Raw genomic sequence first — 57,671 nt, 5'->3', positions numbered from 1 at the left:
CGCTCTGATCAACGAAATTGCTGTGGTGAGAAGAAAGGGATCTGTCAAAGGTTCGGTCCCTCCGCAGGCCGCTGGAATCACACTCCGGCAATTCGCCTCTGAGCACTTGCTCTCCGCAAAGGTCCTGGAACACCTGGTTGATGACCTTTCCGAACACGCCGGGCGATCGTTCGTCATCGCAGGGGACATTCTGGAATCCGACGTTCATATCGCTGTCAACTATCTGAATGAACTCCTGGGCAACAATGCCCTGTACGAGGGAGCAAGGTCCGAAACGTTGACACCGCTGTCCGGGCAATCGGACTTGGAGTCGCTCGTAGAAGGTATGAAGTCAGGTCGTGTCGGAATGATTGTCCATTTCGGCACAAATCCGGTGTTTCAGCTGCCAACAGCGTTCGGCTATGAAGAAGCGTTGAAGCACGTACCCGTCAGCGTCAGCCTCGTTGAAGCGGAGGACGAGACCTCGCGGTATTGCTCCTATGTACTCCCTGTGAACCACGCGCTCGAGTCGTGGGGGGATTTCAAGGTCAGGAGCGGCGTCTATTCGTTCCAGCAGCCGATTGTGGCGCCATTGTATGACACCAGGCAGAAGGAAGCAGTGCTTCTTTCGTGGACTCAGGGCAAGGACTCTTATAAAGAGACCCTGTATCATGAATATCTGATGACGCAATGGGAAAAAACGCAATTCCCCGGCCTTGGCAAGAAGACAGATTTCAAGACGTTCTGGTATTCCGCCCTCCACGATGGCGTGCTGCTGGTTGAAGAACGTGGGAAAGAGGAATACAGGTTCAAGTGGGATGCGCTCGCATCCGTTGCACGATCCGTTTCGGGTGCCTACGCAATCGGGCTGACCCGGAACTACTATGTAGGGGACGGCACGTTCGCGAACAACGGATGGCTGCAGGAGCTTCCGCATCCGGTCTCGAAAGTCGTTTGGGACAACTACGCGGCAATTTCCACCATGACCGCAAAAGCGCTTGGGGTGGATGCCAACGACACCTTGGAAATCTCGCTGCCATACGGGAAGCAGACTGTCCCCGTATTCGTTCAGCCCGGCCAGGCAGATGGGTACATTTCGATCGAGTTGGGCTATGGACGAACAAACGCCGGCCCGATTGGTTCCGGTGTCGGGGTTGACGTCGGCGTCCTCCTGCCAAAATCGGCTCTCGTTGGTGCCCGGGTCATTAAGGGAGCCAGCGTGACCAAGGCTGCCGGAAAGTACGACCTCGCGTCCACGCAGGAGCATCACTCTCTCGACGATTCATTTGTCAAGGATTTCCATCTGAAGCGTGGAGTGATTCAGGAGGGTACGGTTCTTCAGTATGCGAAGGAACCTGACTTCCTTCATAAGGAAAAGAAAGAGCTGTTCAGCATTCACTCTGAGGTCGAGTACAACGGCGTCAAGTGGGCCATGGCGATCGACCTCAACAAGTGCATCGGCTGCAACGCGTGTGTTGCGGGCTGTAATGTTGAGAACAATATCCCGGTTGTCGGCAAAGAGCAGGTCGCGAAGGGAAGGGAGATGCAGTGGATCAGGCTCGATCGGTACTACTCCGGTACATCAGACGCGCCGGTCCCGAGTCATCAGCCGATGCTGTGTCAGCATTGCGATCAGGCCCCATGTGAAAACGTTTGCCCGGTCGTAGCGACAACGCACAGTCCGGATGGACTGAACCAGATGGTCTACAATCGTTGTGTCGGAACCAAGTACTGCTCCAACAACTGTCCGTACAAAGTGCGACGGTTCAATTTCTTCAATTGGAGGGACCACGTTGCGGACGGATACTACGAGCAGCAGCCCATCGGACTTCTGCACAACCCCGAGGTTACTGTCCGCTCGCGCGGCGTCATGGAAAAGTGCACGTTCTGTGTGCAGCGAATCATGGAAGTGCGTCAACTCGCTGCTGAAAAGGGTGTGCCCCTGAAAGGGAGCGATGTGAAGACGGCTTGCCAGGACGCATGCCCCGCCACAGCAATCGTGTTCGGCGACATGAGCGATCCGAAGTCCGACGTGTCGGTGTATCGCAGCCACCAGCTTGGCTATCATGTGCTCGAGGAGACCAACGCGCGTCCCAATGTGACCTACCTCGCGAAATTGCGGAACATACATTCGGAGAACCTGACTTGAGCACTGCTTCTATCGATTACACCCGCGAGCTCCCCGTTGTCGAGGGAAAGCCGAAGGCCGCAGAAGTCGATGCGGTCATCGCTGCGCCGATGGACGAATTCCCTTCGAGGACTTGGTGGATCCTGCTCAGCATTACGCTCTCGCTTCTCTCGTTTGGCGGGTTCTGCATCGGAATGACTCTCTACAAGGGCCTGGGTCTCTGGGGTGTGAACCAGCCGGTCAGTTGGGGCTTCGACATTGTCAATTTCGTTTTCTGGGTTGGCATTGGACATGCCGGGACGCTCATCTCGGCCATTCTATTCCTCCTGAGACAGCGCTGGAGAACCGGTATTGCCCGTTTCGCCGAAGCGATGACGATATTTGCCGTGATGTGCGCCGGCCTGTTTCCCTTGCTGCACACGGGGCGTCAGTGGCTTCCCGTCTATCTTACTCCGTATCCAAACCAGCATGGCCTGTGGGTCAATTTTACCTCGCCGCTGCTGTGGGACGTGTTCGCTGTGTCGACCTACTTCACGGTGTCGGCGGTGTTCTGGTATGTCGGTCTGATTCCCGATCTGGCTACGCTGCGTGACCGGACCACGAACAAGATCAAAAAGACCATCTACTCGGTGTTCAGTCTCGGATGGCGTCATTCAAACAGGCACTGGCAGCACTACGAGCGTGCGTATCTGATACTCGCCGGTTTCGCCACTCCTCTTGTGCTCTCAGTTCATACCATCGTCAGTTTCGATTTCGCTGTCTCGGTCATTCCCGGCTGGCACACGACCATCTTCCCGCCGTACTTCGTCGCGGGGGCCGTTTTCTCGGGCTTCGCGATGGTTCAGAATGTTCTGATCTTTGTCCGGCAGGCGTTCAAATTGAAACACATTATCCTGCTCGATCATCTCGAGAAGATGAACAAGGTCATGATCGTCACAGGGTCGATGGTGGGATATGCCTACGCGATGGAGTTCTTTATCGCATGGTATGGCGGAAACCAGTTTGAACGATTCGTGTTCCTGAATCGGGCGCTTGGTCCTTATGCCTTGGCGTACTGGACGATGGTCAGCTGCAACGTGATTTTCCCGCAGCTCTTCTGGTTCAAAAAGATCCGCCGGTCGATCCCTGCGATGTTCGTCATCGGCATCACGGTCAACATCGGCATGTGGTTCGAACGCTTCGTCATCGTGGTGACCTCACTCTCGCGTGACTTCCTCCCGTCCAGCTGGGGCCACTATGCGCCGACGTTCTACGATGTCGGAATTCTCGTCGGGAGTTTTGGTTTGTTCTTTACGCTGATTTTGATATTTGTGCGTGTCTTGCCTGTTATCTCGATCAGCGAGGTGAAGGCGGTCATCGAAGGCGGCCAGCCATCGCATCATTAGACGCTGAGCAACATCTATGAATGAGAAGCATCTCTTTGCCGTAACGGCTCTGTTTGACACACCGGACGAGATTATCCGCGCCGCGCACGAAACGCACGCCGCGGGTTATACCCGGTACGATGTGAACACCCCGTATCCGGTCCACGGAATGGACGGGGCGATGGGCTTGAAGCAATCGCGCCTGGGTGTCTTCGCGCTCGTCTTTGGCCTGTTAGGGGCTGTCCTCGCCGTCGGGTTGATGACGTGGGTGACTCTGGTGGACTATCCTCTCGTCATCGGCGGCAAGCCCTTCTGGTCATGGCCGGCATTTGTTCCTGTCGCCTTCGAGATCACGGTGCTCATGGCCTCGGTCCTGTCCGTCGTGACGATGATTGTCCTCTACTTCAAATTCCCCAACATCAGCCACCCGCTCCACGATACGCCGTACATGAAGAAGGTGTCGTCGGATAAGTTTGGCGTCTGCATTCAGGCTGATGATCCGCAGTTCAATGAAGCGGAGGTGAGCAAGTTCCTGAAGAAAGCGGGGGGGAAAGATGTCGCTTCGGTCTACTACGACCTTGTCGATCTCGACCATGGTAAGAGAATGTTCGACCCCGGCTTCCTCGGAGTACTGGCCATCACTGCCGTTGTCGTCTCCGTTTCGACCTATGTGATATTCAATCAGGTTCTTTTCATGGAACCCTTTTCGTGGATGAGCACGCAGGCGAAGCAGAAAGCGCAGCGCCCGAGCGAGCTCTTCAAAGATGGAATTGGAATGCGCCCGCCGGTCGAAGGTACTGTGGCCCGCGGCTTCATGCCATATGCCTTCAAGGGAAAGCCGGAGGAAGCAGGCAAGAATCTTGTAAATCCACTCTTGCCGACGAAAGAGGTTCTCGAGCGCGGAAAGGCCAGATACTTCACGTATTGCAGCCCTTGCCATGGAAATTTTGCACGCGGCGACAGCCGGTTGCGCGGACAGTTTCCTAATCCGCCGACTCTTCATTCGGACAAGGTGCGGAACTGGCCTGACGGCAGCATCTATCATGTGATCACGGAGGGCCAGAATGTTATGCCTTCCTACGCATCGCAGATTTCCCGTGATGATCGATGGGCAATTGTCAACTATGTCCGTGTGCTGCAGCGAGCGCATAATGCAAAGGAGTCAGATCTGAAATGAGCAACCCCGTAACCGCTGAAAGCTGGAGGAAGGAGTTACCCGCGAGCGTTACACGGATCGGCTGGGCTCTTCTGATCGCCGGTATCGCGATCGCGGCGCTGGGCTACAGCATCGACCCCAGGCGCATGGCGTTCGATAATGTCATCGGCTATCTTCTTCTCGCAAGCGTTGCCGCAGGCTCCATTTTCCTCGTCGCACTCGAATACATTGGGGGAGCGGTATGGAGCGTACCCGTAAGGCGTGTGAATGAATTCCTCGGGGCGTTAGTGCTGTTGCTCCCTGTGCTGGCGTTGCCGCTCTTCTTTCATCTTCACGATCTGTATCACTGGACGCACGAGGATGCCCTGGCGGCCGACAAGGTCCTCGCCGGAAAATCCGCATACTTGAACGTGACGTTCTTCATGGTACGGTTCGCCGTGATTTTTGCGCTTTGGGCGTTCTTCCACTTTCTCTTCACCCGGAACTCCTCGAAGCAGGACACCACAAAGGATCAGCGCCTGACGACGATCAATATCCGGCTTGCTGCTATCTTCATGCCCGTGTTCGCCATTACGCTGACTCTGACTGCTGTGGATTGGGCCATGAGCCTCGAGCCGCACTGGACATCGACGATCTTCGGAGTCTATTACTTCTCCGGAACTGTCCTTGCAGCCCTCGCCGCAGCGACGTATGCAATCGTCAAGCTGCACGAGCATGGATACCTGCCGAAGCTTCAGCGCGACAGCTTCTACAGCCTGGGCGCTCTCATGTTCGCTTTCATCAACTTCTGGGCGTATATCGCGTTCAGTCAGTTTCTTCTTATCTGGTACGCGAACCTGCCCGAAGAAACTATCTGGTTTGTGAGCCGATGGAAGAACGGATGGGAGTACGTTTCTGTCCTCCTGATTATTGTCCACTTCGCGGTTCCGTATTTCGCATTGCTCACGCAGGATTCCAAGATGGATTTGAAACGCCTGAAGCTGATGGCAATCTGGATCCTCTTTGCGCATGTGCTCGATCTGTACTGGCTTGTGATGCCCTCCTATAGCGAGAGTGTCTCCCTCGGTTGGATGGAACTTGGGTTTCCGGTCATGATCGTCGGACTCGTCCTGGTGGTATTCGCGTTCAAAGTGAAGGGGAATAGTCTTGTGCCCGTGGGCGACCCAAAACTCGAGCGTGGTCTCAGTTTCAGACTGTAATTTCGGAAAGCAGGCATGGATACAAAACCGGATCTCAAAGCAGAAATTGATTTCAAGGATTTGATCAGGAAGCCGGAAAAGCTGTTCGGCTATTCCTTCATCCTTTTTGTTCTCGTCCTGACGGTTCTTGGCATTTCCTACATGCAGAATCTGACGTCGATCGGCAAGAATACCGTCACTCCTGCTGTGCTGACAGATTCTGCGTCATTCGTTCGGGATATTCCGTTCCAGAGTGCCAGGTCGCTCCCGCCTGTTGATGTGATGAAGGTGTCGACAGCGACGCCGGAGCTTATCGCGAACGGGAAGGAGTTGTTCCGCACACACTGTGCGTCGTGCCACGGAGATAACGGGGAAGGGGACGGCGCAACTGCGGTCACGCTCAACCCCAAGCCGCGCAATTTCCACCAGCTTGCCGGTTGGAAGAATGGATCCAAGGTTTCGCAAATCTACAAGACGCTCCAGGAGGGAATTCCGGGAAGCGCGATGGCCTCGTTCAATTACGTATCGCCCCTCGACCGGTTTGCGATGATCCACTTCGTCCGTTCGCTTGCGACTGGACAACCAGTCGACTCGCAGCCTGAAATCCAGGGCCTCGAGGCGACCTATCAGCTTTCGAAGGGAACAAACACGCCCGGCCAGATTCCCATCAAGAAAGTCGTGCAGATTGTCGAGGCGGAAGCCGCCGCCAAAGTTACCGCAATTGCAGTGCTCGCAGCAACCGCCGGGGGTGAGACCAAAGGGACAGGGTACAAGGTCTTCGAACGCGTTGCCCGCGACAAGAACAGAATATTCGCAAGCTTGCTGTCGAACACCAGTGCCTCGCTACAGAGCGTCGATCAATTCATTAGAGTTGTGAGTGCAGAACCCATCCAGCTTGGGTTCAAGGCAGAGGTTGTCCAGCTCTCCGCATCGGATTGGACAGCGCTCTACCAGTTTATGAACGAGCTGAAAGCTCGAAGAGGGTAGCCATGAAGATCTACCGTTCCGTCATCGCCGGATTGCTTCTCCTTTCGCTCGGTGTTCCGTTGAGCGTCAACGGCCAGCCCCGTCAGAAAGTCGGCATCGAGGAAAAACTGGGCCAAACGATCCCATTGGACCAGGAACTCTACGATGAGACAGGCCACTTGGTCTCACTCAAAAGTCTGGTGAACAAGCCGACGATATTTACATTTGTCTATTTCCGGTGCCCCGGCATTTGCACGCCGCTTCTGAACGAGCTCACGAAGATCGTCGACAAGACCGATCTTGAACTCGGGAAGGACTACCAGATCATCACGATAAGTTTTGACCACCGTGAGACGCCGGACATCGCGGCAGGGAAGAAGGACAATTATCTGAATCTTCTCAAGAAGCAGGCGGACCCAAACGGATGGCGATTCCTGACCGGCGATAGCCTGACCATTCAACGGGTGACCGACGGCGCGGGCTTCTATTTCACGCACACCGGCGACGATTTTGTCCACGCCGGAGCGCTGATTGTTGTCTCTCCGGAGGGAAAGATCACTCGGTACATCAACGGTATCCAGTACCTTCCCTTTGATGTGAAGATGGCCGTGTACGAGGCTTCCACTGGAAAAGTCGGTCCGACGATCGCCAAGCTGCTGACGTTCTGCTATAGCTACAACCCGGAAGGGCGCACGTACTCCCTGAATTTCATGCGCATCTCGTTTGTTGCGACGCTGGGATTGGTCGGAGTATTCGTCATCGTCTTCATCCTTCGACCACGAAAGAAGTAAACCGAAAGGTAACGCGATTATGGCAACGCCTGTTGTGCTGGCCGGAGCAGAGCCCGACTTCTATCACGTTTCGACGAAACGGAAGGGGATACTCTCCTGGATTCTCAGCACTGATCACAAGCGGATCGGACTCCTCTACCTTGGTACGATCCTCGTGTTCTTCTTTGCCGCTGTCACGCTCGGCTTTCTCATGCGTCTGGAACTGCTGAAGCCCGAAGGGACGATCATGCAGCCGCAGACGTATAACACGTTCTTCACGCTCCACGGTATTATCATGATCTTCCTCTTCGTGATCCCGATCGTGCCGGCGGTGTTCGGGAATTTCATGATCCCGCTGATGATCGGAGCGAAGGACGTGTTCTTCCCCCGTCTGAACCTCTTGTCATGGTGGTTGTTTCTTGCCGGCGGCTTGATGGCGCTCGTCTCCGTCTTTCTCCCCGGAGGTGCCGCGGATACCGGATGGACATTCTACGTCCCCTACAGCGTCCGGACGACGACAAACGTGATACCTGCGCTGATGGCGGCTTTTACGCTCGGCTTTTCTTCGATTCTCACCGGATTGAATTTCATCACAACCATCCATCGCATGCGGGCTCCCGGCATGGATTGGTTCAAGATGCCGCTCTTCGTCTGGGCCTCCTATGCGACGTCGTGGATCCAGATACTGGCGACGCCGATCATCGGCATCACCCTCTTGTTGGTTATCATCGAGCGCATGTTCGGCGTGGGCATATTCGACCCGACACTTGGCGGCGACCCGGTCTTGTTCCAGCACATGTTCTGGATGTACTCTCATCCGGCCGTCTATATCATTATCCTTCCCGCTATGGGCGTTGTCTCGGAGATCATTCCGGTGTTCGCCCGTCGGACTATTTTCGGATACAAGTTCATCGCGTACTCGAGCATCGCGATCGCTCTCGTGGGATCGCTTGTCTGGGCACATCACATGTTCACCGTCGGCATGAGCAACACGGGAATGTTCGTGTTCTCCTTCCTGACGTTTCTGGTTTCCATCCCGAGCGCCATCAAGATCTTCAACTGGGTCGCAACCCTGTACAAAGGATCGATCGATGTTGACGTCCCGCTGCTGTACGTCCTTTCCTTCATCGTTCAGTTCTCCATTGGCGGATTCACAGGATTGATGCTCGGAGCGTTGTCGGTGAATATCCATGTGACGGATACATATTTCGTTGTCGGGCATTTCCACTATGTCATGTTCGGAGGGACCGGTTTTGGGTTCTTTGCAGCGCTTCACTACTGGTTTCCCAAAGTGTTTGGCAAAATGTACAACAAGGGAAGAGCCAGGGTAGGTTGGCTGCTCTCAACCATCGGGTTCAACACTCTCTATATTCCATTTCTCATCCTGGGTTATCTTGGGATGCCCCGGCGTTACTATCATTACCTCCCGCAATTCCAAACGCTGCATGAGATTGCAACGATCGGTTCGTGGATTCTTGTCCTCGGCCTTATCATCATGTTTGTGAATCTTTTTATCGCTCTCCGGAACGGCGCGAAGGCATCCGCAAATCCGTGGGGAGGAGAAACATTGGAATGGAAAACCCCGTCTCCGCCTCCGTTGGAGAATTTTGATGAGATCCCGACTGTGACGACGGGTCCATACGATTATAGCAAGTACGAAAAAGCATCATAGGAGGAAGTTTGACCAGTACGGCAGTAGGAGCGCATGCAGAGGGACACGTGCATCGGGACGATTACGGCTCGAAGATGGGCATGTGGCTGTTCCTTTTTACCGAGCTCATCTTGTTCGGCGGTCTGTTCGTGATCTATGCCGTGTATCGATTCTCGCACCAGGCAGAATTTGAACTTGGCTCGAAGGAACTCGATACGCTCGTGGGCACCATCAACACCATGGTGCTTCTGACGAGCAGCCTTACGGTGGCGATGTCGATCACCGCGATCCAGCGCGGAAACAAGAAGCTGTCGCTGCTTCTGATCGGCATCACGATTGCCCTGGCACTCTTGTTTCTCGTCAACAAGTATTTCGAGTGGAGTCACAAGTTCTCCGTCGGTCTGTATCCGCAATCCCCGGAATTATTGACGAAGCCCCAGGGAGAGATCCTCTATTTTGGACTGTACTTTGTGATGACGGGTTTGCACGCTCTCCACGTCATTATCGGTGCAATTGTACTGGCTGTTATCATGCGATTCATCCAGCGGGATATCATCACGAAAGATTCGTTCGTCAAGCTCGAGGCAGGAGCGCTGTACTGGCACCTCGTCGACATTATCTGGATTTTTCTTTTTCCACTCTTTTATCTCGTCCATTAGGCGCAACGTATGACAGAAAACGCCAATCAGCACTCGCACGAAGTCCACGTGGTCGGCTACGGACAGTATATTCTGCTCTGGGCCGGTCTCATGGTTTTGACCGGAACCACTGTCGCCCTCGCGGGGCTCGAATTGGGACGGTGGATTATTGTCACGGCGCTAGCGATCGCCTCCATCAAGGGTTTTCTTGTCCTGAGCGTGTTTATGCACCTCCGGTTCGAGGACCGTACGTTCCGACTTTTTGCTTCGGTATCAGGCCTCGTGCTTCTGATTTTCTTTGTCTTGACCTTTTTTGATTACGCGTTTCATTGAGGATGACTACGAATGTTCCAAGGAACTTCACCATTTTCCGACTCCGTTGATGCAACGTTTTTGTCGATCGTCGGCATCTCCGCGCTGGTTCTCCTCGGTATTTTGGCGTTTATGGTATTTTTTCTCGTACGCTACAGCCGAAAGAGAAATCCTCATCCTGTGAACATCGAGGGAAACGTCACCCTCGAGGTGGTGTGGACTGTCATCCCGCTTGTGCTGTTCATGGGAATGTTCTATATGGGATGGAAGGGATATCTGGATCAGACGAATATCCCCGGCGACGCTGTCCCCATCAAAGTCACCGCACAGATGTGGTCATGGACATTCGAGTATCCCAACGGCGTTCGGGCAGATACGTTCTACGTCCCCGTGAATACGCCTATCAAGGTGACGCTGCATTCTCTTGATGTCAACCATTCGTTCTTTATCCCTTCGTTCAGGATCAAGAGGGATGTGATCCCGAACAGGGAGAACACCATGTGGTTCAAGACCAACAAAGTCGCCGAGTATGACGTTGCCTGCGCGGAATACTGCGGCCTGCGGCATTCGTATATGTACAACAAAGTGATTTCAATGGACTCTGCCTCTTTTGAGGGGTGGTACAAAAAGATCTCCGAGGGGCAGTCAAAGCTGTATAAGCCGCTCCTGACTCGGCCACAATAGACCCTCTGTCTCACGAGGATCACATCCAAGAACACGCACGATGGATCTGCTAAAAACTCTCGCAATTCCCCAGTCAGTGGAACACTTCCACGTCCTCATTTTGATCGGAGGACTGGTCTCCATTGTACTCTATCCGTATCTCGGTTTCCTGCTTGGTTCATCCGTGCTTTCATACTCTATGAACAGGAAGGGAACGCGGGAACGGAACCACGCACAGACGCGCTTTGCGAAAGACCTCATCGATGTCGCTTTGTTCAACAAGACGCTCCCGGTCTTCCTTGCTCTGCTGCCGAGCTTCTCGTCCATTTTTGTGTTCGCCCAGGTGCTGCAGTCCACTGAGGCAATGTCAGTCGGGCTTGCCGCGTACGGATTCATCCTGCTTCTCATTGCGGTAGTGACATTGTATGTCTATAAGTACACGTTCCGCCTGCGCGGTGTTCTGAGAGACTACGAAGGGCTTCTCGAGAACCGGCCGCGTGGTGCGGACGGTCTCAAAGAAGTCCATGGGTACTCTGAGGAAACCGTGGCTTCGCATTTTGCAGCTGGACGATGGGGTGTCATTGCTCTCGTTGCAGCGTCATTCCTCCTCGTCAGCGCAATGACCATTGCCACGAACCCGTCGACCTGGGGAGGCGTAGATTCCATCGTTGCGCTCTTCATTTCGCCCGACGTCCTGATCAGGGTCCTCCAGTTCGCAGCACTGGCTGCAGGTGTGACAGGTGTAGGGATCCTCTACTTCTTCTCCGGCTTGAGTGGGGAGGGCAGGGGAGGCGACCCCGAACAACAGTTGATCGCGCGTCGCGTGGCCGTCCGGCTTATCACTTCTTCGTTTCTCTCGCTCCCAGTGCTTGTCGTGATGGCGATCCTCCTATTGCCTCCGGAGTCACTCTCGGGCTTGTTATATGGATTTGCCGGCGTCGCTCTTGTTCTCGTATTCCTCGCTGCCCAATTTGTCTATGCGTTCATGCGCGATTCACATCTGCGGCACCTGAATTCCGCTGTGTACGCGCTTGCCGTCGCATTAGCGGTCCTTTCTGTCAACGATCAAGTGGCGATTCATAACGCGACGACCACGCAGGCAGCCCTCTTGGCGTACCGATATGATCGCGCGACCGAGGAACTGAAATCAAAGCTCGGTGTTACTGTGGCCGCTCTCACTGGCGAGGATATCTATAACGGACGATGTTCTGCCTGTCATCTTTTCGATCAGAAGAAAATCGGACCGGCCTACAAGGATGTGATCCCCAAGTACGGAGGGAAGAAGGACCAGATCATGGCATTCGTCCTCAATCCCGTGAAGAAAGACCCGGCGTTCCCGCCTATGCCGAATCAGGGGTTGAAGCCGTCCGAGGCTGATTCGGTCGTCAGCTACATTCTCAAGAAGCTCGGACCCGCCGAAGTAAAACCCCCGATCTCTGGTCAAGCGGTTCCCCAGAAATGAAAGAGAGTCTCGTGCCTTCCGGCGCTGTTTCTATCCGTCGCTCCGTGCTCGTTGACTATCTTGTCTTGACGAAGCCGGAGCTCACACTCCTATCAGTTGTCACTGCACTCGGCGGCGCCTACCTTGCGGGAGGGAATACTGTTCAGTATCCGGTCGTTCTCCACGCGTTTCTTGGGACGCTCCTTGTCGGAGGCGGTGCAGGAGCGCTCAATCAGTACATCGAGCGCGACCTTGACGCCCAAATGCGTCGGACCGAGAACAGGCCCCTTCCGTCGGGACGAATTCCGCAGCGCCATGTATTGCTTTTTGGCACGATGCTATCAGTTTTCGGTGTCCTGCAGCTCTTGCTCTTCACGCATTTTCTCGCTGCCTTCCTCGCGGTTGTGACACTCGCGACGTATCTCTTTCTGTATACTCCGCTGAAACGGATCACTCCATTTGCGACGGTTATCGGCGGAATCCCGGGCGCGCTCCCGCCGCTCATTGGCTGGACGGCCGTCTCGGGGGAGCTTTCAATGGGCGCCTGGTCGTTGTTCTGCATCCTCTTCTTCTGGCAGATGCCGCATTTCCTGGCGTTGGGATGGATGTATCGAAAAGACTATGCAAGGGCGAACTACAGGCTGCTGGTCGTTTCCGATCCCAGTGGAGAAGCCTCAAGTCGTCAGATTCTGATCTACTGTATAGCCCTCGTCCCGGCGGCCTGCATGCCCACGATGGTCGGGATGCTCGGCATGCTCTATTTTGTCGGAGCGGTCATACTATCGCTGGCATTTCTCTGGCTGGCCATCAGGCTTTACATCGATCGCAGCAACGCGAACGCGAAGAGACTCTTTTCTGCCTCTCTGATCTATCTTTCTGTGTTGGTGGGGCTGATGATTGTCGATCGGGTGGCCTGATACGCGGGGTGTGGCGGGGGTTTCGTCCGCGGGGGTGATCTTGCTTTCAGTTGCTTTCGGTTGTATATTATCAGCGAGCGTATTTGTTCTTTGAATAATCCTTTAATCCTATCCGGTGAGGTAGGAAAGGAAGCAGAAAATCAAAAAGCGAAATGAAGAGTCAGGAATGGGATAGCCCATTTTGACCTTTCGGTTTTGAATAGCAGTTGCCTCCCTTTCCGATGTCGGCGGATTTGGAGGTTTTTTTGTTTAGTAAGGAGTATGTATGACAAAAACCAAAACGATCGACTCCGACAGTTTCCGGCGGACGGTGAACAGGCTCGCCCACGAGGTTGTGGAAAGGAACAAAGGGACGGAGAACCTGGCCCTCGTCGGCATCAGAACGCGGGGTGAGTATCTTGCCCGCCGGCTTGCCCGGAAGATTGAAGAAATCGAAGGGAAGCCCGTTCAGATTGGAATTCTCGACATTACTCTCTATCGGGATGATCTGCGCGGTCGTCTCGACCAACCGCAGTTAAAAAGCACAGAGATTCTTTTTGATGTCACCGGCAAAGTCGTTGTCCTGGTCGATGACGTGCTGTTCACCGGCAGAACCATTCGGTCCGCCCTCAATGCTCTCACGGACCTGGGGCGTCCCGCCCTGATCGAACTGCTAGTTCTGGTCGATCGCGGGCATCGTGAACTCCCCATCAAGGCAGATTTCATCGGCAAGAATATCCCTACATCGCTGAATCAGGAGATCAAGGTTATGATGACGGAAACCGATCCGGAAGATGGGGTCTATCTGGTGGACGTAGATGATGAAGGAAAGGAGATGAATCGATGAAACTGAAAAGTCGCCACCTCCTGGGGCTGGATGGCATGTCGAAGGAAGACATCTCGCTGATCCTCGATACGGCAGTCTCGTTCCGCGAAATCCTCGACCGGCCGATCAAGAAAGTCCCGCCGCTGCAGGGAAAAACTGTTGTAAACCTGTTTTTTGAAAGCTCAACCCGCACACGCATTTCGTTCGAGCTCGCCGAGCGTCGGCTTTCCGCAGATGTGGTCAGTTTCTCCACTGCTGCGAGCAGCGTGAGCAAGGGGGAGACTCTCAAAGACACCGCCCGGAATATCGAAGCGATGAAGATCGACATGGTTGTCATGCGTCATGCTTCGGCGGGTTCTTCGCACTTCCTGACCCGTGTTGTTGATGCCAATGTCATCAATGCCGGTGACGGGGGGCATGAACATCCGACGCAGGGTTTGCTGGATATGTATACTCTCCGGGAGAAATTCGGAAAGCTCGAAGGGTTGCGCGTCTGTATCGTCGGTGACATCACACACAGCAGGGTGGCGCGGTCGAATATCTATGGATTGATCACTATGGGTGCTCATGTGTCCGTCTGCGGGCCGGCGACGCTTATTCCGCGCGAACTGGAAGAGCTCGGGGTACAAGTCCATCACCGGCTGGAGGATGTCATCCCGGAAGTCGATGCGCTGAACGTTCTCAGAATACAGTTGGAACGGCAGAAAAGCGGCCTGTTCCCCTCACTCAGGGAGTATCATCGGTTTTTTGGCGTCACAAAGGAGAAAGTCTCGAAGGCGCCGGGTCCAATTACGATCATGCACCCCGGACCGATTAACCGTGACGTTGAACTCTCGGCGGACCTTGCGGACAGTGAACACTCAGTTATCCTTCAACAGGTGACAAACGGCGTCGCGATTCGAATGGCGGTGCTGTATCTCCTGGGCACATCAAATTAGGCAGAGGAATCTATGAAGCTTCTCTTGAAAGGCGGCAGACTCATTGATCCTGCGTCGGGCAGGGACGAAACAGTCGATATTCAGATTCTCGACGGACGCATTGAGCGCATCGCGGGAAGCATCGCGCTCGCCGCGGGCTTCGAGGAGGTGGACCTCCGCGGGAAAATCGTTGCGCCCGGGTTCATCGACATGCACGTCCATCTTCGCGAACCGGGGTTTGAGCATAAGGAGACCATTGAAACGGGCTGCGCATCCGCCGCAGCAGGCGGGTTCACAGCGGTGTGCTGCATGCCCAATACCAATCCGGCGATCGACGACGAGTCGGTTGTGCGCTATGTCCACGAGAAGGGGAAGGGAGTGTGCAACGGCGTCGTGGATGTGTTTCCAATCGGTGCCGCAACCAAGGGACGGCAGGGGACAGAACTCGCGCCGATGGCGGAACTCGCACAGGCCGGCGCAGTCGGTTTCTCCGATGACGGGAGCCCCATCGCCAGTCCAGAGATCATGAGGCGCGCCCTGGAGTATTCTTCAATGTACGGTATCCCTGTTATCCAGCACGCCGAGGAGTCCTCCATGACGCACGGCGGGTGTATGAATGAGGGCGTCACGTCGACGCGGTTGGGAATGGCAGGCATACCTCCGATCGCGGAAGAACTCATGGTCGCACGTGACATCATCCTTCTTGGTTATGTTCCGAAAGCGCGCTACCACGTTGCACATATCAGCACGCGGGGCGCCCTGGACCATGTCCGGAAGGCGAAGGCAAAGGGGATGAACATCACATGTGAGATTACTCCCCACCATTTCACCTTGCTAGAAACGATGGTTGCCAGCTTTGACACAAACACCAAGATGAATCCTCCGTTGCGTACCAAAGAAGATATCGAAGCGATGATCGAGGGTCTGAAGGACGGAACGATCGATGCCATTGCCACGGACCACGCGCCCCACACGATCGACGAGAAGGAGGTCGAATACGCACAAGCGCCATTCGGAATTGTCGGTTTGGAGACATCCTTGGGCTTGAGCTTGACGGAGTTGTACCACAAGAAGATCCTGACGCTTGTGGAGGTGATTCAGAAACTCTCCACGAATCCGCGAAAGATCGTTTCGCTTCCGGTTATCAAGTTCGCCGAGGGGGAAGCGGTGAACATGACCCTGTTCGATCCGAATGCGGAATGGGTCGTCGACACAGCGAAGCTGCTGTCCAAATCGAAGAACTCGCCGTTCAACGGCTATCGCCTGAAAGGAAAGGCCGTCGGCATTATCAACAATGGCGTTGCGCTCTTCGTTTAGCTGGTGTTAGTCAGTAAGAAGTCATGAGTATATCCATGATGCGGCCCTGCACACTATCGTGAACAGGGCCGTGTCGTTTTGTACAACCTCCTGGCTCTTTTCCGTCAATATTCATCGAACGGACCTATGTGATTCTGGCACAGCCTTTGTGCTTTTGGCTGTGTATCCATTGATTGCTTTGGAGGGATGTCATGAAAACAATCGGAATCATACTCGCCGCTGCTGTGCTCATCGGTTGCCGTCACCCTTACGATCTCGACATAACACCGCCGAGCCCGCCTCAGGGGATCCGGGCCGTCGCCTTGAACAATGCCGTTGAACTCTCATGGTTGCGCAATCCCGAGCCTGACGTGGCGGGATATAAAATCTGGGTGAGTGACCGATATGATGGAAAGTACCAGGTACTCGGATCGGTTGTCGGAATCTCCTTCATCGATAATGGGGCGACAAATGGAACCCGGGCCTATTACGGTGTGACTGCCTATGACTTCGACGGCAATGAGAGCGAATTGAGCACCGACCTAGTGTATGCTACTCCCCGTCCGGAGGGATTCGGAACGAAGCTGAGCGATTATCACACATCGCCGAAACTCGCGGGCTACGATTTCTCCACCTATTCTGTTGGTGACTACAATGACGATTTCACCGATGTCTTCTTCGAATCGTCGAACGGACGTTATTACCTGAATGTGTGGGACGACACCGAAGTCCAGGACATGGGCTACACGAAGTCTTTGTATGAGATCGCTGTTGCTCCATCGGGTGGTTGGTCGCCATCCAGATCAGTCGAAGCCATCGCAGGACATACCTATGTTCTCTGGACGTGGGACGACCATTTCGCGAAGATCCGCGTCAGGGAAGTGACGGCGTTCCGTGTGACGTTTGACTGGGCTTATCAGGTGGCGGGTTCGAATCCCGAGCTCAAGCGCGAGCTGCCACCGGACGGCCTCCGCAGGTTGCATGTGAGAAGCGCAGCACTGACCTGGAAATGAGAAGCGGAGAGAGCGCCATCCGCTGGATGTGATGGAAAATCCATGAATGCCACCCTGGGAGGAGATTGAGGAGGACGAGAAAGGGGTGGCGTTCGTGTGTACAATCGGCCTTGTTTGGTTGACTTTATTTGGCTTTTCTGATACTTTGTCATTGCATATGCGATCCAGTGCTCTGGTTCTGATAGCCTCTCTCGTTCTCTTCCAATGCTTAGCGGCTCAATCGCCAACTCAGCGAAGACTGCCAAAGCGGGAACCCGGACCCTCAAGAGAGATGCAATCCCGCATCCCCGATCAAGGGGAAGCCAGGAAGTTGATTCGGATAATCGAGCAGAGCATCCTCAGTGCGTCTCTCACCTCTGCCTCTACGCATTTTGCTCAGCAGGTATTCGTGAATGTGTCTGGGGCCGAAGGCGGTTATTTTTCCGCCAACCAGACTGTATCAATCCTACACCGGTACTTCTCAAGTCGGTCTTCCCTCGCTTTTGAGTTCTCCCGATTCAGCGATGCAGGATCCACCCCTTACGCCACCGGGCGCCTTACGTACACTGTGCGCGGCAGGAGGGAATCTGCCCAGGTATATGTTTCTCTCCGGTTCCAGGACTCACGTTGGTTTATCAGCCAGTTTAACATCTACTAAGTATCGCAAGCGCTACATGCCTCTTCCAAATGTCGGAATATCTGTGCGTCTGGTCTCGCGGGGATTGTTCATCTCGGCGGGAGTCGTGGTGCTCTTGATCGCCGCTCAGCTTGCGTGGCGTTCTCATATCGAGGCTGATTGGGCACGTGTGAAGATCCAGAAGCAACAGGATCTTGCATCGGCCATTCAATCGAAAGTAGATCTGCGCGTGGAAGCTCAACGGTTGAAGGGAGGGATGATCAGGAGCGACGAAGCAATCAACCTGGCCCTGCTGACCATGAGTCCCGGGAACCTGGCATCTGCATTTCAGCGGCTGGCCTGGTACAATGCGGACGAGGATATCAGCATCGATGTTGTTGATTCGGCCGGGAATATCATTCTCTGGTCAGGCAGAAGAGTCCTTTCCAGCTTTGCGTCGACACTTCGCAACGGGAGTGGAGAAGATCTCACCTTCGTGTCGCAGGCACGCCTTCACCGTTTTCTCTCCGTCGGAGTTGCCACATCGGACAAGAGCCATTTCGTCTTTGTAAGCAGGCCTCTGGAGACCACGTACCCGGTTTCAAATCGTTTTGTCTCGAGCGCGAGCCTTGCGGACGAACTCGCTAAGGAAACTGGCTTGCCAATACGGTTCGTTTCTGAGGTCGCTCACCGTGACACGGCAGGAGAGGCGGCCTTCGCAATACCGTTGAAGGATGGCAAGAACAATCTCTTCGGTTTTGCCATCGCACCCCCTCCGTCAATCCCGGCCGAAATTCAGAAGGCCGATCGATTCCCCGAGGCGGGGAAGAGCCTCTTCGCTGCGGCAGGAATGTGCTTTCTGGCCCTCCTCATGTTCTTGATGGTCCAAAAGAAATGGGGAAACTCAACGTTGTCTATTGTTCTCGTGGTGTTGGTGTGGAGCGTTCGGATCGGGTGGAAATTGGAGGCCTTCCCAGGTCTGCTTGTCGGAGGGTTTCTTTTCGATCCCGCCGTGCACTCATCTCCATTCCCACTCGGCCTTGCGGGATCACTCGGTGAACTTGTGCTTTCGGCAGCGGCGCTCTTGTTCACGGTTCTCATGTTCCTCAAGATAACATATAACTGGTGGTCTTCGCCAGGACAACCATCTCGTCGGGCTTCTCTTCACTGGCGTTATCTGCTGGCGATCCTGCTTCCATTTGTATCACAGTGGCTTGTTCGGGCGTACGGAGCTGCGATGCGGAGTTTCGTTTTTGATTCATCGATACGATATCGGGATCCGTTGTCTCTACTTCCGAATGCGCCGATGATGGTCATGCATTTGAATATCCTTCTCCTGACTCTGGCTCTCGGAGCAGCGTGTCTGGCAGTCGTGTTTGTCGCACATCGGATGCTCGGGGGAGCTGTCCGTGAAGGGAGAATCGTCTGGATAAGGGTCACGACGCTGGCCTTCACCTTCCTCGCGAGTTATTGTGCCTATCTCTATCTCGATCAACCGCCGTTGCTTCCGGTTTACCTTCCACCAGTTCTCTATGCCTCAGCGCTGGGATTGGTGCTCCTTCTTGAATTTCGAGGGATCTCGTGGCAGCCATGGAGGGCGCGGCCGCTTGTCGCGACTGCGGTTGTCCTGGCCGGGGCGTTCATGTTCACCGTCGTAGGACTGGATTCCAAGACGCACGAAAAAGAGAGGGAGCGGGCCCAATTGGAAGCGGAGGGCTTGCTTCGGCCTGTCGACAATTGGCTTTCGCTTGTAGTCTCAGAAAGTCTTCGCGGCGCGACCGGGCGAGCGGCTAACCAGCTCACCGCGGAAGGAATCGATTCAACTGTCTCTGTCGATCTGGCGTTCGGTCTCTGGGCTCAGACGCTGATGAGCAAAGAGGGGTACAATTCGGCCCTCGTCGTGTACGACCCCTCCGGCAAAGAACTGAGCCGGTTCTCTGTCGGGCTTACCTCCTTCGATCAGATGGAACTCTTGACTCAACTCTTCCACAAGGAGGAGGAAGCGCTTCTTGTCGTGGACCGGAAGGTTTCAGACGGGAACGTGAAATACTACGGTGAGTGGGGATATGTGCTGGGTGCGGGCAACCAACCGATTGGTTCCATAGCAATCGTGATGTCGGCAAGCCAAAGAACGTTGTTCCGCGGTGAGGCGCCCGAGCAACTCCGCAGCACTTCACGCGAGCCTTTGGAAGACGCCTTCCGCAAGGTGTCGATCACCGAGTATCGGGACGGCATCATCTGGTCAACAAACGATCCGATACTTTTCAAAGGTATGCGCCTTGATCCCTCTATTGGAAATGAAGTGAGTGCCTCGGCCGGCAGGTTCATCTGGTCAACCCAGGACTTTGAGGGGGCATCGTTCGATGTCTTGTATGCGAAGGATGACGCCGTTCGCTCGCGCGTCCTTCTGCTCAGAATCGGATCGCTCGACGTTCGCTGGCATCTTTTCAACATCGTGAAGACTCTTCTCGTGTACCTGCTGTTTCTCGGATTTGTTGGAATAGCGGTCGCCCTCCCGTCTCTTGCACGCGGCCGGTCGCCCCGATTTGGGTTCCGTGAGAAACTCATTACTTCATTCGCGGTGCTCTCTGTAGTGCCGCTCCTCCTGATGGCGTATTACAACAGGGAGCTTGCCATCGAAAGGTTGGACCAGAACATCGCCAAGAGACTTTCAGAAGACCTGGAGGTCACTCAGCAACGCATCTCCACAGCGGTCGAGGATGATCAGGATTTTGCGCAGGGAGTGACCAACGATTTCTGCGAAGCAGTGGCCTCCGATCTCGGTGTGGACTTCAGCGTGTATCATGGAGCGGAGTTGAAGGCAAGCAGCAGGCCGGAACTGTACAGGGCCTCGATTCTCGACAATCGGCTGACGGGAACGGCGTTCGTAAACACAGTAGTTATGGGGCGGGGATTTTATGAAACGCGGGAACGGATCGGGGAAGTGAGTTACATCGTAGGCTATCGACCGATCTTTGTCGGGGACAGCATCAGGGGGGTGTTGGCGGTTCCGGCGTTGTATCGCCAGCAGGAAATAGACGAGGAACTCGCCCAGCGCAATGCGTTCGTCCTCGGTGCCTATGCCCTGGTCGTGTCGTTCGTCGTTGGCCTCGCCCTCGTGCTTGCGAACGCATTGTCGAGACCGCTGCGGGACCTTTCCTCGGCGGCACGGAGTGTGGGAAAGGGGGACCTGGATGTTGTCTTGCGTGAGCGATCCAATGACGAGGTCGGCGATCTCATCCATTCGTTCAACGAGATGACGACGGAACTGAAAGCCAACAGGGTGAATCTCGCCCGAGCCGAGCGGGAACTTGCGTGGAAGGAAATGGCCAAGCAGGTCGCGCACGAAATCAAGAATCCGCTTACTCCCATCAAGTTGTCGGTCCAGCATCTCGTCCAGGCCTACCGCCAGGAAGCAAAGGACTTCGGCGACATCCTGCAGAGGGTGTCACAGACGGTGATCGAACAAATAGATGTGTTGACTCGCATTGCATCCGAGTTCTCGAACTTTGCCCGCATGCCCGAACGGAAGTTCGAGCGGGTCGATCTAAGCCAGCTTGTGAATGAGACCATTGATCTGTTCTCAGAAGTGCAGGGTGTCGAGTTCCGTCACGCTCCCTCGGACGCTCCCGCCGTTGTGGTCGCCGACAAGGACGAACTGCGGCGAGTCTTCATCAATGTCGTACGCAACAGTGTGCAGGCGATGGAGGGAAAGGGGATCATCGTCATAGATATGAACGTCGCGCACCAAATCTGTTCAATCCGCATCACTGATACGGGAAGTGGAATACCGGAAGAGATCCAATCAAGCGTGTTTCAGCCGAATTTTTCCACGAAGACCGACGGCATGGGGCTCGGCCTCGCCATTGCCCGGAAGGTTATCGAGGATTTGAATGGAACCATCAGGCTGCAAAGCAAGGTTGGACACGGAACAACGGTAGAGATGAATATTCCACTTCGACACGGGTAGGATGAGCCAACCTCCAATTACTACTTCCGCCATTCTATCACAATTCTCTGCTCTCCGTTTCGGCATGAGCACCCGCAAGGGTGGAACGAGCCCGGAACCCCTAGGAATGAATCTCAGTTATCGTGTTGGGGATGACCGGGCGTGCGTAGAGGAAAACCGGCGTCGGTTTTTCGGAGCCCTCGGATTCGCGTCTCAGAGCTCAGCCATTCCACTTCAGTGCCACTCAGATCGGATTGAGTGCGTCACCGGCCCTGGTGACTATGAATCGTGTGACGGATTGATCACGGCAACACCGAATCTCCCGCTGGTCATCACCGTCGCCGATTGTCTACCGGTTGTGCTGTATGATCCGATGGCTGGCGTGGTCGCAAATGTGCATGCCGGCTGGAGAGGGTCTGTGCAAGGAATCGTCCGGAAAGCGGTCGTTCTGATGCAGAACCAGTTCGGGGCCACTCCCGAGACCATCGTGGCGTACCTTGGTCCGTCCGCCGGCGTCTGCTGTTATGAGGTGGGCAGGGAGGTGGCGGAGGTTTTTGCTTCAGAGCATCATCAAGTCAGGGGAGACAAGACGTACCTAGACCTGAAGCTGGCAAATAGGGACCAATTGCTCAGGAGCGGTCTGAAACCTGGGAACATAGAGGTTTCAGCCGCATGCACGATCTGCGCGTCTGAGATATTCCATTCGTATAGAAGAGATCGTGAAAGATCAGGACGAATGATGGCGGTTGTGAGTATCGTAGAAGCGAAGGGACTCTGAGGTATGTGCGGAATCGTTGGCTATGTTGGTGCGCGGAACGGTCTTCCGGTTGTTCTCGACGGGTTGAAGCGGCTCGAGTACCGCGGATATGACTCTGCAGGTGTCGCATTGGTCCGAGATGGACGGATCGACGTCGTGAAACGGGCTGGAAAAATCGCCAGGCTTGAAGAAGCAGTTCGAGGTATATCAGGTGCTTGCACAATTGCGATCGGTCATACTCGTTGGGCGACGCATGGTGAGCCGAACGAAGCAAACGCGCATCCTCACCTCGACTGCCGGAATGAAATTGCCGTGATCCATAACGGCGTGATTGAGAACTATGCAGCGTTGAAGCGAAAGCTCATGGATGATGGCCACATCTTCAGGTCGGCAACAGACACCGAAGTTCTGGCACATTTGATAGAGGAACTGTATTCGAAAACGATGAGTCTGGAACGAGCTGTTCGCCAGGCGCTGACTCAAGTCAAAGGCACGTATGGGATCGTTGTCGTGGCAGGACGAGAGCCGGACAAGCTCATTGTTGCACGAAATGGAAGTCCCCTCGCGATTGGCGTAGGGGATGAGGAAAACATTGTCGCCTCCGATGCGTCAGCAATTGTTCGGCATACACGGCGGGTGATCTATCTGGAGGATGGTGAAATGGCTGTGGTGACAGCCGGAAGCGTCGCGACCACCACGCTTGCAGATGTGCCTGTCGACAAGTCAATCGAGCAATTGACCCTTGATCTCCAGGAAATCGAGAGGGGGAAGTATCAGCATTTCATGCTGAAGGAGATTCATGAGCAGCCGGATACCATTCGCAATGCGTTGCGCGGCCGGCTCATCACCGGAGAGGTCGACGTAAAACTCGGGGGCCTCGAACACGTCAGAGATGTTCTTGTCAATGCGAAGAGGATAGTCTTTGCAGGGTGCGGGACTTCTTGGCATGCTGCGCTGGTGGGTGAGTACTTGATCGAGCAAATTGCTGGTGTGCCTGTAGAAGTAGAGTATGCATCGGAATTCCGGTACCGAAATCCAGTTATCGGCGCAGGCGACATCGTTTTCGCAATCAGTCAGAGCGGCGAGACTGCAGATACTCTTGCCGCGTTGCGCCAGGCGAAAGCGCAGGGGGCCCTTGCATTGGGCATCGTGAACGGCGTTGGGAGCACGATTGCCCGCGAGTCGCAGGGGGGAGTGTATATCCACGCTGGACCCGAAATCGGGGTTGCCTCAACCAAGGCATTCACGTCTCAGCTTACTGTTCTTGCCCTGATCACGCTGATGATAGCGAAAGCGAGGGGGATATCGAGGGAAAAGCTTGCACTGCTGTTTCGGGAGCTGCACGAGTTACCGGAAAAAGTTGAGCATGTCCTTCGCACATCAGAGCAAATTGCCGAGATCGCTCAGGAGTACAAGGGAGCAGGCAATTTCCTGTACCTTGGCAGAGGTGCGAATTTCCCTGTTGCACTCGAAGGAGCGCTGAAGTTGAAGGAGATTTCATATATCCACGCCGAAGGATATCCTGCGGCTGAAATGAAACACGGACCCATCGCCCTCATCGATGACCGGATGCCCGTCGTGGTCATTGCCCCCAAGGATGGAATCTACGACAAAGTCGTGAGCAACATTCAGGAGGTTCGTGCCCGCAAAGGCAGGCTTATAGTCATTGCGAATGAGGATGACCACGAGATCGCAAATCTTGCAGAAGTGGTTATCCGGGTTCCCAGGACGTATGGCTTTTTTGGCCCAATCCTCAATGTGATTCCGCTGCAATTGTTGGCCTATCATATCGCAGTCGCTCGAGGGGTCAATGTGGATCAACCTCGAAATTTGGCGAAAAGCGTGACCGTCGAATGAGGTTTTGATTTTCCTCGAAAATTTGGTATATTTGACATCCCTTAAAGAATTTCACTTAGGAGAATGCGATGAAGAGCGAAACTCGATTCAAGCCGACAGACTGGGCGGTTATTCTCGGAGCATCGAGCGGTTTTGGCGGAGCTGCTGCAATCGAGCTTGCCCGGCACGGGATGAACATTTTTGGTGTGCACCTTGACCGCCAGGCGACGATGCCGGCGGTGCAGCATGTTATCAAGGAAATCAAGCATACCGGTGCTGAAGCCATTTTCTACAACATCAATGCCGCCGATTCGATCAAGAGAGAAGAGGCGCTTGATGACATTCAGGAGCGCTTCTCGAAAGATTCGTCCAACAATGTGAAGGTGTTGCTGCATTCGCTCGCCTTCGGGACATTGAAGCCATTCGTCGCTGCAAAGCCTGAAGAGGCCCTTTCACAGGCACAGATGGAAATGACACTTGATGTCATGGCGCACAGTCTCGTGTATTGGGTTCAGGGGCTCCTTTTCCGTAAGCTGCTACGGAAGGGAGGACGCATCATGGGTCTGACGAGCTCGGGCGGGCACAGTGTGATCCCGAACTACGGAGCGGTCTCCGCGGCGAAGGCAACCCTGGAGTCGCATCTCCGGCAGTTGTCAATGGAACTGGGCCCCCTTGGTGTGACTGCCAATGCGATCATGGCGGGCGTGACAGACACCCCTGCACTTCGCAAAATCCCAAACCATGTTCGTATGCGTGACGTTGCGCGTGCCAAGAATCCGGCAGGCCGCCTGACCACACCTGAGGATGTCGCGAAAGCGATTGTGCTGCTCGCGGACGAAAACGCGTACTGGATTTCAGGAAACGTCATCGGCGTTGATGGTGGGGAAGACGTTGTGAGCTACATCGGTCCCAAAGCATCGATAGAGTAAAACCCTCCGCGACAAACTCTCACGAATCGAAAAGCAAAGGATAGGTATGTTCGAATTCGAATTGACGGAAGAGCAGAAAATGCTGCGCGAAATGGTGCGCGATTTCACCAACACTGAAATCAAGCCGATTGCGCGTCGAATCGACGAGGAGGAGAAATTACCGCGCGAGCTTATTGCGAAGTTGGGAGAGCTGGGCCTCATGGGGGCAGTGTTTCCGGCAGAATACGGAGGAGGCGGGTTTGGCGAGGTCGGATATTGCCTGGTACAGGAAGAAATCGGACGCGGCTGCCTTTCGACTGCAACATTTATCGGCGCGCATCAGTCCATCGGATCGAATGCGATCTATCTCGGGGGTTCCGAATACCTGAAGAAGAAGTATCTGACCCAGCTTGCAGAAGGAAAAATGATCGGTGCCTTTGCGTTGACCGAAACTCTGGCCGGATCAGATTCTTTTAACCTGAGAACCAGAGCCCATTTCGACGGGAACGAGTGGATACTCAACGGAGAGAAACTCTGGATCACCAATGGGTCCATCGCAGACGTCATTTCCGTGTTTGCGCGGACAGATAAAGGCATTACTGGATTCGTAGTCGAAACCAAGTCGCCCGGGTTCCACGCCGGTCCTCCCGAGAAGAAGATGGGAATCCGGGGGAGTGTCACTTCCGCGATTTCATTTGAAAACGTTCGTGTTCCGAAGGAAAACATCCTAGGTGATGATGGGCGTGGCTTTCTTATTGCTATGAAGACCCTCGATGCGGGACGGTTGGGCCTCGGTGCCGCCTGCTTGGGTGCTTCAAAAGAGCTCCTTGAGCTTTCCACGAAGTACGCAAAGGAGCGTAAGCAGTTCGACGTGGCTATTTCCCAGTTTGAAGCGATCCAGTTCATGCTGGCCGAAATGGCTGTCCTTATCTACGCGATGGAATCGATCATTTATCGGACGGCGGCCGGGTACGACGCAGGATCGCCTGTGTCCCGGCAATCAGCCACGGTGAAACTGTTCTGCTCGGAGGCGCTTGTCAAGATCGCGGATCGTGCGGTCCAAATTCATGGCGGCATGGGCTACTCGAGGGAATTACCAATCGAACGATTCTATCGTGATGCTCGAATCAATCCGATCTTCGAGGGGACAAACGAGATCCAGAAGATTGTCATCGCACGCGAAGTGATCAAGAGGAACGGAGTTCTGATCTGAGGCTTTGAAAGATCGAGCAGAGCGAACTCGTTCTTGATTTTCCGGAAAAAAAGTGATAGTATGATGCAAGCTATGATTCCCGACCCCTCCAGAACGTTGGGGCATCTGGGAAATTTCGATCCGCTTTCCGCGGAGAAGTTTTCGGACAGGTAGCTCAGTTGGTAGAGCAATGGACTGAAAATCCATGTGTCGGGGGTTCAATTCCCTCCCTGTCCACGATGAGAAGCCAGGCAGAAGCCTGGCTTTTTCATTTCCTGCGTGTGATGTCGCCAGAACCGTTCCCCTCGATTTGTACGGGTGCCAAGTGAATTTGAAGCGGCAATTCAATACCTTCAACAATTACTCTGGCGGCATATGACACAAGGAATTCTCGCCCTCATCGCTTTCATTCCCGTTCTGCTGATTCTCGTCCTCATGATCGGGTTCCGCTGGCCCGCGACGCGGACTATGCCCGCGGCGTGGGTCGCTGCAGTTATTCTGGCAGCGTTTGTCTGGAAGACCCCGGCGAACTACCTTCTGGCTTCCACCGTCAAGGGACTGAATTCGGCGATCGAAATCCTCACGATCGTATTTGGCGCAATGGTTCTTCTCTTCACGCTTCGTGAAGCGGGGGCGTTGGCGGCCATCAACCGTGGTTTTGGCAGCATTTCGACCGACCGCCGCGTCCAGGCGATACTCATTTGCTGGCTCTTTGGCGCATTCCTTGAAGGGGCAGCCGGATTTGGTGTGCCTGCGGCACTTCTCTCACCACTTCTTGTCACGCTCGGGTTCCCGCCGCTGGCCGCGGTAATGGTCTCACTCATCGCAAATGCCACACCGGTCTCATTCGGACCGGTTGGAGTACCTACGATACTCGGTCTAGGAAATCCACTTAACAATCCGGCTGTCGGGAGTGCGCTCGCAGCCCGGGGAATCAGTTTCTCGCAATTCATATACGATATTGGCTTCTGGACTGCCTGCCTGCATTCCGTGATGGCGGTTTTTGTGCCTCTCATGGCCGTTGCAATGATGACCCGGTACTTTGGCGCCAGAAGGAGCTACAGCGATGGGCTCCGGATTTGGCCCTATGCTCTTTTTGCCGGGATCAGTTTCGTCGTTCCCTATCTCCTGACCGCTTGGCTGCTGGGCCCGGAGTTTCCTTCGCTGTTTGGAGGACTTGTCGGCCTGGCCATCGTATTGTCTACGACAAGGGCGGGATTCCTCGTTCCAAAAGAGAAATGGGATTTTCCGAAACGGGCAGACTGGGAGAATAACTGGGTTGGCACGATCGGACCGGAGAATCCGGTAGCCACAACACGTGTTCCGCTTTGGAAGGCCTGGCTTCCTTACGCGCTGGTTGGATTTCTCCTTGTGTCCACGCGCATCGACGCGTTGCCGCTTAAGGCTTTCCTGAAAAGCTATTCTGTCATCATGAATGATCTGTTCGCTACCGACGTGACATCACGGCTTGAGCTTCTCTACAATCCCGGTGTTCTTCCTTTCATTCTCGTCGGACTAGCGTGCGTGCCCCTGTTTCGCATGAGGCGGTCGCAGGCGCTGAATGCCTGGAAGGAATCTGCTTCGAGGATGACTTCTCCGGCGATAGCACTTCTGTTTACAGTCCCTATGGTTGAGCTGATGCAGGCAGGCCATTCGCCACACGGATGGGCGAGCATGCCGATTGTCGTGGCCGAGTACACCTCGCAGCTTGTGCAAGGGGCATGGCCGATGGTTGCGCCGTTCATCGGGGCGTTCGGTGCGTTTATTGCCGGGTCTAATACCGTGTCCAACATGCTTTTCGGGTTATTCCAATATTCTGTTGCGGACGAACTTCATATCTCGCATATTGTTACACTAAGTCTGCAGAATGTGGGGGGATCATTCGGCGTCCTGGTGTGCGTGTTCAAAATCATCGCTGCGAGCGCAACCGTTGGACTGAGCGGCATGGAGGGACTGATCATACGAAGGAACATCCTTCCCCTCGTACTCTATGGACTGGTTGTTGGACTAGCTGGTATGATTCTCGTGTACTGGGCGCATCCGGGTGTTTTCTGAAAGGCTCGATCGTTCAAAGTGAATGTCCCTCATTCTTGATTCCGGGAGGTAGAATGAAATTAGTCAAGACAATGATTCTCGCTGTGGCACTTCTGGCCATTGGACTGTCGCGATCGGATGCTCAGGTTGCGACGAAGAAGATCATCACGCTGGAGCTCGCCAAGAAGATCGCTGCAGCAGCGGAGGTGGAAGCACGTAAGAATAACTGGACGGTCTTCGTGGCGATCGTTGATGACGGGGCAAATCTCGTGTATCTTCAACGGATGGATAATACGCAGATCGGAAGCCTGGAAGTCGCAATCCAGAAGGCCCGGACTGCGATATCCTTCAAGCGTCCGACCAAATCATATGAAGACGCGGTAGCTGGAGGCAGGACGGCAATTCTGGGTGTGCCGGGGATTGTGCCCATTGAAGGAGGCCTGCCGATTATTGTGGACGGCCAGTACATAGGTGCAATTGGAGTCAGCGGCGGAACAGCCCAACAGGATGGCCTGGTAGCAAAGGCTGCTTTGGAAATCCTGAATCAATGAGGATGTTCTGCAGGAAATCAGGTTTATCAGAAACTGGCGACAATCGGCGCCGGATACTCCATTCATCACATTGACGAGAACATAATGAAGACATTCGCGAGGTCTTTGGTCATCCTGTGTACAGCCGCTGCCCTGCTGTCGTTTTCCCAGGATCAGCATTCATCAGTTTCTCCAATGGCAAAGGAAGATCTCCCCATGAACAATCGGCAAGCATCAAACAACGGCGCCAGTATCACCACCGCGATGAACTCTCAACAGTCGGAGACGATCCGGCCAGAACACGTTGCATTCAATGTGCCTGATCCTGTGGCCGCGGTGAAGTGGTACACGGATAACCTGGGAATGAAAGTGATGCGTCAGGGGGGAGCGCCGACGTTTACTTCATTCATCGCCGATTCCAACGGCCATATGATGATGGAGTTGTTCCACAACGCTGAATATCCTTTGCTCGAGCCCGCAAAGATCAGTCACATGTCGATTCATCTTGCTTTCATGGTGCCGGACATAGGAGTCATCAAGACGAAACTCCTTGCCGCACGAGCCACCTTGACTGAAGATATTACGAAGACCCCGTCCGGGGATCAGGTGTTGATGTTGAGGGACCCCTGGGGATTGCCGATCCAGTTCGTACAGCGGGTGAAGCCAATGCTGAAGCCAACGGGCGTACGACCGGAACACCTTGCACTGAATGTTTCCGATTCCAGAGCAACGGCGCGTTGGTTTGTAGCCCATCTGGGGATGAAAATCGTGCGGGCAGGGGGCGCTCCTGCATACGGGATGTTTGTGGCAGACTCATCCGAGCAGATGATGCTGGAGCTCTATCAGAATTCAGCGTACCCGGTGGTGGATTTTGGCAAGGTCAGCCATCTGTCGATCCATTTTGCCTTGATGGTGGCTGATGTGCCCGGGACGAAGGAAAGATTGCTCAAAGCCGGCGCGACAGTTGCAGAGGATATCACGAAGACCCCCTCGGGTGACCATGTGTTGATGATGCGTGACCCTTCAGGATTCCCGATTCAATTTGTAAGCAGGGTTACACCAATGCTTAAGTGATCCGTCTCGGGTTCAAGTGCATCTTGCGATTCGAAATCCGTGTACCGCCAACTGCTGTGTCTTAGAAGAGATATTCAATTCAGAAAGGCGTTCATGCCTGCTTCCGACGGCAGGATCTCCACCAAAACACAACACCCTCGTAGGAATCCGCCCTAGAATACACCCACCAGGCTCTTCTGCTCGACGAATTTCTCCGCCAACTGATCCACCACATCCTTGACTCCCAGCGCCCTGATGCGCGGCTCATGCTGCGCCAGAAGGCTGAAACTCTCATCGTTATCGAACAGTGTGTCGGGCGGGTTCTCTCCTATGCCGCACATCCAGTGCTCCGCGAGCAGATCGGCGAAGCGCACAACTGTGGTGAGTTCCGGATTTATCGTCGCCTTCGAAGGCGTATGGTGGAATCTCATGACCTCAACGAACTCGTGCGGCAATCTCCACCGCTCTCCAAGCACCCCGCCGATTTCGTCGTGCGATATTGCCACAATCTGATTTTCCACCTGAACGTCATTGAGTTCCAGCTCCCGCACCATGCGAGTAATCGTCTCCAGCTCTGTCGGGAAATACTGGATGAGGACGATCTTACCCATGTCGTGCATCAATCCGGCCGTGAACTCTTTTCCTCCGGTCAAGATGCCGTATTCCTTCGTTATCAGGCGGGCGATCGCAGCGGTGTTGATCGAGTGTTTCCAGAGCGCCTCGAGGACGGTCCGTTGACCGGAATTCATCGCGAAGAGCTTCTGTTTGATATAGACAGCGACAAGGATCCTGCTCGTTTCGGCTAATCCAAGCAACGCGATAGCGCTTGGCACGCTGTTGACCCTCCACCGAAGTCCATAGAACGGGGAGTTCACCGCGCGCAGAACATTACCGGTCAGGACTGGGTCAGTCTCAATGAGCTTGATGATCTTGTTCGACGCCCCATCACCCTTATCGAGCTCTCCCATGATTTCCGCCAACACCGTCGGAAGTGAAACTATTTCGTTGATTTTTTCTATCTCAGATCGAATGTCTCTCATAATCGCTTCTCACCGTGAGCGGAAATTGGGATCTTACTCGCTAATCAAGAGCAATTTGTGTGCCTTGGCCAGAGGCCCAGCCTGATCTTCAACAGCGGTGCTATTGCTCAGCAATCTGACCGTCCAGCGTTTTTTGCAGCCCCGTATCCGGTTGCCGTACCGCGGGCCTTCCCGCTTGCGAATAGTATTCGCCAACTGTGGAATAGTATACAGTGGCAGCCTGAGTTCAATATGCATATCCGATTCTGAAATCGGCCAATATCATCAGTTTCTGGTGATTCCGGATCTTCGCGCACATCCCGCCGGAGTTGCCATTCGTGGTACGAGCTTTGGAGTGATTTGAGCTCTGACGCTGTACTGCCGAACGCGTGTGTTTCAGGTGCGAAGGCGGTATGGAACGCGGCAATCTGTATTCAATCAACGCAGGGTATTCACCCACGAGAGTAGTCTCTCCGGAGAGTCTGGCCAATGAGTTCGACGGGTATAAGTGCACGGCACTCAGGCAGTTCTGAGGTGTTTTCGAATCTTGTTGATGTGCGTGGTATGTTCGAGGAAATGCGAGAGTACGTGATTCTGAAACTCCCTGGTCATTTCCCCAACTATAGCGATTACTCAGACATCGATATCCTCTGCAGGGACGCTGACGCCGTACAGGAGCATATACTCGAAGTAGGTAAGCGATACGAAGACAAGGGCTACAGAATCACAGTCAGCAATGCCGCCATACACCGCCACATAGATTTCTTTCCACCGGAATCAGTCCGATTGAACATACGATTCGATCTCATCGATTCGCTGAACATCTACAGAAACATCGTTGTCGACCCGCATTACCACGAGGTGGTCCTCGATACGAGGCGAGAACTGTCGTGCGAGGGGAGCCCTATCTGGGTTCCTGCTCCGGAGCATGATACTGCCCTGCGTTTTCTGGAGTTTCTGGAATGGATGAACGAACGACCGGATAAGCAAAAACACCTCGAATACGTGAAGTCACAAAACTCGTTGGCATTCATCGAAGTTCTCAGGAAGCACACAAATGTGGAGGTTGCTCTCGATCTCGAAACAAAGAACCTGCAGGTCGCATTCAGGAATGAGATGACACCCCGCAGCTTCGGGAACAGCGGGCCGCGGATGGACTATTTCATGATCTGGGGACACGGCTTGGCATACACATCCCAGATACTTGAACTTGTCAGATCCCATGGCGGATTCGACATCGTCGCCCTGATCCGCAAGCAGATCAATGACATAGGCAAATTTGTTTCTGATGTTTACGCTTGCGATACAGTCCCGTTCGAACACCTCTACGCAAAGACCCGATACCTCCTTACGACGCGGCCTGAAGTGCTGTTCATTCTCGTCCGGAACAAGGCCCCAAAGGAACAGTACGTGGGAGAGGGATCGTTTCGGCATATCCAATGCACGGTCGTGCGAGAACTCAAAGATGGCATACGAGACCTGTTCAATCCTCGCGTGGGGGCAGTGAGAACTGAGGATCACGTAATTCATGCGTCGGATTATGAAAGTCAGGTTGAGCACGTGCTGAGGGTGTTGGATTTGCCCCCCTTGGATTACTACACGAGAGAGCCAAATGCGAAGCTGGATGTGCCCTACCATATTGGTCGATTCAGCGATTATGAGGTGAAAGAAGTCGATTGCGATTCTCTGTATGCAAATATTCTTGGATCAGGATTGGTGCCGGTGTCCAGGACTCCACACTTCCTCTACGTCACAGGGGAGAGGGAGCCATATGATCGCTATCACGCGCAGCATCAGGGAATCGAACTGACGGACGATCATTTTCCTGAGGCGTTTGACAGGATGATTCAGGATTTCCGGTACGGGCTCGAGACTGCGGAAGCGAAGCAAAGCCTGATCCTTGCAAGGCAGATTGACGCCGGCACGTATCAGATTCTCGACGGCGTCCATCGGGCGGCAATTCTGAAATCAAAGGGAGTCCGCAGAGTCAAGATTGCTGTCTCCCGTGAAGATGCCACGGATGCCGCGGGGGAAAAAGTAGTCTGCATTGTGTTCAGCAAAGACCGTGCGATGCAATTGGAATGCATGCTGAATTCGCTGTTCGTGTGCTGCGAGGATCCGTCGGCGCTGGCTGTGAAGGTTCTGTACGCGACATCCGGGCCGCTTCATCTGAAACAATACCAGCGGCTCATGAAGGATTACGAGTCAGTAGAATTCGTCCGTGAGACACTCTTTAAAACGGACCTGTTATCCATGATCGGCTCATACGACGCAGTGATGTTCCTTGTCGATGACAACGTTTTCATCCGGCGTTTCTCAACCAACACAGCAGTTGAGAACCTGCGGCGTAATCCGGATGCTCTCGGATTCTCTCTCCGGTTGAGTACGAACACGCAATACTGTTACATGGTAAACAAACCTCAGTCGGTGCCCGATCGTTTTGAGTGCGCCCCGGGCATTCTGAAGTATCAATGGACACAAGCGGAACTCGATTTTGGCTATCCCCTGGAGTTGTCCAGTTCCATCTATCGTTCGGCAGATCTGCTGCCGCTCCTCGGTGAGCTTCAGTTCAAGAACCCGAACACGCTTGAAATGTCCCTTGATGCGTGGAAGCTGTCGTTCAGCAAACGGCAATCGTTCCTTCTATCGTTCCAGCACTCAGTCGCCTTCTGCAACCCGATCAACAAAGTTCAAACCGTATACAATAATCGATCGGGGGCGCTGGCCGGTTACGGGACGGACACTCTGGCTGCTCTGTTTGAACACGGGTACAGGATTGATGGGGAAGCTTTCGGGTCCATTGTGCCACGGAGTGTACATCAGGAGATGCCTTTGAGGTTCAAGAAGACGCATCAGGGGAGCTCCCGGTCTGCACTGGGTGACTCACCATGTGCCTCCATCATCATCATAGCGTATAACGGTCTCAGCCATATCAAGCTCTGTGTCGAGTCTATCCTGAAGAACACACCTCTTCCCATTGAGATTATCGTTGTCGATAATGCCCGGAATGATGGAACAAGCGAATATCTCCAAACTCTTCCTGGCATTGTGCTGGTGAAGAATCCCGAGAACATCGGGTATTCACCTGCGCGGGCGCAGGCTATGTCTATAGCGCGGGGGAAGTATCTGGTATCGCTCGATGACGACACCATCGTTACAGACGGATGGTTGGGCCGGCTGATCGCACATGCCGAGCGTGACTCAACTCTCGGGATTATTGGTCCACGCACGAATTATGCCTCCGGGCCACAATGTGTCCCTGACGCCCGGTATGAAGCCCTTGAGAGTTTGGAGGCCTACGCACACCGACACGCCGCCGCACGGGCCGGTGAGTTGCTTCCAGCTCAGCGACTTGTCGGCTTCTGCATGTTCATCACCCGAACGGTTGTAGATCGGATTGGATGCATTGATTATGCCTTCGGGAAACTGTTCGGCTTCGACGACGACGACTATTCACTGAGGGCACAACTGGCCGGTTTCAGACTCGCGATTGCAGATGACGTGTTCATCCATCATACGGGGGGGCCGCAGGGGCGCGGGGACAAAGTGTACAATGAGTCCATGCTGGGAGCGTGGGAGATGTTCAAGAGGAAGTGGGGAATTCCGCCGGCCGATCCTTATGGGACTCCTGTCAACGTCGCGAGAATACTCGCCCGGCCATTCGATCCGGCCCGGCACAGAGTTCCCTTGCTGCCAATGGGTGCGGTGGAGCGGTTTGTCTGGAAGCAACCTGCTGCTTCAGAGCGTATACTGGGTTCATTATCGAAAGGGGTTCAGAAGATGGAACAAGGTCGTTTGGAAGATACTCAGGCGCAGCTCCTCCTTGTCCAAGACGGATTGTTGAAAGCCGCAAGAGTGGAATCGGAGATCACGATGTATGATGTCAGCATGTACCTGGGCGACAGTTTCCTCCGAACTGAAAGGCTCCAGGAGGCGCGGGAACAGTACGAGCGTGCGCTCCGGGAGAATCCAGAGTCTGCTGAAGCCTGCTATGGTTTGGGGCTGTGTTTCTTGTATGCCGGATTCAATGACGTGGCCCGGCAAATGTTCGAGGCCGCTTCGAACCTCAAGCCGGAATGGGTTTTACCAAAGGAAAAGGTCCTGGAATGCTCAGTCGCTGCTTGAAGGGCCCGGATTCTCTATCCGGCGTGAACAAGTGATGACCCGAGAAGACAACACCCGATCCAAGCACCGTTCCGGAGCCGGGCCACGGGTCTCAGTGAGTATGATCGTCCGCGATGAGGAGCAGTTTCTTGCCGGCTGCCTCGAAAGCATCAAGGACATCGCTGATGAGATCATCGTGGTTGACACCGGGTCGACTGACCGGACGATCGAGATTGCGCGTACCTTCGGTGCCGCCGTATCTCAAATCGAGTGGTGTGATGACTACTCATCAGCGAGAAACGAGTCCCTTCGCCGCTGCACGGGGGATTGGGTTCTCTACGTCGATGCAGACGAGCGGCTGGCGGAAGAGGGACGCGGGGAAATTGAATCTCTGACCAGAGATACAAGTGCAATAGCTTTTCGATGTTCCATCGTTGGCGAAGAATGGCTGCCGAAGGGTAAGGTCAACAATATTGGGCTGTACCCGCGTCTCTTTCGGCGCATTCCTGAATTCCGTTTCAAAGGCAGAGTCCACGAGCAGCTGTTTCACTCGAGTCTGGGGCACCAGTATACGGTTCGCCCATCAGGGATCACCATCCTGCATTTGGGTTATCAGCAGTCGGTCGAGACAACCAGGAGGAAGTGTCAGCGTAACATCGATCTGCTAGGCGCACAGTTGCAGGAGGAACCCTCCGACCCGATGGCCCGGTATCAGCTTGGGAATACGCTTGGAATAGTCGGGAGATACGAGGAAGCTCTCATTGAACTCAATAAAGTTCTGGAATTAGCCTCAGTCCCGACACACGTTAGCGCCTCGACATTGAATGCTCTTGCCTCGTTTTCCCTGCTTCTGGATGATCCTGCCGGGTCCCTGTGGTACGCCGCTGATTCTGCGCGGATTGCCCCGAATCAAGTCACATCGCCGAGATTACAGGCGTCCGCGTATCTTGCGCTTGGCAAGCCGGCCGAGGCGCTGGCAAGCATGCTTCGAATCCGGGATATGCAGAAAGATCTACTTCGTAAGGACAAGATCGACGTCTCATTCGATGCAACAATACCCTCCGTTGAACTGGACTATATGTGCGGACGTTGTCATGCCGATCTGGGCGACTGGGGGCAGGCAGCCGAATGCTTCTACAAAGCCGCGGCAAACGACATCTACTACGAGGATGTTCTTGATCGCTACTTGGAAGCGGACCTCCGTCGTTCTGATCGGGTCGCCTCGCGCGAGGATCTTCGCAACCTGATCTCCCGTCATGGAAGCGACGTGAGCGTCATTCAACACCTCCTCGGGTTCTACAGTACAAGGCTCGATTGGGAAGCCTTTGAAATTGTTGCAGAGTATTCCCGAACCCATTCGGTGCACAACGATGACACGTCTGTCCTGATGATTCAGACGTATCTCAGCCGCGGTGAATTTGAAAAAGGGCTGGCGGAGGTGCATCGAGGTGAGACGTGCAGAGTTTCCTCTATGAATTTCAACCGTATCGCAGTTCAGGCTGCGTTGAAGGCCCGGGATTTTCAACTGGCATTGGCATATTTGGAAAAAATCGCATCTCAGGCTGCCATACCCGCAGGGGATCTGCCTCTTTGAAAGTATTACAATCACCTCCCTTTTTCTACGCTATATAGCGTAGAAAACCCAACAAAATGTGACATCCCGCTAAAGATCCAGAACTGCCTGCCGACAATATACACAGAAGCCAACAAGGCTCATACAGTCAGGCATGGAAGCCTGATCATCATCCAAACAACCTAATTTCATGGAGGAAATTATGGCAGCATTATCAGGTGGTTCCCGGATCAACACCAACATTTCTGCGCTCAATGCCCTCAACGCATTGAACAAGGTCAACGCGGAACTTGGTGTCCATCAAATTCGCCTTGCCAGTGGCAAGAAAATCAACTCGGCATCGGATGATGCATCCGGCTACGTCATATCCAAGAAAATGGAAGGCCGTATCCGTTCATTGAATGCTGCCAGTGACAACGTTGGCGATGCGATGAACCTGTTGAGCGTTGCTGAAGGCGGTTATTCGACAATTGCCGACCTTCTGACGCAAGTCAAGGATAAAGTCACGCGTTTCACCAACGCGGGCTTCTCCTCGGCTGAAAAAGATGCACTCGCCGCTGAAATTGATCAACTGGCGTCTGAAATTGATCAGGCCGCCACGCAGACCAAGTTCAACGGTATCTCCATCATCAACGGCAGCTTCAAGTCCACCATCACGGCAGCCGGAACGGCGGGAACTGTAGGTACCACAATTACCTCCAATGCCCACTCGATGGTTGTTGACAGTGTGGATGTCAGCGGTGCTGCAGCCAGCGCTACCTTCACCTTCACGGCTGGCGCAAACAAAGTCACCGTAAGCGACGGAACGAACTCGGTTGACATCAGCACAGTTGGCGGACTCGCCGCAGGCGCCAAGAAGACCTTCAGCTTCCACAACGCCAGCGTCACGATGTTGGGTTCAGCGGGAACATTGTCGGCGCAGGAACTGGCCGATGCTATGAGCACCAAAACGGTTACCTCGTCTGCCGGATCGAATCCATCCTGGCAGGTCGGTGAAGCTCGCACAGAGTCGTTCTCGGTTAACCTCAGTACCTCTGTGACTTCAACGTCGCTCCTCGGTGCTGCGGGTGGCGCAATCACAAGCGCCTCCATCACCAATACCTTCAAGGACAACGTTGATTCTGCAATCGGAACGGTCCTCGGTGTCATCGGAAACATCGGTGCACAGATCAATCGTCTCCAGGCGAAGTCAGATATGTTGACGACGTCGGTTACCAACACGGAAGCTGCAAAGAGCAGAATCCTGGATGCAGACATTGCGAAGGAACAGATCTCCGCAGTGAAGCTCCAGGTCCTGCAGCAAACTGCGACGGCACAATTGGCGCAAGCCAACCAGTCACCGCAGGTATTCTTGTCGCTCTTCCGATAAGACGCGGATTCACAGGAGAGGGCTCGGACCATTTCGGGCTGAGCCCTTGTCCTGTTTCTGAAACAGTCGGGTAACCAGGATACGAACCGGGAAGGACTAAAGAGTCTTATGCAAACCTCACCGTTGACCAGCGTGTTGAACACTGAAATCGAGTCGGAGGTATTGAAGACATTCGGCGTGCCGGAAGCTGTACAGGCACCGAAGAAGCAAGATCAGTACTCAACGGCTGCCAAGAAGTATCGGAATGAACAGCTCCTGAATCTGACACCAGTCCAGGTCATCGACAAGCTCTACAGGATCTCGCTAAACGCTTGCAGGAGTAATGACCCCCACCTGGCGAAGAGGGCTATCAACGAACTTATCGTCGGTTTGAATTTTGAACATGAAGAGATAGCAGTTGGTCTCTTCAGGCTCTACGAATACTGTAAGTATTGCATTCGCAAGGGCAAGATGAATGACGCAGCGGATGTGCTGGAAGAACTGCGTGCCACATGGGCACAGGCATTCAACCTGTAGGAGGTTCTCAGCGCAACACGATCTGGCAAGGAACGAATCATGGCTGATGCATCATCCATAGGATCACTCTCGTCGTCTATTGACAGTCTCGTCGCTCAGTATAAGTCGAGCCTCCAGAGCAAATCTGTGACGCCGCTGACGGACAAAAAGACGACGCTCAATGCCAGGATCACGTCCCTCTCGACAATGAAGGCGAAGCTGCAGGCGCTCTACGAGACCGCCGGCGGCCTTGCAGTGTCCCGGTCTGAAAGTGTGGATGTTCTCAACTCATCGCGTTTCACGAACGCCTCGACTACCATTGCGACGAGCGAACTGACCGCAGCTGAAAAGCTCGCCGGGAGCGCAACCCGGCAGATCAAGATCATGATGGGTGGAACCGATGTGACGGTCGACGTCACAATCGCAAAGGACGACACGAATGACACAGTCCTTACGTCCATCGCCAATGCGATCAACGCATCAGGTACGGCGAACCAGCTTCTGACCGCCTCGGTATCGCAGCTGGCAGATGGAAAAGAGAAGCTCGTGCTGACAAGCAAGACCACAGGCTCTCAGCACGCGATTACGCTCATTGATGTCGGCGCGGGGACGTTGCTTGACAGCATAGGATTGTCGGATTCTGTCGTAACGAACCGAACGGGAGCCTCAGCCGCGGCGACAGCCGATGACCCCGTTGGCAATCCTGGAGGTTACAGCCTTCCCGGGAGTATCGCTCTGCTGAACGCAGCCCGCTCAACGAAATTCGTCGCCTATGCGACACAAAGTTCGGACATCGCTGTCACGGCCTCAGCAGATTCGGGCGCAACGACCGGAACTCATACGCTCAGCGTAAGCCAGTTGGCCAAGAACGATACGCTTATCACCAGGCAGTTTGTCTCGACAGGGACAACCATTTCTGATGCCCTCGCAGGAGAGGGATACGGGACGAAGAAGTTCACGATCACGACGGGCACGGGTTCGGCGGTTGAGGTGAGTGTCGCCGTTACACAGGGACAGACGAATGCGACAGTTCTGTCCGCGATAGCCTCGGCCGTATCCGCAAAGACAGATTTCGGTGTTACGGCATCTGTGGTCAACGATGACGGCACGCATTCACGTTTAGTGCTCACATCGAAAGCGACAGGGTCGGCAGCTGCGGTCAGCGCCGTGGCTGATGTATCCGGGACTCTTGCAACCACTCTGGGCTTGACTGGAATCTCCTATGCTTCCGGCGCCCGGACGCTTTCTTCGACGAGTCAGACTGGTTTTCTCAAAGCAGATTCAGGGCTATTGGATGCGAAGTTGAAAATCGATGGCGTCGATATTGTCCGCGGTACTAACACAGTCACCGATGCCTTGCAGGGAGTCACTCTCACGCTGAACAGTCTTACTACCTCTGACATGACACTTGGCGTCACGGTGAATTCCGGGCAAATCCGGAGCAACCTCCAGAAGTTTCTCAGCGATTACAACACGGCGATCTCACATATCAAGTCGCAGACGGCCGTAGATCCTACGAATAATGTTCGCCAGATCTTTGCCGGGGATGCGACGATCCTGAGCTTACGGTTCAACCTGCAAACGGATGTGACGAAAGCCGTGACAGGCCTGGGAGCTGATCCGGCGGCGCTCTCTGATTTTGGCATCACAGCTGACAAGGACGGAGCTCTGAGTGTGTCGGATGCAGTGAAGTTCAATAATGCCACGACTACGGATATTTCGAAATTGGCCCAAGTCTTCGACTCCGCTGACGGCATTGCCACACGAATCAAGAACCGCCTGTCGGGTTTCGTTGCAACCGCCGGGCGATTGGACGCAACGAAAGACGGCGTCAGCGGACAACTGACGAGTCTCAACAAGCAGATCACGAAAGCGAATGAACGTATCACGATGCTGGTGACCAAATACCGGGATCAGTTTGCCCAGCTTCAGGCCGCCTACACCGCCGCGACCAACCAGCAGTCGATGATGACACAGTTGTATACCTCGCTTGGCTTGATATAGAAGTATAGACGACTAATTCATAGAGGTCAGACGATGGCAACGAGCGCAGTTTCATTGAGTCAAGTGTCCGCGGGATCGCGGTCCGGGGCGACAGGGCGGAGCCAATCTGGCGACGAGCAGGCGGCGAAACGCAAGATCCTCACCAAAGCAGAAATCGATAGTGCTCTGCGTGAGTTGAACACTGCAATGAGGTCACTCGGGACGAGTCTGTCCTTCTCAGTAGACGGTGTGACAAAGCAAACGGTTGTGACCGTTACTGACGCCCAAACGCATGAGGTCATACGTCAGATCCCGTCGGAGGACATGCTCAGGGTGTCGCAACGGATCACAGAACTCTTGGGGGTACTATTTGACAGGGCAGCATAGCACTGTGACAGAAACGCAGCAGGCAGGCGGGGTGGCAACTCGGGGGCCGGAGAACATAACCAGCGAATTGCTCTATGATCTGGATCAATTCCGGGTGGTGTCAGTTGAACTGAACCGGTTGCTGGAATCGGAAGACTACGGACGGGTGAAGATACTCCTGGAAACCCGCGGAGAAATCCTAAACCGACTAAGGGTATTGTCCCTCGAACGGAAGAGCGAGCTGAGGTTCGGTCAAGAAACGCTGCGACAGTGTCGAATGATCAGGGTTGATATTGAATCATCAGCATGTGAATTCAACAGAGTGAAATCCGAGAAGGAGGAAGAACTTCTCACACGGCTGCACCAACTCAACAAGCATCAATCGAACCAACTGTACAAAAAACAGGATTAGACCATGGACGTCACGAGAATAACAAAAGGTGGTCTTCCGATAGAGCCTTTGAAATCCAAAAAGGTGAAAGAAGAAGACAAACGCGAGGTCGGATCAAAAGAAGACCGGGTCGAGCTCTCGGACCAGGCAATCAGCCTCTTCACTGCGTCGCAAATGAAGAGATATGACGAGATCCAGCAGCGTGTCGACAGCGGGTACTATTTCCAGAGGGATGTATCGGAAAAAGTTGTCGATGCCATGCTGCGCGATCTCAAGATGCAGTAAGCAGAACCAAATAACGCTATCCACGGACGGAACCCAGCGTCAAAAGGAATTGACATGAAGACTGCAGAGTATCTCCTCGTACGAGGTAGTCATCTCAACGAACGGATTGTTGCCTTAAGCCAGTCGCTCGATTCCCAGCTGGCACCCCAGACCAAGCTGGTCCTCTCTTTTGATCTCTATTGCGTTCTATTGGAATACACTGTCCTGGTTGGTCAGCTGAACCTGACTGGCGCTCAGGTGGTAGAGGAACTCATTGCCCATGACGATCTGATTTTTGACACCGGAGTTCACAAATTGATCGTCTGTGTTGATTTCTTCAGCCCCGCAAATTCGGTTCAGATTTGCTAGTTCCTGCCTGATTTGGGGGAATTGAGCCACAGCGCGTGCTTCCCACATATCGCGGGCATTTCTTTCGCACCCCACCTTGATTTTCGACTGTCTTCCGTTATATTTGACCTATCGATTGGCTCGATACCCGACACCGGGCGCCTGAATCAATGTTGTGGATTCAATGACCTCCCAGAAGAAAATCACCGTGATCATCGCAGACGACCATACTCTCGTGAGAAGAGGATTGGTCACGCTCCTTTCGCTCAATAAAGATGTTGAGGTCATTGCAGAGGTGGGGGATGGGCGGGTTGCGATTGACATGACGATGGAAATGCAGCCCGATGTCGTGATGATGGATCTGAGCATGCCCAACTTGAGCGGGTTCGAAGCAATCCGCCAGATCAAGAGGAAGGCCCCGAAGGTCAAGATTCTCGTCCTGTCGGCATATGACAACGAGGAATACGTTCTCGAGACCATCCAAAGCGGTGCCGACGGATACATGTTGAAGGATACTTCCCCCGGCGAGCTGAATACGGCTCTGAAGACCGTCTCGAGTGGGAGGCCTTACTACAGCCCCGCAATCGCAAGAATCGCTGAGGAGGCAAAAACGGCCGCTGCGTCATCGTTCGGCGCCCGGGGGTCGAGCATTGCTGACCGCCTCACGGAGCGTGAGCGGGAGATTCTGCAGCTTATTGCCGAATCGCGCTCGCATCAGCAGATAGCGGAAATGCTGCACATAAGTGTCAGAACCGTGGATACGCACCGCAACAACATCATTCAGAAGCTCGGTCTTCACGATACCGCGAGCCTCGTGACATTCGCCATCAAGAACGGCATTATTATACTCCCGCGTTAGTTTTTCGTTCCATAGCACATTCCTCTCGTTTTGATCCCCGGTCTCGCCTGGCAGTTCGTTGTATCCCTGCCCCACCGAAACCATTAAAAAGCCCTCTGGCCAAAAATACGCCATATAGCGTATTGTGGCCAAGTGGCTAATATTGTTAATTAGTCGGCGTCCAAAATCATGGAATTCCCCAGTTGCTGAGCACTCTCAAACATCCCCATGCCCAATCCTAACGAGGCGGTTCCGCAGGCCTCTCAGGCCGGAACCACCAAGCTCACCATTCTCCTCGTCGATGACGTTCCCGAAAATCTCGAATTGCTCGAGGATGTACTCCAGGAGAATGGTTTTGGAACCATGACCGCGTCAAGCGGCCAGGAAGCTCTCGAACAACTCAGGCAGCATGAAGTTCACCTGGTTGTGTCCGACGCGATGATGCCGAAAATGGACGGACTGGAACTCTGCACGTTCGTCAGAAAAGACCAGCGCACGGCATCGATCCCCTTCATCATTTACACCGGCGACTATCTCGACAAAGAAGACGAAGAACTTGCGCGCAGCATTGGGGTTGATCGGTACGTCGAGAAGATGGGGGGCGTTGACGTTCTCGTCGATGTCGTGAAGGGAATTGTCCGCGAGCGATACGGGTACGACACTGGGGGCAGCACGCTCGAGTCACAGCACCTCGATGACCACATCTTCCTCGAGAAACATCACGCGATCGTCGTAAAGAAGCTGGAACAGAAAATGAACGAGCTGGAGATGTTCGCGCAGACACTCTCGCGTAAGAATCGGGAGCTGCAGATTTCCGAAGCACGGTACCGCGGCCTGTTCGAACAGGCGAGTGTCGCCATCTATGTGCTGATGAGCGACACGGACAAAGTTGTGGACGTTAACAAAGAGGGGCTTGATCTGCTCGGGTACACAAGAGACGAGCTCATTGCCATGTCGAGTTTTCCGTTCGAGGCGTCCGAGCTCGCAACGCTCAGCACCCTCCGCAACCCGGACGGGTATTTTGGCGAAGCGATGCTGAAAGACAAAGACGGAGCCAGGCTCCACGTGGAGATTTCGGCGGGACCGTTTGTGCGGGGCGTAGACAGCAAGGTGCTCATGTTCGTCAGGGACGTGACAGAGCAGAAGAAGATCAGAGAAAAACTGATGCTGGCCGAAAAGATGTCGTTGATGGGAACGCTGGCCTCCGGAATCGCTCACGAGATTCGTAACCCTCTCGCAGCAGTCAGCCTGAACCTTCAGTACCTGCAGGAGAAAACCCAGGAAGGGACTCCCGTGCAGGGGGCTGTGCTGACAGCGCTCGAAGGGGCAAAGCGCATCGAAAAGGTTATCGACAACACGCTGGGTCTCGCGCGCATGACTCCGCCGAAGATCAGGGAAGAGTCTGTCAACGATATCGTGGATCAGGCACTCACGTTTGTGAAGCTGAATGTCCAGCAGAAAGGGCTTGAGTTGGTCACGGTGCTGGGAGAGGAACTGCCTTTTGTGCACGTCGATAGTCGTCAGATCCAGCAGGTGCTCATCAACCTGATTCAAAATGCGGTCGATGCCTGTCCCCAGGGGAGCGCGATTACGCTCAAGACATATTGCATCGAAGAGACACTCCAGCTTGTGGAGGGAGTGCCGGCTGAGCGGAGCGTGGTATTGTCGATTCGGGATACAGGAATCGGGATTCCGCCGGAGAGAATGGCAGACCTTTTTGAGCCGCTCAGGACCACGAAGCCCGGTGGCACGGGGTTGGGGCTTGCACTTTCGAAACGCATACTCGATCGGCATAACGCAGAAATTCGAATTGAATCCGCAGAGGGGGGTGGGACAATGGTTCGTCTAATTTTCCCGACGCAAATACACATTGAAAGGTGACGCAGACATGGCAAAAGGAAAAATTCTTGTCGTTGAAGATGAGGACATCCTCGCACAGACTCTTGACAGGCTCCTTACGGATGAAGGATATCAGGTCAGCGTCTGTCTCGAAGGAGAGAAAGCGCTTTCCGTGCTTTCCCAGACGAATCCTGACATCGTAATGTCAGACATCTATCTGGGCGAGCAAAACGGATTGCGGCTTCTCAAACAGATGCGGGAGCAGGGGATGGATATGCCGGTCATCATGATGACGGCCTTTGCCGACATCTCGCTGGCAGTTCAGGCGATGAAGGATGGGGCGTCTGATTTCATTACCAAGCCCCTCGATTTCAAACACCTCTGCATCGTTGTGGAAAAAACGATGAAGCAATCAATGCTGCAGAGGAAAGTGCGGATCCTCGAGGAGGAACTCGGAACAGAGCGGTCGCGCCATGGCATTGTCGGCAACAGCCTCATTATCCGCCGGCTGCTCCAGACCGCGGAGCGCCTGTCCCAGGGGGAGCAAACAACTGTCCTTCTCGAAGGGGAGAGCGGAACGGGCAAAGAGCTGTTTGCACGGTATGTCGCGCAGAAGAGCTTGCGTGCGGACAAGCCATTCATCACGATCAACTGCGGAGCGATACCGAAAGATCTGGCCGAGAGCGAGTTCTTTGGCTACGAGAAAGGCGCGTTCACCGGGGCGACCGAGAGGATGAAGCAGGGGCGATTCGAGCTCGCCAACGGAGGGACCATATTGCTGGACGAGATCGGCGAACTCTCTCTCGACATGCAGGTGAAGCTCCTGCGCGTCCTCGACGAGCACAAGTACTACCGTCTCGGCGGCACGAAGGAGATCTCCGTCGATGTCCGTGTGATTGCCGCGACCAATCGCAACCTCGTGAAGGAAGTCGAGGCGGGACGATTCAGAGAAGATCTGTATTATCGTCTCAACGTTGCCGTGCTGAAGATCCCGCCGCTGCGCGAACGCAAAGACGACATCGCGCCGCTGGCATATACGTTCCTGCAGGAGTTTTCCAAGAAGTTCGGAAAGCCGGCTCCCAAAGTCTCGCAGGAGGCCATTCAGTTTCTCGAACAGAACCCCTGGAAGGGAAACGTTCGGGAGCTCAAGAATGCTCTGGAGCGCGTTATGCTCCTGTGCGACGCTCCCTTGCTTGGTCCGGAGCAGTTCGTGTTTCTTCGCGTCGGAGGTAAGGCGTCGTTCGCGCCCGTGGGATTCGAGGATCACCAGTTCGCCCTCCAGATTCCGGGTTCGGGGATTGCAATGAAAGAGGTTCTCCGTGAGCTGATCCTGAAGACGCTGGCCATCACGAGCGGTAATCAGGTCCAGGCCGCAAAGATCCTTGGCATTACGAGATCGAAACTCAGATATCGGATGGAACAGTTGAGCATCGAACCTGAACAGCGCAGCTACAAAATCAGTGCGTAGCATCCCACCTCGAATGGAGACCAGTGGCTCTTTGGAGCAGCTGGGAGCGGGGCGACAGACACCCGAACAGTTGCATCATCTCACGAGTAATTGTCACGATGGAGATCATGACGAGTATTATCCAGTCAACACTTGACGAAGCAGGCAAACCTGAGCTCCAGCGAATGAAGCGCATTCTGGTGGTTGCACAAGACAGCGCTGCAGCGATCAACATTCGCGGGAAACTCCTCGGATTGGGATATGAGAGCCTGAGCGAAGCGTCGGCGGGGGAAGAGGCCGTTGAATTGGCAGCCCGTTTGAAGCCTGATCTCGTCCTGATGGATGTGGTGCTTAATGGCTCCATGGACGGCATCGAGGCAGCAGAGCAGATCGGGAAACGTTATCGCATCCCTGTGGTGTTTCTTGCGGCCTTCTCCGATGACGAGACTTTCCGACGGGCCAAGCTGACAGAACCATTCGGATTTGTCACTAAGCCATTCGATGAACGGGAGCTCCACACGGTGATTGAAATGGCGCTGTACAGGCATTCGATGGAACTGGCGCTTCGCATTTCCGAACAGAAGTTCTTCAAAGCCTTTCGTACGAGTCCGGATTCTATCAATATCAATCGGTTGGAAGACGGAGTGTTTCTCGATACCAACGATGGATTCACGCATATCACCGGGTACGCCCGGAACGATGTCCTCGGCCGCTCTTCACTGGAGATTGACCTCTGGGTCGATCTCCGGAGTAGACGAACACTTGTTGAGAGTCTCAAGAAACACGGAGCGGTGGAGAACCTGGAGGCGGACTTCAGGATGAAGGACGGACGGATTACTACTGGCTTGATTTCAGCAACGATCATCGAGCTGGACGGCCAGCAGTGCATACTTTCGATTACGCGTGATATCTCTGACCGCAAACGGGCAGAGTCCGATTTGCGCGCAAGTGAGGAGCGATACAAGGAGTTCTTTGAGCAGGACCTGACCGGCTACTTCATCGCGACAGTCGGAGGGACAATCCTTGACTGCAACCGGGCTTTCGCGAGGATCTTTGGTTGTGCGTCTGTGGAGGATGCGAAAAAGGCCAATTTGTTCGACTCGCACCGGGACGCTGAAGCATGGAGCAATCATCACACGTTGCTTCTGCGTGCAAAGAAGCTTGAGAATATCGAAGTTGAGGCACGCCGCGTCGATGGACGACCCCTGTTCCTGAACGAAAACCTGATCGGCATGTTCGATGATCAGGGTGAGATGACACATGTGCGGGGCTACATTATCGATAACACCGAACGGAAAATGCTCGAACAGACGCTGGTTCATGCACAAAAAATGGATTGTGTCGGTACGCTTGCGAGCGGTATAGCTCACGATTTCAACAACGTCCTCAACAACATCCTCGGATTCTCTCATCAGCTGAAAAAGCACGTCGCAGACCCGGCGAGAGTGATGAAGTACTCGGAGTCGATAGAAAAATCTGCTGCCCGGGGAGCAGGTCTCTCAAGACAACTCATGTCGTTCGTGAGGAAGCAGAATCGGGAGAACTCAATTGTAAACGTCGAAGAGATCATTGACGAGGTGATCGATCTTGCTTCAGAGACGTTTCCAAGGACCATTGCGATGCGCAAGAACGTCGAACCGATCTTGTTGCGGGTGTCCGGTGATCGCGGCGAACTGTACCAGGCGCTCCTGAATCTCTGTTTGAATGCCCGGGATGCGATCGCCGAACGAGTCGAGCCGTCAGCTGACCACAGGATCATGATCTCAGCATCGGGCAGGATGGCAGGCGAGCAGCATGTGCCAGGCTCTCCGAGCGGGCAAGTAATGGAGCATCCATTCTGGGTCGAGATCGCGGTGTCCGATACCGGTGCGGGTATCCCTGAACATATCCGCAGCAAGGTGTTCGATCCTTTCTTCACGACAAAGGAAATGGGGAAGGGGACCGGATTGGGTCTCTCGGTTGTCTACAATATCGTGAAGAGCCATGGCGGATCTGTCACCGTGGAAAGTGAACACGGGAAAGGAACCACAATCCGTGTCCTCCTCCCGGCGGTTGCGGCAGAGCCGATAGCGCTGGAATCTCATGGGGAAGTGTCACTCAGGTCAGCAAACAATGAGCTGATCCTGCTCGTTGACGATGAAGAACTGATGCGGGATCTTGGGCGGGAAGTGCTCGAGGATGCCGGATATCGTGTGGTGATCGCAACAAATGGTCAACACGCGATCGATCTGTACCGGAGCGCATGGCGCGAGATCTCGCTTGTTGTTCTCGATTTCATTATGCCCGACATGAATGGGGGGCAGGTGTTTGCTCAGCTGAAAAGCATCAACCCCGGCTTGAGAGCGTTCTTCTGCACAGGGTATGCCGAGGATGAAACAATCGTAGCCCTGATCGAACGTCATGGCCTGCGGGCGATCGAAAAGCCATTCAAACCCGTGCGCCTCCTGGAGCTCATCAGAGAAATGCTGACGGCGAAAGCCCCTTCCTGACGAGGCCCGAAGCGTGGACATCAGAATGCCTTGAATCCATAAGACATTGTTTCTCCGCATAGTATTCTTTCTCAGGTGCATCACATGAAAGCAGATCATAGCAATCCCGCCACACCGGGCACATCTGTTCCGGCGCAGAGCAGCGATGTGGCGGATCAATCCCGCATCATCGAAGGGTTACAGCGGGAGTTGGCCGATTATCGGAAGCGGGAGCTTCTGCATCGGACAAGTCATGAAAAACTCGAAGCGGAGGTCCGAATCTGGTCGCGGGCCGTCGAGCAAAGTCCGGTCTCCATCGTGATCACCGACATCACAGGGAGAATTGAGTATGTCAATCCACGATTTACTCAGGCCTCCGGCTATACTCTTTCGGAGGTGGTCGGGCGGAATCCAAGAATTCTGAAATCGGGCAACCTTCCGGAAGCGACATATAAGCAGCTGTGGGAGTCGATCACGTCCGGCGTCGAATGGAGGGGGGAACTTCTCAACAAGACAAAAAGCGGCGATACGTTTTGGGAGTTTGTCACAATCAGCCCGCTGCGCGAGGCTTCCGGCCAGATTACGCATTTCCTGGGCATCAAAGAGGACATCACAAAGCGGAAACGCATCGATGAGGCTTTGCGGATCTCGGAAGAAAACCTCCGGGTAATCTTCAACAGCGTCTACGACGCAATCTTCATCCATGAATTGAATGGCACGGTCATCGATGTCAATGAAAAAGGGCTTCGGATGTTCGGTGTCACGAAGGATCAGGCCCTGACCTTGTCGATGAAAGACGACCTTTCAAGCAAGGAGAATGTGCTTGAAGACCTGCCGAACTATTGGAAGAAGGCGGTCCTGGGTGACACTCAGTTCTTTGAATGGAAGGCGAGGCGGCCGGCCGACGATGTCACGTTCGATGTGGAAATATTCCTTCGCCGTCTCACGCTGCGCGGAAGGGAGGCGATTTTGGCTGCGGTGCGCGATGTGACGGACAGAAAGCGGATGCAGCAGCAGTTGTTCAGGGCGCAGCGCATTGACAGCATTTCGACGGTGGTGGGGAGCATTGCTCACGAATTCAACAATACGTTGAACAACGTCCTGGGCTTCTCGAACCTGATCAGAAAATACATTCAGGATCAGACGAAGGTCGCAAAGTACAGCGCGGCAATCGAGCAGTCGGTCATGCGCAGTGCAGACCTCGGCAACAGGCTTCTCGCATTTGCCCGCGAATCGAAGAAAGAGAGCGCCCCGATTGACGTCGGAAGCCTGATCAGCGAATTGATCGTGATGTCCGAGAAGACGCTCGGCCCGTCGATTACGATCGAGAAGAAAATCGAGCCTCAGCTCATGCGTGTCGTCGGTGACAGCCATGAACTTTCGCAGGCCCTCCTGAATCTGCTGGTCAATGCAAAAGAGGCGATTGCGGCCAGGGAGGACCCGAAGAGCCCGGGGAGCATTTTCGTCGCCGCCGATAACAGCGTGGTTTCCGAAAATCTCGCCCCCAAACTCATGCTGCCGGCTGGCTCGCCGTGCATCGTTCTCAGGATATCGGACAACGGAACCGGAATTCCTGAAGATATTCTCGAACGGATTTTCGACCCGTTCTTCACGACAAAAGAACGCGGGCGCGGAGCCGGACTGGGGCTGTCCATCGTATTCTCGACGGTCAGGAGCCATCGCGGCACGATCACCGTCGACAGCGAAGTCGGCAGAGGCGCTACCTTCCAAATCTATATTCCGGCGCTCGATCCAAAGAAGATCCAGGATGATCGGATCGAGGGCCTCTTGAAATCGAAGAAAGGCGTTGAAACCATCCTGCTCGTTGATGACGAAGCCGCGATGAGGGAAATCGGCACCGACATACTTGAAGGGAGCGGCTTCAAGGTGCTGACCGCTTCCGATGGTCTCGAAGCAGTCGATATTTACCGGAAGAAATCGAAGGAAATCTCCCTCGTCATCCTTGACCTCGTGATGCCGAAGATGGACGGCGGTCAGACGTTCCTGGAGCTCAAGAAGATCAACCCGAAGGTCAAATCGATTTTCTGCACAGGCTTTGCCTCCGATGCGATCATCACGCAGCTCCTTGCAGAAGAGAATATCCCTGCTGTGCAGAAGCCGTTCCGACAGGAGGAATTCCTGCACATCGTACAGGAGACGTTGAGCGGTGTCGGAGTGTAATGCGGCGCCAGTTCTACACGGAGAGCATGTCGATGCGAACCATATGCGATTGCACGAATTATGACTAACTCGCACACCTTACTGCAATTGATCTTTCCTCCGCGCCTCGCCGATGATGAATCGGGCCGAAGGACAAGAATCGTCTACGCGGTGTCGTTTGCCACACTGCTCGGTTTGGGGGTGTTGTTCATGTATCGGGTGCTCACCGGCGAGTTGCTGCTGTGGGTTCCTATCGTCTGCGGATGCATCACGTGTATGACTGTCATTATGTTGGCACGCAAAGGGTTGGTCGATTGGGCGGCCAGTCTTCTGTGTTGGTCGCTCTTAAGTCTTCTAAACTATCTGGCCTGGACCAGCAACGGCATCACAGATTCCGCGCTGCTTGCCGCCCCGGGGGTTTTGGTGTGTGCTGGTCTGGTATTGAAACGGAGATACTTTTACACGTTCACGGGTACGTGGCTTGCGTCGATCGCCGTCCTCGGCTACCTTCAATTGAAAGGGGTGATTCAGGTTGTTGTGCTGGATCATCTTGGCTATTCGGACATTCTCGATATCATGGTGGTGTTCGGAATCACGGCGGTCACGGTCCGGCTGCTCGCCGATAGCATGATCTCGAATCTGGGCCGCGCGCAGAAGAACGGACGGGACCTTCGGAATCAGGCCGATCAGTTGAGGGAGTCGGAAGAGCGTTACCGGACTCTGTTCGAAGGAGCGAACGACGCAATTCTGATCCTGAACGAACATGGGTTCGTAGAATGCAATTCCATGGCGCTCACCGTATTCGGATGCCGGGACCGGTCTGAGCTCATTGGCAAGGGCCCATGGGATTTCAGCCCTCCCCAACAACCGGACGGGAGCGATTCAAAAGACAAAGCCCAGCTCATCGTACGTGACGTTCTGAAGGGGAACAACCAGCGCTCGAACTGGAAGCACTTCCGGAAGGGTGGAACGATCTTCGATGCCGAGGTGTCTCTCAGCCGTCTCGAACAGGGTAGGGAGGAATTTGCACAGGCTATTGTCCGGGATGTTACAGAAAGGAGCGCGGCAGAAAATGCGCTTAGGAGGAGCGATGAGCGATACCGGCTGTTATTCAATTCGATACAGGACGGCGTTTTTGTTCATGGCCTGATGAAAGACGGTTTGCCGGGCCGCTTTCTGGAAGCAAATGAAGCCGCGTGCAGGCGTCTTGGCTACTCACGAGAAGAGTTGCTGAAGCTGAGCCCGATTGACATCGATGCCCCCGACACTGTGAGCAGCGTGCCCGACGCCATGGGAAAAGTGGTTCGGGACGGGAGTGCAACATGGGAGGGAGCGCATATAGCCAAGGATGGCCTCCGAATTCCGGTGGAGATCAGCAATACCCTCTTCACACTTGAAGGCAAGCCGACAATTCTCGCCACAGTCAAAGACATCACAGAACGCAAGGTCGTCGGAAACGCGCTTCGGGAGAGCGAAGAAAAGTTCCGAACGATCGTCGAGACAACAAGCGAATGGATTTGGGGGCTGAGCAAGGATGGTGTTCACACCTACAGCAATCCCGCAGTCGAGTCAATTCTGGGATATCGGCCCGCGGACATTATTGGCGTGGCTGCCAGCACGATGATGCATACTGATGACTGGGAGAAGATCGGGCGGCTGCTTCCCGAGTGTATCCGGGAGCGAAAGGGGTGGCGTGACCTCGTTGTCCGATGGCGCCACAAAAACGGGTCGTTCAGGTACCTTGAGAGCAATGCGACGCCGGTTATCAATCAGCGGGGCGAAGTCATCGGTTTCCGCGGAGCCGATCGCGACATCACAGATCGGAAGCAGATGGAAGATAGGCTGCGCATGTCGGAAGAGTATTATCGCACACTTGTCGAAACATCGCCGGACGCCATCATCATTATCGATCCCAACGGCTATATCTCCTTTGTTTCACCACGTGCATACGAGTTGTTCGGTGTCCCCCCGGGAAATCCTGCAATCGGGTCTTCCTTTCTCGACTGGATCCCTCCTCAAGGACGAAGGGCGGCGTCATCCCTGCTGCGGAAATCACTCTCCGGCGAAATGAAATTGGCTGCACTCGAAATCGCAGCGCTGCGTCACGATCAATCGACATTTTGGGCTGAGGTGAGCTCTTCAGCCCTGATGAGCAGCAAAGGTGAGGCCCGGGGGCTGCTATTAGTCTGCCGTGATATCTCGGCTCGAAGGGAAACAGAGCAGGCTCTGCTTCAGGCACAACGGACTGAGAGTATCGCAGTTCTGGCGGGGGGAATAGCACACGACTTTAACAATCTGCTGCAGGCAATTCTGGGACAGGCCCATCTTGCCTTGAGCAAACTCCCGGGTGGAAGTGCCGGAAGGGGGAATATTGAGAAGGCGGAAAAAGCGGCAGAACGGGCCGCTGAGTTGACGCGGCAGCTCCTCGCATACTCCGGGCAAGGAAAACTCACCATGCGTCCCACCGATATCAATTTGATGGTGAGGGATAACAAACACCTCCTTGAGTCTGCCATTCCCCGGAATATAGCCCTTGAATTGAGTCTCTCAGAACAATCGCTCTATGTCAATGGGGATGGCGCGCAGATTCAGCAGGTTCTCATGAATCTTGTCATCAATGCCGCTGAAGCATACGAAGGACGAAACGGATCTATCCGGCTAAAGACTTCCCTGCGCACGATCGGCGGAGAGGATGTCGGGCGATGGACACGGGCTGGCGCTGAAATTGATCCGGGTGTCTACGCGGAGTTTGAGATCACCGACAAGGGGTGCGGAATGGATCAAGAAACGGCGGCGAAGGTATTCGATCCATTTTTCAGCACAAAATTCACAGGAAGAGGACTCGGCCTCGCAGCAGTTCTCGGTATTGTACGCGGACATAGGGGGGCATTACAGGTGGAGAGCACAAAAGGGATCGGAACCACGTTTCGGGCAGCATTCCCACAAACGGAGCAAAGCATGCAATCAGATCAACGCCAGGCGCCGGAATCAGAGCCTGCATTCGGCAAGACTGTTCTTCTCATCGATGATGAGGAAGTCGTACGAGATGTCTTCGCCGAGACGTTGACCGACGTCGGTTGGAATGTTCTGACCGCAGCCGACGGCGAATCCGGTCTCCGGATCTTCAAGGACAATCAAACGCACATAGCCCTTATTGTTCTCGACCTCTCCATGCCGGTGATGGACGGAGCTGAGACTTTCCGGCGATTGAAAGCCATAGATTCCTCGGTAAAGGTCGTGCTTTCGTCCGGTTACGGTGAGGAGGAAGCGATCGGGCGGTTTGAGGGACTCGGTTTGTCGGGGTTTCTCCAGAAACCGTATCGATGGAACATGCTCAAAGAGACCCTCGACTCCTATCTTGGCTGATGGGCGGGCAGGCAAGCCCTCATGCGAGCCCCGTCCCGTCAATGATGTCGCGGAAAGTTGGAAAGCGAATCGCGCCCAGTACCAATACCATCCACTCAAGCGGGCTGTTGAAAAACCAACCGCAAAGGCCGCCAAGAAGAAAAATGAGCAGTGATTCTGTTACAAAGACAATGGCTTTGCGTCTCTCTGCGGTCTTGGCGGTTTGATTCTGTCAATTGAAATATGAATTTCAACGACCTGCTCAGACGAAGACTCGTCATTTGCCACAAAGGCTTTAAGGCACAAAGATGAAGGCAGCAGAAGATTGAAGTTTTCATACTCGTTGGTGTGTTCTGCGCCAGAGGGCCATGAGCCTCTGGCTCAGCGCCTAGGTGGCGGAACTTTCCGACCGGCTGTCTAGTTAGTTGCACAAGCCTCCCCATTCTCCACAAACTTTCGTTCCACGCTGATCTCGGCCGCATTTGTTCAGATGGCTGATGTTAGCCATCGCTCCTCCCTCCTCAAACCACTCTCACATCGCCGAATACCATTTTTCCCCAAAAACGGTGCGTCCTGCACAACTATGCCATTGGCACGGGCTTTGACGAGATTCACATCAAGGATTTTCTCGTTGAACAACCGGTAGTGTGATCGATGAAAAGAAGCATGCTGTTCCAGGGCAATTTCAAACGCTGCACGATGTGCGGTACCGAATGGCCCACCAAAGATGATTTTCTCGATGACAGGCACATTCATCTGAATGGTTATCAATGGAACCGGAAGAAGCTTCGCTCGGGAGAAGGGTTCGCGGGATTGCTGATCTTCACACACAGGAAAGACCAATGCGGCACCTCGCTGGCAATTGAGGCTACGAAATTCAAAACGGAAGCATTTTTGGAGGAGACCAATGAGTTCGCAATTCACACACATACACCAACACGCCGGCAACGGCCCTAATCACGGAGGATACCATGTATACCGAATCTCTGTTTCCCGAAGACCTGGTTGAATTGGGGGAAGAGGAAGAGCAATGTCCCGAATGCGGACACATCTGGATCGACGACGAACAAAATCACTACCACGACTGCCGGTACTTTCTTCTGAGCGATGAAGACGAAGATGACGATCTCTTTGGAAGTGAGGAAGAAGCACATACGGATATGAAATCGTGGCAATACAGGCCGGCCGCCTAAATCATCCGGTTCGTGATGTCAGGGATCAGCAGAAGTCGGCCTGGGGTTACCTGCCTGGCCAAGAACAGGGGGCATTATTCGAGACGCTGATGCCCACCGTGATCCGGAAAGACGATTTCAGCCTCGCAACGTCCAGGTCATTGAAGTCAAGAACGTGCAGCAAGCGTATTGTCCAATCTTCGGCTAACGAGGTCTGAATGACATGGAAGAATGAATACAACGTTGATGTTAGTCTCCTGGATCAGCAACATAAAAAGCTGTTCGGACTCATTGAAGAGCTCCGCCTGAATCTGGTCGAAAGAACGCAGTATCGCAATCTCGACGACGTTGTAGCGGCGCTGGGTCAGTATGCCGAGGCACACTTTCTTTCGGAAGAACGATTGATGCATCAGTCCGGATATCCGGATTATGCGAACCACAAGCTTGCACACGAATCCATGATCGGCAGGATCCAGCAATATCAGCGCGAGGTGAATCACGGCAACTCGTCGGTTGCAGAAGAACTGCACGCGTACCTCATCTCGTGGTGGTCCAACCATATTCTGGGAATTGATAGGAGATACTGCAGCCACTTCGCAAGCAAAGGCATACGCTAGTCTCTCGTACCAGCCTCAATCAAACGCTCTCCTTCTGCTCCTCGCATCCATTAAGCAATTGGTCAATAGTAGCCATCAATTGCAGTCAGCCATTCCTGACGGATTGCCGGCCCGCTTCGAAATGTTTCACTTTCCTTCGACTTCTGGAGAATCACCACAAGCAGGATGGAATGCCATGTTGCGGCACGGACTTTGACGAGGGACATGTTCCAGAATCGATCACCGACCAATCAGTTTTGCAATACGCAGTGCAAATACACCTAAACCCACACCATTCATGTTTGTAAGGAGGCACGTATGAGAAAATTACTTGCATTCGTTCTTATGGCACTCGTGGTCGTCGGCACGACCACCGCTCGTCAGAAGAAGGGAACGTCAGCTGAGGCAGAAGCTCTCGTGAAAAAGGCCATTGCGTTCGTAAAAGCCAACGGGAAAGACAAGGCGTTTGCAGAATTCAGCGATCCCAAAGGAAAGTTCGTCGTCGGTGATCTTTATGTATTTGTGTACGACCTTACCGGCAAGTGCGTTGCACACGGCGGCAACCAGAAGATGATTGGGAAAGATCTCATTGAGATGAAGGATGCTGACGGCAAGTCTTTCGTGAAAGAGCGGGTTGAGATTGCAAAGACGAAGGGGAGCGGCTGGCAGAACTACAAGTGGAACAACCCCACCACGAGCAAGATTGAAGACAAGACAGCCTACATTGAAAAGACCGATGACGTGATCATCGGATGCGGAGCATACAAGCAGTAAGCGCACACTCGGCGGCCGGGTGCAGCAATTGCCCGGCCGCTGTCTCATTACCAGAAAAGAATGGAGGATGAATGAAAAAGCTGATCGGGAACCTCAAGCTGTCAAGGAAGCTTCTGGTCGCGCCGACGCTTGTGATGACCTTTCTCGTTGCGATTGGTTTGACGGCTCTTGTTGGTATGCAAAGCCTGAAATCTGCCATTGGAGATATCTTCAATAATCGTTTCAAAACGTACGAGGAAGTGACGAGGATTTCTGAAACGACGGCTGATGCGCACGGCAATTTATACAAGCTGATCACGTGGGCGAGAGCAAACTACGAGTCCGGCAGGCTTGAAGCGCTTGGCAAAACTCAGATCACGAGAGTGGATGAATCCATCGCAGCGTTGACGAAGATGGTGGCGCTGGCGACGGATGAGGAGACAAAGAAGCGGTACCAGCAGGCGGCTGATCAGGCTGCGGACTACCGCAAGTCCGCTTTCACCGTGGTTGACTTTGCAACTGTTGAGCTGAACACTGCGACGGTGTCCATGGGGACGGCGGAGGACAAATTCAACGTCCTGGCCGCTACGCTCCGCCAGGTGAAAGATCGTGAGCAAAAGCTGAGTAGTGAGAGCTACGAGGGGGCTCTCAGCACCTATTCTCGCGTGGTAACACTCTTCCTCATCATGGTTGCAGCTGCTGCCGCGCTCTCGATCATCGTGACTCTCTTTGTCAATTCTTTCATCCTGGGCCCGGTCCGATCGATGACGGAAGTAATCAATCGGCTCGCTATGGGTGACCTGACGAGAGATGTCCCGGTTGATTCAAAGGACGAGATCGGTGAAATGGGGCGAAGCTTCAACGCGATGGTGGCAAACCTGCGGGAGATGATAGGCAGAATTACCGCGGCAACGAACACGATGGCCGGCGCGAGCACGGAGATCAGTTCCAGCACCGAGCAGATGGCTGCAGGGGCTCACGAACAGACATCGCAGGCGGGAGAAGTCGCAAGCGCAGTGGAGGAAATGGCGAAAACCATCATCGAGAACTCGCGGAATGCGACGCATACTGCGGAAACAGCAAAGCAGGCGAA

At 54.1% G+C, this 57,671-nt stretch carries 46 protein-coding genes and 1 tRNA gene (2 of these 47 cut by a window edge); 44 read left to right on the top strand and 3 right to left on the bottom strand.

The features are described 5' to 3' along the window. The 25 genes from NTU47_16485 to NTU47_16365 form a co-directional block, all read left to right on the top strand. Nucleotides 1-2,128, top strand: partial view of a TAT-variant-translocated molybdopterin oxidoreductase gene (locus NTU47_16485; GenBank protein ID MCX6135404.1) — the 3' portion only. Its footprint begins 938 nt before the window's first position; the window shows 2,128 of its 3,066 coding nt (coding positions 939-3,066); its start codon lies off the left edge, out of view; the stop codon is at nucleotides 2,126-2,128. Beyond that, entirely contained in the window at nucleotides 2,125-3,492 is a 1,368-nt protein-coding gene (gene nrfD, locus NTU47_16480; protein MCX6135403.1) for a polysulfide reductase NrfD, read from the top strand. The genes NTU47_16485 and nrfD overlap by 4 nt, the downstream gene beginning before the upstream one ends. 16 nt (nucleotides 3,493-3,508) lie before the next feature. Next, nucleotides 3,509-4,648 carry a DUF3341 domain-containing protein gene (locus NTU47_16475; protein ID MCX6135402.1) on the top strand — a complete coding sequence of 380 codons (1,140 nt, stop codon included), beginning with the start codon at nucleotides 3,509-3,511 and terminating at the stop codon, nucleotides 4,646-4,648. Next, on the top strand, nucleotides 4,645-5,826 hold the full coding sequence (locus NTU47_16470; protein MCX6135401.1) for a quinol:cytochrome C oxidoreductase: 1,182 nt from the start codon (nucleotides 4,645-4,647) through the stop codon (nucleotides 5,824-5,826). The genes NTU47_16475 and NTU47_16470 overlap by 4 nt, the downstream gene beginning before the upstream one ends. 15 nt (nucleotides 5,827-5,841) lie before the next feature. Further along, on the top strand, nucleotides 5,842-6,792 hold the full coding sequence (locus NTU47_16465; GenBank protein ID MCX6135400.1) for a cytochrome c: 951 nt from the start codon (nucleotides 5,842-5,844) through the stop codon (nucleotides 6,790-6,792). A 2-nt stretch (nucleotides 6,793-6,794) separates the two neighbouring features. Further along, nucleotides 6,795-7,562, top strand: coding sequence for an SCO family protein (locus NTU47_16460; GenBank protein ID MCX6135399.1), 768 nt, complete (start codon nucleotides 6,795-6,797; stop codon nucleotides 7,560-7,562). Between the two features lie 19 nt (nucleotides 7,563-7,581). Next, on the top strand, nucleotides 7,582-9,213 hold the full coding sequence (locus NTU47_16455) for a cbb3-type cytochrome c oxidase subunit I (protein MCX6135398.1): 1,632 nt from the start codon (nucleotides 7,582-7,584) through the stop codon (nucleotides 9,211-9,213). A gap of 8 nt (nucleotides 9,214-9,221) precedes the next feature. Beyond that, nucleotides 9,222-9,851: a cytochrome c oxidase subunit 3 family protein gene (locus NTU47_16450; GenBank protein ID MCX6135397.1), complete on the top strand. Its 630-nt coding sequence runs from the start codon at nucleotides 9,222-9,224 to the stop codon at nucleotides 9,849-9,851. Between the two features lie 9 nt (nucleotides 9,852-9,860). Then, nucleotides 9,861-10,163 (top strand): cytochrome C oxidase subunit IV family protein, encoded by a 303-nt coding sequence (locus NTU47_16445; GenBank protein MCX6135396.1) that lies wholly within the window; start codon nucleotides 9,861-9,863, stop codon nucleotides 10,161-10,163. Between the two features lie 12 nt (nucleotides 10,164-10,175). Next, nucleotides 10,176-10,826, top strand: coding sequence for a cytochrome c oxidase subunit II (coxB, locus tag NTU47_16440; protein ID MCX6135395.1), 651 nt, complete (start codon nucleotides 10,176-10,178; stop codon nucleotides 10,824-10,826). A gap of 40 nt (nucleotides 10,827-10,866) precedes the next feature. Further along, nucleotides 10,867-12,267 carry a hypothetical protein gene (locus NTU47_16435; protein MCX6135394.1) on the top strand — a complete coding sequence of 467 codons (1,401 nt, stop codon included), beginning with the start codon at nucleotides 10,867-10,869 and terminating at the stop codon, nucleotides 12,265-12,267. Continuing rightward, on the top strand, nucleotides 12,264-13,163 hold the full coding sequence (gene cyoE / locus NTU47_16430) for a heme o synthase (GenBank protein ID MCX6135393.1): 900 nt from the start codon (nucleotides 12,264-12,266) through the stop codon (nucleotides 13,161-13,163). The genes NTU47_16435 and cyoE overlap by 4 nt, the downstream gene beginning before the upstream one ends. Nucleotides 13,164-13,428: 265 nt before the next feature. Continuing rightward, nucleotides 13,429-13,989: a bifunctional pyr operon transcriptional regulator/uracil phosphoribosyltransferase PyrR gene (pyrR, locus tag NTU47_16425; protein MCX6135392.1), complete on the top strand. Its 561-nt coding sequence runs from the start codon at nucleotides 13,429-13,431 to the stop codon at nucleotides 13,987-13,989. Then, nucleotides 13,986-14,906, top strand: a complete 921-nt coding sequence (locus tag NTU47_16420) for an aspartate carbamoyltransferase catalytic subunit (GenBank protein MCX6135391.1) — start codon at nucleotides 13,986-13,988, stop codon at nucleotides 14,904-14,906. The genes pyrR and NTU47_16420 overlap by 4 nt, the downstream gene beginning before the upstream one ends. A gap of 12 nt (nucleotides 14,907-14,918) precedes the next feature. Further along, nucleotides 14,919-16,202 carry a dihydroorotase gene (locus NTU47_16415; protein MCX6135390.1) on the top strand — a complete coding sequence of 428 codons (1,284 nt, stop codon included), beginning with the start codon at nucleotides 14,919-14,921 and terminating at the stop codon, nucleotides 16,200-16,202. A 191-nt stretch (nucleotides 16,203-16,393) separates the two neighbouring features. Then, on the top strand, nucleotides 16,394-17,194 hold the full coding sequence (locus NTU47_16410; protein ID MCX6135389.1) for a hypothetical protein: 801 nt from the start codon (nucleotides 16,394-16,396) through the stop codon (nucleotides 17,192-17,194). 653 nt (nucleotides 17,195-17,847) lie between these two features. Further along, nucleotides 17,848-21,759, top strand: a complete 3,912-nt coding sequence (locus tag NTU47_16405; protein ID MCX6135388.1) for an ATP-binding protein — start codon at nucleotides 17,848-17,850, stop codon at nucleotides 21,757-21,759. Between the two features lie 64 nt (nucleotides 21,760-21,823). Continuing rightward, on the top strand, nucleotides 21,824-22,516 hold the full coding sequence (gene pgeF, locus NTU47_16400; protein MCX6135387.1) for a peptidoglycan editing factor PgeF: 693 nt from the start codon (nucleotides 21,824-21,826) through the stop codon (nucleotides 22,514-22,516). A gap of 3 nt (nucleotides 22,517-22,519) precedes the next feature. Beyond that, on the top strand, nucleotides 22,520-24,352 hold the full coding sequence (glmS, locus tag NTU47_16395; GenBank protein MCX6135386.1) for a glutamine--fructose-6-phosphate transaminase (isomerizing): 1,833 nt from the start codon (nucleotides 22,520-22,522) through the stop codon (nucleotides 24,350-24,352). Between the two features lie 68 nt (nucleotides 24,353-24,420). Then, nucleotides 24,421-25,260, top strand: coding sequence for an SDR family oxidoreductase (locus NTU47_16390; protein ID MCX6135385.1), 840 nt, complete (start codon nucleotides 24,421-24,423; stop codon nucleotides 25,258-25,260). Nucleotides 25,261-25,306: 46 nt separating this feature from the next. Next, the gene (locus tag NTU47_16385; protein ID MCX6135384.1) at nucleotides 25,307-26,452 is read left to right on the top strand and encodes an acyl-CoA dehydrogenase family protein; all 1,146 of its coding nucleotides are present in this window, start codon (nucleotides 25,307-25,309) and stop codon (nucleotides 26,450-26,452) included. Between the two features lie 143 nt (nucleotides 26,453-26,595). Next, nucleotides 26,596-26,668: transfer RNA gene (locus NTU47_16380), tRNA-Phe, on the top strand. Nucleotides 26,669-26,806: 138 nt separating this feature from the next. Beyond that, a complete protein-coding gene (locus NTU47_16375; protein MCX6135383.1) occupies nucleotides 26,807-28,486 on the top strand; it encodes an L-lactate permease in 1,680 nt (559 codons plus the stop codon). A gap of 53 nt (nucleotides 28,487-28,539) precedes the next feature. After that, a complete protein-coding gene (locus tag NTU47_16370; GenBank protein MCX6135382.1) occupies nucleotides 28,540-29,016 on the top strand; it encodes a heme-binding protein in 477 nt (158 codons plus the stop codon). Between the two features lie 84 nt (nucleotides 29,017-29,100). Beyond that, a complete protein-coding gene (locus NTU47_16365) occupies nucleotides 29,101-30,069 on the top strand; it encodes a VOC family protein (protein MCX6135381.1) in 969 nt (322 codons plus the stop codon). A 152-nt stretch (nucleotides 30,070-30,221) separates the two neighbouring features. Here the strand turns inward: NTU47_16365 and NTU47_16360 are convergent, their stop codons facing one another. Further along, complete coding sequence (locus NTU47_16360; protein MCX6135380.1) at nucleotides 30,222-31,088, bottom strand: HDOD domain-containing protein; 867 nt, start codon at nucleotides 31,086-31,088, stop codon at nucleotides 30,222-30,224. Between the two features lie 468 nt (nucleotides 31,089-31,556). Between NTU47_16360 and NTU47_16355 the strand changes: the two genes are divergently transcribed. The 15 genes from NTU47_16355 to NTU47_16285 all read left to right on the top strand — a co-directional run bounded on the left by NTU47_16355 (nucleotide 31,557) and on the right by NTU47_16285 (nucleotide 54,078). Then, entirely contained in the window at nucleotides 31,557-35,192 is a 3,636-nt protein-coding gene (locus NTU47_16355; protein ID MCX6135379.1) for a glycosyltransferase, read from the top strand. Between the two features lie 34 nt (nucleotides 35,193-35,226). Beyond that, nucleotides 35,227-36,765, top strand: a complete 1,539-nt coding sequence (locus tag NTU47_16350) for a glycosyltransferase (GenBank protein ID MCX6135378.1) — start codon at nucleotides 35,227-35,229, stop codon at nucleotides 36,763-36,765. A gap of 181 nt (nucleotides 36,766-36,946) precedes the next feature. Next, nucleotides 36,947-38,113, top strand: coding sequence for a flagellin (locus NTU47_16345; GenBank protein ID MCX6135377.1), 1,167 nt, complete (start codon nucleotides 36,947-36,949; stop codon nucleotides 38,111-38,113). A 108-nt stretch (nucleotides 38,114-38,221) separates the two neighbouring features. Continuing rightward, nucleotides 38,222-38,629 carry a hypothetical protein gene (locus tag NTU47_16340; protein MCX6135376.1) on the top strand — a complete coding sequence of 136 codons (408 nt, stop codon included), beginning with the start codon at nucleotides 38,222-38,224 and terminating at the stop codon, nucleotides 38,627-38,629. A 39-nt stretch (nucleotides 38,630-38,668) separates the two neighbouring features. After that, entirely contained in the window at nucleotides 38,669-40,612 is a 1,944-nt protein-coding gene (gene fliD, locus NTU47_16335; protein ID MCX6135375.1) for a flagellar filament capping protein FliD, read from the top strand. Nucleotides 40,613-40,645: 33 nt separating this feature from the next. Then, entirely contained in the window at nucleotides 40,646-40,978 is a 333-nt protein-coding gene (locus NTU47_16330; GenBank protein ID MCX6135374.1) for a flagellar protein FlaG, read from the top strand. A gap of 4 nt (nucleotides 40,979-40,982) precedes the next feature. Then, nucleotides 40,983-41,369 carry a hypothetical protein gene (locus NTU47_16325; GenBank protein ID MCX6135373.1) on the top strand — a complete coding sequence of 129 codons (387 nt, stop codon included), beginning with the start codon at nucleotides 40,983-40,985 and terminating at the stop codon, nucleotides 41,367-41,369. Between the two features lie 3 nt (nucleotides 41,370-41,372). Beyond that, a complete protein-coding gene (locus tag NTU47_16320; GenBank protein ID MCX6135372.1) occupies nucleotides 41,373-41,633 on the top strand; it encodes a hypothetical protein in 261 nt (86 codons plus the stop codon). Nucleotides 41,634-41,687: 54 nt separating this feature from the next. Continuing rightward, nucleotides 41,688-41,981, top strand: coding sequence for a hypothetical protein (locus NTU47_16315; GenBank protein MCX6135371.1), 294 nt, complete (start codon nucleotides 41,688-41,690; stop codon nucleotides 41,979-41,981). Between the two features lie 163 nt (nucleotides 41,982-42,144). After that, nucleotides 42,145-42,819 carry a response regulator transcription factor gene (locus NTU47_16310; GenBank protein MCX6135370.1) on the top strand — a complete coding sequence of 225 codons (675 nt, stop codon included), beginning with the start codon at nucleotides 42,145-42,147 and terminating at the stop codon, nucleotides 42,817-42,819. 207 nt (nucleotides 42,820-43,026) lie between these two features. Continuing rightward, entirely contained in the window at nucleotides 43,027-44,679 is a 1,653-nt protein-coding gene (locus NTU47_16305) for an ATP-binding protein (GenBank protein ID MCX6135369.1), read from the top strand. Between the two features lie 7 nt (nucleotides 44,680-44,686). After that, on the top strand, nucleotides 44,687-46,105 hold the full coding sequence (locus NTU47_16300) for a sigma-54 dependent transcriptional regulator (GenBank protein MCX6135368.1): 1,419 nt from the start codon (nucleotides 44,687-44,689) through the stop codon (nucleotides 46,103-46,105). 107 nt (nucleotides 46,106-46,212) lie between these two features. Further along, complete coding sequence (locus NTU47_16295) at nucleotides 46,213-48,573, top strand: response regulator (protein MCX6135367.1); 2,361 nt, start codon at nucleotides 46,213-46,215, stop codon at nucleotides 48,571-48,573. Nucleotides 48,574-48,657: 84 nt separating this feature from the next. Continuing rightward, on the top strand, nucleotides 48,658-50,733 hold the full coding sequence (locus NTU47_16290) for a PAS domain S-box protein (GenBank protein MCX6135366.1): 2,076 nt from the start codon (nucleotides 48,658-48,660) through the stop codon (nucleotides 50,731-50,733). Nucleotides 50,734-50,793: 60 nt separating this feature from the next. Then, nucleotides 50,794-54,078, top strand: a complete 3,285-nt coding sequence (locus tag NTU47_16285; protein ID MCX6135365.1) for a PAS domain S-box protein — start codon at nucleotides 50,794-50,796, stop codon at nucleotides 54,076-54,078. A 465-nt stretch (nucleotides 54,079-54,543) separates the two neighbouring features. Here the strand turns inward: NTU47_16285 and NTU47_16280 are convergent, their stop codons facing one another. Further along, nucleotides 54,544-54,981, bottom strand: coding sequence for a hypothetical protein (locus NTU47_16280; protein ID MCX6135364.1), 438 nt, complete (start codon nucleotides 54,979-54,981; stop codon nucleotides 54,544-54,546). Between the two features lie 47 nt (nucleotides 54,982-55,028). On the opposite strand from NTU47_16280, the gene NTU47_16275 reads away from it, so the two are divergent. Continuing rightward, nucleotides 55,029-55,250, top strand: a complete 222-nt coding sequence (locus NTU47_16275; GenBank protein MCX6135363.1) for a hypothetical protein — start codon at nucleotides 55,029-55,031, stop codon at nucleotides 55,248-55,250. 197 nt (nucleotides 55,251-55,447) lie between these two features. Further along, nucleotides 55,448-55,846, top strand: coding sequence for a bacteriohemerythrin (locus NTU47_16270; protein MCX6135362.1), 399 nt, complete (start codon nucleotides 55,448-55,450; stop codon nucleotides 55,844-55,846). A gap of 62 nt (nucleotides 55,847-55,908) precedes the next feature. On the opposite strand, the gene NTU47_16265 is transcribed toward NTU47_16270, so the two are convergent. After that, on the bottom strand, nucleotides 55,909-56,052 hold the full coding sequence (locus NTU47_16265) for a hypothetical protein (GenBank protein MCX6135361.1): 144 nt from the start codon (nucleotides 56,050-56,052) through the stop codon (nucleotides 55,909-55,911). Between the two features lie 91 nt (nucleotides 56,053-56,143). On the opposite strand from NTU47_16265, the gene NTU47_16260 reads away from it, so the two are divergent. Both NTU47_16260 and NTU47_16255 read left to right on the top strand, forming a co-directional pair. Next, a complete protein-coding gene (locus NTU47_16260; protein MCX6135360.1) occupies nucleotides 56,144-56,599 on the top strand; it encodes a cache domain-containing protein in 456 nt (151 codons plus the stop codon). A gap of 71 nt (nucleotides 56,600-56,670) precedes the next feature. After that, nucleotides 56,671-57,671, top strand: the 5' portion of a protein-coding gene (locus tag NTU47_16255; protein ID MCX6135359.1) for a methyl-accepting chemotaxis protein. It continues 754 nt past the right edge of the window; only the first 1,001 of its 1,755 coding nucleotides appear in the window; the start codon lies at nucleotides 56,671-56,673; the stop codon falls past the right edge of the window.

The sequence above is a fragment of the Ignavibacteriales bacterium genome, assembly GCA_026390595.1.
In the GTDB taxonomy this organism is placed as follows: Bacteria; Bacteroidota; Ignavibacteria; order UBA10030; family UBA10030; genus UBA9647.
Note: the sequence above shows the minus strand (reverse complement) of the source record. Positions and strands in the feature narration are given on the sequence as shown.

Coding starts and splice junctions, on each gene's coding strand:
- NTU47_16310 (MCX6135370.1), top strand. CDS start 42,145: ATGACCTCCCAGAAGAAAATCACCGTGATCATCGCAGACGACCATACT.
- NTU47_16285 (MCX6135365.1), top strand. CDS start 50,794: ATGACTAACTCGCACACCTTACTGCAATTGATCTTTCCTCCGCGCCTC.
- NTU47_16415 (MCX6135390.1), top strand. CDS start 14,919: ATGAAGCTTCTCTTGAAAGGCGGCAGACTCATTGATCCTGCGTCGGGC.
- NTU47_16460 (MCX6135399.1), top strand. CDS start 6,795: ATGAAGATCTACCGTTCCGTCATCGCCGGATTGCTTCTCCTTTCGCTC.
- NTU47_16305 (MCX6135369.1), top strand. CDS start 43,027: ATGCCCAATCCTAACGAGGCGGTTCCGCAGGCCTCTCAGGCCGGAACC.
- glmS (MCX6135386.1), top strand. CDS start 22,520: ATGTGCGGAATCGTTGGCTATGTTGGTGCGCGGAACGGTCTTCCGGTT.
- NTU47_16355 (MCX6135379.1), top strand. CDS start 31,557: ATGAGTTCGACGGGTATAAGTGCACGGCACTCAGGCAGTTCTGAGGTG.
- NTU47_16350 (MCX6135378.1), top strand. CDS start 35,227: ATGACCCGAGAAGACAACACCCGATCCAAGCACCGTTCCGGAGCCGGG.
- NTU47_16360 (MCX6135380.1), bottom strand. CDS start 31,088: ATGAGAGACATTCGATCTGAGATAGAAAAAATCAACGAAATAGTTTCA.
- pyrR (MCX6135392.1), top strand. CDS start 13,429: ATGACAAAAACCAAAACGATCGACTCCGACAGTTTCCGGCGGACGGTG.
- NTU47_16375 (MCX6135383.1), top strand. CDS start 26,807: ATGACACAAGGAATTCTCGCCCTCATCGCTTTCATTCCCGTTCTGCTG.
- NTU47_16410 (MCX6135389.1), top strand. CDS start 16,394: ATGAAAACAATCGGAATCATACTCGCCGCTGCTGTGCTCATCGGTTGC.
- NTU47_16330 (MCX6135374.1), top strand. CDS start 40,646: ATGGCAACGAGCGCAGTTTCATTGAGTCAAGTGTCCGCGGGATCGCGG.
- NTU47_16265 (MCX6135361.1), bottom strand. CDS start 56,052: ATGTCCCTCGTCAAAGTCCGTGCCGCAACATGGCATTCCATCCTGCTT.
- NTU47_16445 (MCX6135396.1), top strand. CDS start 9,861: ATGACAGAAAACGCCAATCAGCACTCGCACGAAGTCCACGTGGTCGGC.
- NTU47_16455 (MCX6135398.1), top strand. CDS start 7,582: ATGGCAACGCCTGTTGTGCTGGCCGGAGCAGAGCCCGACTTCTATCAC.
- NTU47_16405 (MCX6135388.1), top strand. CDS start 17,848: ATGCCTCTTCCAAATGTCGGAATATCTGTGCGTCTGGTCTCGCGGGGA.
- NTU47_16470 (MCX6135401.1), top strand. CDS start 4,645: ATGAGCAACCCCGTAACCGCTGAAAGCTGGAGGAAGGAGTTACCCGCG.
- pgeF (MCX6135387.1), top strand. CDS start 21,824: ATGAGCACCCGCAAGGGTGGAACGAGCCCGGAACCCCTAGGAATGAAT.
- NTU47_16270 (MCX6135362.1), top strand. CDS start 55,448: ATGACATGGAAGAATGAATACAACGTTGATGTTAGTCTCCTGGATCAG.
- NTU47_16340 (MCX6135376.1), top strand. CDS start 38,222: ATGCAAACCTCACCGTTGACCAGCGTGTTGAACACTGAAATCGAGTCG.
- fliD (MCX6135375.1), top strand. CDS start 38,669: ATGGCTGATGCATCATCCATAGGATCACTCTCGTCGTCTATTGACAGT.
- NTU47_16390 (MCX6135385.1), top strand. CDS start 24,421: ATGAAGAGCGAAACTCGATTCAAGCCGACAGACTGGGCGGTTATTCTC.
- NTU47_16345 (MCX6135377.1), top strand. CDS start 36,947: ATGGCAGCATTATCAGGTGGTTCCCGGATCAACACCAACATTTCTGCG.
- NTU47_16475 (MCX6135402.1), top strand. CDS start 3,509: ATGAATGAGAAGCATCTCTTTGCCGTAACGGCTCTGTTTGACACACCG.
- NTU47_16320 (MCX6135372.1), top strand. CDS start 41,373: ATGGACGTCACGAGAATAACAAAAGGTGGTCTTCCGATAGAGCCTTTG.
- NTU47_16295 (MCX6135367.1), top strand. CDS start 46,213: ATGACGAGTATTATCCAGTCAACACTTGACGAAGCAGGCAAACCTGAG.
- cyoE (MCX6135393.1), top strand. CDS start 12,264: ATGAAAGAGAGTCTCGTGCCTTCCGGCGCTGTTTCTATCCGTCGCTCC.
- NTU47_16465 (MCX6135400.1), top strand. CDS start 5,842: ATGGATACAAAACCGGATCTCAAAGCAGAAATTGATTTCAAGGATTTG.
- NTU47_16385 (MCX6135384.1), top strand. CDS start 25,307: ATGTTCGAATTCGAATTGACGGAAGAGCAGAAAATGCTGCGCGAAATG.
- NTU47_16365 (MCX6135381.1), top strand. CDS start 29,101: ATGAAGACATTCGCGAGGTCTTTGGTCATCCTGTGTACAGCCGCTGCC.
- NTU47_16435 (MCX6135394.1), top strand. CDS start 10,867: ATGGATCTGCTAAAAACTCTCGCAATTCCCCAGTCAGTGGAACACTTC.
- NTU47_16420 (MCX6135391.1), top strand. CDS start 13,986: ATGAAACTGAAAAGTCGCCACCTCCTGGGGCTGGATGGCATGTCGAAG.
- NTU47_16370 (MCX6135382.1), top strand. CDS start 28,540: ATGAAATTAGTCAAGACAATGATTCTCGCTGTGGCACTTCTGGCCATT.
- NTU47_16260 (MCX6135360.1), top strand. CDS start 56,144: ATGAGAAAATTACTTGCATTCGTTCTTATGGCACTCGTGGTCGTCGGC.
- NTU47_16300 (MCX6135368.1), top strand. CDS start 44,687: ATGGCAAAAGGAAAAATTCTTGTCGTTGAAGATGAGGACATCCTCGCA.
- coxB (MCX6135395.1), top strand. CDS start 10,176: ATGTTCCAAGGAACTTCACCATTTTCCGACTCCGTTGATGCAACGTTT.
- NTU47_16315 (MCX6135371.1), top strand. CDS start 41,688: ATGAAGACTGCAGAGTATCTCCTCGTACGAGGTAGTCATCTCAACGAA.
- NTU47_16290 (MCX6135366.1), top strand. CDS start 48,658: ATGAAAGCAGATCATAGCAATCCCGCCACACCGGGCACATCTGTTCCG.
- NTU47_16275 (MCX6135363.1), top strand. CDS start 55,029: ATGTATACCGAATCTCTGTTTCCCGAAGACCTGGTTGAATTGGGGGAA.